This is a genomic window from Rahnella sp. AN3-3W3 (assembly GCF_003263545.1).
In the GTDB taxonomy this organism is placed as follows: Bacteria; Pseudomonadota; Gammaproteobacteria; order Enterobacterales; family Enterobacteriaceae; genus Rahnella; species Rahnella variigena.
Genome location: NZ_JYDG01000020.1, coordinates 57,672 through 115,342, shown reverse-complemented (window position 1 = coordinate 115,342; position 57,671 = coordinate 57,672). Strand labels below are relative to the sequence as shown.

The 57,671-nt window shown below is 50.3% G+C and carries 53 protein-coding genes, 1 other RNA gene, 1 pseudogene and 1 other annotated feature (1 of these 56 only partly in view); of the genes and pseudogenes, 34 read left to right on the top strand and 21 right to left on the bottom strand.

Annotated features, from left to right (window positions below):
• Both UC15_RS08185 and yebS read right to left on the bottom strand, forming a co-directional pair.
• Nucleotides 1-684, bottom strand: partial view of a PqiB family protein gene (locus tag UC15_RS08185; protein WP_112287993.1) — the beginning only. 1,947 nt of this gene lie to the left of the window's left edge; the window shows 684 of its 2,631 coding nt (coding positions 1-684); the start codon lies at nt 682-684; its stop codon lies beyond the left edge, outside the window.
• Complete coding sequence (yebS, locus tag UC15_RS08180) at nt 653-1,900, bottom strand: membrane integrity lipid transport subunit YebS (RefSeq protein WP_112287992.1); 1,248 nt, start codon at nt 1,898-1,900, stop codon at nt 653-655. The genes UC15_RS08185 and yebS overlap by 32 nt, the downstream gene beginning before the upstream one ends.
• A 257-nt stretch (nt 1,901-2,157) precedes the next feature.
• On the opposite strand from yebS, the gene UC15_RS08175 reads away from it, so the two are divergent.
• The 4 genes from UC15_RS08175 (at nt 2,158) to htpX (ending at nt 6,672) form a co-directional block, all read left to right on the top strand.
• Nucleotides 2,158-2,655 carry a GAF domain-containing protein gene (locus UC15_RS08175; RefSeq protein WP_112287991.1) on the top strand — a complete coding sequence of 166 codons (498 nt, stop codon included), beginning with the start codon at nt 2,158-2,160 and terminating at the stop codon, nt 2,653-2,655.
• Nucleotides 2,656-2,750: 95 nt separating this feature from the next.
• Nucleotides 2,751-3,440: an RNA chaperone ProQ gene (gene proQ, locus UC15_RS08170; protein WP_112287990.1), complete on the top strand. Its 690-nt coding sequence runs from the start codon at nt 2,751-2,753 to the stop codon at nt 3,438-3,440.
• Between the two features lie 19 nt (nt 3,441-3,459).
• Nucleotides 3,460-5,532 (top strand): carboxy terminal-processing peptidase, encoded by a 2,073-nt coding sequence (gene prc / locus UC15_RS08165; protein ID WP_112287989.1) that lies wholly within the window; start codon nt 3,460-3,462, stop codon nt 5,530-5,532.
• 258 nt (nt 5,533-5,790) lie between these two features.
• Nucleotides 5,791-6,672 (top strand): protease HtpX, encoded by an 882-nt coding sequence (htpX, locus tag UC15_RS08160; protein ID WP_112287988.1) that lies wholly within the window; start codon nt 5,791-5,793, stop codon nt 6,670-6,672.
• A 90-nt stretch (nt 6,673-6,762) separates the two neighbouring features.
• Here htpX and UC15_RS08155 read toward each other — a convergent pair whose 3' ends face one another.
• Complete coding sequence (locus tag UC15_RS08155; RefSeq protein WP_112287987.1) at nt 6,763-8,160, bottom strand: MFS transporter; 1,398 nt, start codon at nt 8,158-8,160, stop codon at nt 6,763-6,765.
• A 239-nt stretch (nt 8,161-8,399) separates the two neighbouring features.
• Here UC15_RS08155 and kdgR point away from each other — a divergent pair, with 239 nt between their 5' ends.
• Nucleotides 8,400-9,191: a DNA-binding transcriptional regulator KdgR gene (gene kdgR, locus UC15_RS08150; RefSeq protein WP_112287986.1), complete on the top strand. Its 792-nt coding sequence runs from the start codon at nt 8,400-8,402 to the stop codon at nt 9,189-9,191.
• Between the two features lie 72 nt (nt 9,192-9,263).
• Here kdgR and UC15_RS08145 read toward each other — a convergent pair whose 3' ends face one another.
• The 5 genes from UC15_RS08145 to hxpB form a co-directional block, all read right to left on the bottom strand.
• Nucleotides 9,264-10,655: an L-cystine transporter gene (locus tag UC15_RS08145; protein ID WP_112287985.1), complete on the bottom strand. Its 1,392-nt coding sequence runs from the start codon at nt 10,653-10,655 to the stop codon at nt 9,264-9,266.
• Between the two features lie 188 nt (nt 10,656-10,843).
• Complete coding sequence (locus UC15_RS08140; RefSeq protein ID WP_112287984.1) at nt 10,844-11,401, bottom strand: metal-dependent hydrolase; 558 nt, start codon at nt 11,399-11,401, stop codon at nt 10,844-10,846.
• A 152-nt stretch (nt 11,402-11,553) separates the two neighbouring features.
• The gene (gene kduD / locus UC15_RS08135; protein ID WP_112287983.1) at nt 11,554-12,315 is read right to left on the bottom strand and encodes a 2-dehydro-3-deoxy-D-gluconate 5-dehydrogenase KduD; all 762 of its coding nucleotides are present in this window, start codon (nt 12,313-12,315) and stop codon (nt 11,554-11,556) included.
• A gap of 76 nt (nt 12,316-12,391) precedes the next feature.
• Entirely contained in the window at nt 12,392-13,228 is an 837-nt protein-coding gene (gene kduI / locus UC15_RS08130) for a 5-dehydro-4-deoxy-D-glucuronate isomerase (RefSeq protein ID WP_112287982.1), read from the bottom strand.
• Nucleotides 13,229-13,524: 296 nt separating this feature from the next.
• Nucleotides 13,525-14,190 carry a hexitol phosphatase HxpB gene (gene hxpB, locus UC15_RS08125; RefSeq protein ID WP_112287981.1) on the bottom strand — a complete coding sequence of 222 codons (666 nt, stop codon included), beginning with the start codon at nt 14,188-14,190 and terminating at the stop codon, nt 13,525-13,527.
• A gap of 191 nt (nt 14,191-14,381) precedes the next feature.
• Here hxpB and UC15_RS08120 point away from each other — a divergent pair, with 191 nt between their 5' ends.
• Nucleotides 14,382-14,933, top strand: coding sequence for a YniB family protein (locus tag UC15_RS08120; protein WP_112287980.1), 552 nt, complete (start codon nt 14,382-14,384; stop codon nt 14,931-14,933).
• A 123-nt stretch (nt 14,934-15,056) separates the two neighbouring features.
• Here the strand turns inward: UC15_RS08120 and UC15_RS08115 are convergent, their stop codons facing one another.
• Nucleotides 15,057-15,926 (bottom strand): fructosamine kinase family protein, encoded by an 870-nt coding sequence (locus tag UC15_RS08115; protein WP_112287979.1) that lies wholly within the window; start codon nt 15,924-15,926, stop codon nt 15,057-15,059.
• Between the two features lie 322 nt (nt 15,927-16,248).
• Between UC15_RS08115 and UC15_RS08110 the strand changes: the two genes are divergently transcribed.
• Entirely contained in the window at nt 16,249-16,884 is a 636-nt protein-coding gene (locus tag UC15_RS08110) for a transglycosylase SLT domain-containing protein (RefSeq protein WP_112287978.1), read from the top strand.
• 23 nt (nt 16,885-16,907) lie between these two features.
• Here UC15_RS08110 and UC15_RS08105 read toward each other — a convergent pair whose 3' ends face one another.
• Nucleotides 16,908-17,588 carry a MarC family NAAT transporter gene (locus UC15_RS08105; protein WP_112287977.1) on the bottom strand — a complete coding sequence of 227 codons (681 nt, stop codon included), beginning with the start codon at nt 17,586-17,588 and terminating at the stop codon, nt 16,908-16,910.
• A 289-nt stretch (nt 17,589-17,877) separates the two neighbouring features.
• Here UC15_RS08105 and thrS point away from each other — a divergent pair.
• The 8 genes and pseudogenes from thrS to ihfA all read left to right on the top strand — a co-directional run bounded on the left by thrS (nt 17,878) and on the right by ihfA (nt 25,087).
• Nucleotides 17,878-19,805: pseudogene (gene thrS / locus UC15_RS08100) on the top strand (threonine--tRNA ligase).
• 3 nt (nt 19,806-19,808) lie between these two features.
• Nucleotides 19,809-20,360: a translation initiation factor IF-3 gene (gene infC, locus UC15_RS08095; RefSeq protein WP_013576136.1), complete on the top strand. Its 552-nt coding sequence runs from the start codon at nt 19,809-19,811 to the stop codon at nt 20,358-20,360.
• Nucleotides 20,361-20,454: 94 nt separating this feature from the next.
• Nucleotides 20,455-20,652, top strand: coding sequence for a 50S ribosomal protein L35 (gene rpmI, locus UC15_RS08090; protein ID WP_013576135.1), 198 nt, complete (start codon nt 20,455-20,457; stop codon nt 20,650-20,652).
• A gap of 40 nt (nt 20,653-20,692) precedes the next feature.
• Nucleotides 20,693-21,049, top strand: coding sequence for a 50S ribosomal protein L20 (gene rplT, locus UC15_RS08085; protein ID WP_056773451.1), 357 nt, complete (start codon nt 20,693-20,695; stop codon nt 21,047-21,049).
• Nucleotides 21,050-21,177: 128 nt separating this feature from the next.
• Nucleotides 21,178-21,302 (top strand) — a sequence feature (Phe leader region).
• Nucleotides 21,183-21,227: a pheST operon leader peptide PheM gene (pheM, locus tag UC15_RS25635; protein ID WP_134389264.1), complete on the top strand. Its 45-nt coding sequence runs from the start codon at nt 21,183-21,185 to the stop codon at nt 21,225-21,227. Its footprint overlaps the feature before it by 45 nt.
• A 98-nt stretch (nt 21,303-21,400) precedes the next feature.
• A complete protein-coding gene (pheS, locus tag UC15_RS08080) occupies nt 21,401-22,384 on the top strand; it encodes a phenylalanine--tRNA ligase subunit alpha (protein WP_112287976.1) in 984 nt (327 codons plus the stop codon).
• A 14-nt stretch (nt 22,385-22,398) separates the two neighbouring features.
• Nucleotides 22,399-24,786, top strand: coding sequence for a phenylalanine--tRNA ligase subunit beta (pheT, locus tag UC15_RS08075; RefSeq protein ID WP_112287975.1), 2,388 nt, complete (start codon nt 22,399-22,401; stop codon nt 24,784-24,786).
• Nucleotides 24,787-24,790: 4 nt separating this feature from the next.
• Nucleotides 24,791-25,087 carry an integration host factor subunit alpha gene (gene ihfA / locus UC15_RS08070; RefSeq protein WP_004089944.1) on the top strand — a complete coding sequence of 99 codons (297 nt, stop codon included), beginning with the start codon at nt 24,791-24,793 and terminating at the stop codon, nt 25,085-25,087.
• 387 nt (nt 25,088-25,474) lie between these two features.
• Here ihfA and UC15_RS26165 read toward each other — a convergent pair whose 3' ends face one another.
• On the bottom strand, nt 25,475-25,603 hold the full coding sequence (locus UC15_RS26165; RefSeq protein ID WP_255563918.1) for a hypothetical protein: 129 nt from the start codon (nt 25,601-25,603) through the stop codon (nt 25,475-25,477).
• A gap of 270 nt (nt 25,604-25,873) precedes the next feature.
• Here UC15_RS26165 and UC15_RS08065 point away from each other — a divergent pair, with 270 nt between their 5' ends.
• The 13 genes from UC15_RS08065 to UC15_RS08005 all read left to right on the top strand — a co-directional run bounded on the left by UC15_RS08065 (nt 25,874) and on the right by UC15_RS08005 (nt 38,347).
• Nucleotides 25,874-26,299 carry a DUF2502 domain-containing protein gene (locus UC15_RS08065; RefSeq protein WP_112287974.1) on the top strand — a complete coding sequence of 142 codons (426 nt, stop codon included), beginning with the start codon at nt 25,874-25,876 and terminating at the stop codon, nt 26,297-26,299.
• Between the two features lie 151 nt (nt 26,300-26,450).
• Entirely contained in the window at nt 26,451-27,458 is a 1,008-nt protein-coding gene (gene btuC, locus UC15_RS08060) for a vitamin B12 ABC transporter permease BtuC (protein WP_112287973.1), read from the top strand.
• A 62-nt stretch (nt 27,459-27,520) separates the two neighbouring features.
• Entirely contained in the window at nt 27,521-28,072 is a 552-nt protein-coding gene (locus tag UC15_RS08055; protein ID WP_112287972.1) for a glutathione peroxidase, read from the top strand.
• 19 nt (nt 28,073-28,091) lie between these two features.
• Nucleotides 28,092-28,847: a vitamin B12 ABC transporter ATP-binding protein BtuD gene (gene btuD / locus UC15_RS08050; RefSeq protein ID WP_112288009.1), complete on the top strand. Its 756-nt coding sequence runs from the start codon at nt 28,092-28,094 to the stop codon at nt 28,845-28,847.
• A 353-nt stretch (nt 28,848-29,200) separates the two neighbouring features.
• Entirely contained in the window at nt 29,201-30,343 is a 1,143-nt protein-coding gene (arnB, locus tag UC15_RS08045) for a UDP-4-amino-4-deoxy-L-arabinose aminotransferase (RefSeq protein ID WP_112287971.1), read from the top strand.
• Nucleotides 30,343-31,323 carry an undecaprenyl-phosphate 4-deoxy-4-formamido-L-arabinose transferase gene (gene arnC / locus UC15_RS08040; protein WP_112287970.1) on the top strand — a complete coding sequence of 327 codons (981 nt, stop codon included), beginning with the start codon at nt 30,343-30,345 and terminating at the stop codon, nt 31,321-31,323. The genes arnB and arnC overlap by 1 nt, the downstream gene beginning before the upstream one ends.
• Entirely contained in the window at nt 31,323-33,305 is a 1,983-nt protein-coding gene (arnA, locus tag UC15_RS08035; protein WP_112287969.1) for a bifunctional UDP-4-amino-4-deoxy-L-arabinose formyltransferase/UDP-glucuronic acid oxidase ArnA, read from the top strand. Before arnC ends, arnA begins: the two co-directional genes overlap by 1 nt.
• 13 nt (nt 33,306-33,318) lie before the next feature.
• Nucleotides 33,319-34,218 (top strand): 4-deoxy-4-formamido-L-arabinose-phosphoundecaprenol deformylase, encoded by a 900-nt coding sequence (gene arnD / locus UC15_RS08030; protein ID WP_112287968.1) that lies wholly within the window; start codon nt 33,319-33,321, stop codon nt 34,216-34,218.
• A complete protein-coding gene (arnT, locus tag UC15_RS08025) occupies nt 34,218-35,888 on the top strand; it encodes a lipid IV(A) 4-amino-4-deoxy-L-arabinosyltransferase (protein ID WP_112287967.1) in 1,671 nt (556 codons plus the stop codon). The genes arnD and arnT overlap by 1 nt, the downstream gene beginning before the upstream one ends.
• Nucleotides 35,885-36,217, top strand: coding sequence for a 4-amino-4-deoxy-L-arabinose-phosphoundecaprenol flippase subunit ArnE (gene arnE / locus UC15_RS08020; RefSeq protein ID WP_112287966.1), 333 nt, complete (start codon nt 35,885-35,887; stop codon nt 36,215-36,217). Before arnT ends, arnE begins: the two co-directional genes overlap by 4 nt.
• On the top strand, nt 36,214-36,603 hold the full coding sequence (arnF, locus tag UC15_RS08015; RefSeq protein ID WP_112287965.1) for a 4-amino-4-deoxy-L-arabinose-phosphoundecaprenol flippase subunit ArnF: 390 nt from the start codon (nt 36,214-36,216) through the stop codon (nt 36,601-36,603). Before arnE ends, arnF begins: the two co-directional genes overlap by 4 nt.
• A gap of 155 nt (nt 36,604-36,758) precedes the next feature.
• Entirely contained in the window at nt 36,759-37,238 is a 480-nt protein-coding gene (locus tag UC15_RS08010) for an NlpC/P60 family protein (RefSeq protein ID WP_112287964.1), read from the top strand.
• Nucleotides 37,239-37,333: 95 nt separating this feature from the next.
• Nucleotides 37,334-38,347, top strand: a complete 1,014-nt coding sequence (locus UC15_RS08005) for a lipoate--protein ligase A (protein ID WP_112287963.1) — start codon at nt 37,334-37,336, stop codon at nt 38,345-38,347.
• A gap of 47 nt (nt 38,348-38,394) precedes the next feature.
• Here the strand turns inward: UC15_RS08005 and UC15_RS08000 are convergent, their stop codons facing one another.
• The gene (locus tag UC15_RS08000; protein WP_112287962.1) at nt 38,395-38,994 is read right to left on the bottom strand and encodes a GNAT family N-acetyltransferase; all 600 of its coding nucleotides are present in this window, start codon (nt 38,992-38,994) and stop codon (nt 38,395-38,397) included.
• Nucleotides 38,995-39,471: 477 nt separating this feature from the next.
• Here UC15_RS08000 and UC15_RS07995 point away from each other — a divergent pair, with 477 nt between their 5' ends.
• The gene (locus UC15_RS07995) at nt 39,472-40,233 is read left to right on the top strand and encodes an EAL domain-containing protein (RefSeq protein WP_232829841.1); all 762 of its coding nucleotides are present in this window, start codon (nt 39,472-39,474) and stop codon (nt 40,231-40,233) included.
• A gap of 124 nt (nt 40,234-40,357) precedes the next feature.
• Nucleotides 40,358-41,812 carry a protein adenylyltransferase SelO gene (locus UC15_RS07990; protein WP_112287961.1) on the top strand — a complete coding sequence of 485 codons (1,455 nt, stop codon included), beginning with the start codon at nt 40,358-40,360 and terminating at the stop codon, nt 41,810-41,812.
• Between the two features lie 54 nt (nt 41,813-41,866).
• On the opposite strand, the gene UC15_RS07985 is transcribed toward UC15_RS07990, so the two are convergent.
• From UC15_RS07985 to UC15_RS07960, 6 genes are all read right to left on the bottom strand, one after another.
• Nucleotides 41,867-42,655 (bottom strand): heme ABC transporter ATP-binding protein, encoded by a 789-nt coding sequence (locus UC15_RS07985; protein ID WP_112287960.1) that lies wholly within the window; start codon nt 42,653-42,655, stop codon nt 41,867-41,869.
• Nucleotides 42,648-43,676, bottom strand: a complete 1,029-nt coding sequence (locus UC15_RS07980) for a FecCD family ABC transporter permease (protein WP_369964217.1) — start codon at nt 43,674-43,676, stop codon at nt 42,648-42,650. The genes UC15_RS07985 and UC15_RS07980 overlap by 8 nt, the downstream gene beginning before the upstream one ends.
• The gene (locus UC15_RS07975) at nt 43,673-44,503 is read right to left on the bottom strand and encodes a hemin ABC transporter substrate-binding protein (protein WP_112287959.1); all 831 of its coding nucleotides are present in this window, start codon (nt 44,501-44,503) and stop codon (nt 43,673-43,675) included. The genes UC15_RS07980 and UC15_RS07975 overlap by 4 nt, the downstream gene beginning before the upstream one ends.
• Entirely contained in the window at nt 44,500-45,534 is a 1,035-nt protein-coding gene (locus UC15_RS07970; RefSeq protein ID WP_112287958.1) for a hemin-degrading factor, read from the bottom strand. The genes UC15_RS07975 and UC15_RS07970 overlap by 4 nt, the downstream gene beginning before the upstream one ends.
• A 336-nt stretch (nt 45,535-45,870) precedes the next feature.
• Nucleotides 45,871-46,917 carry a 3-deoxy-7-phosphoheptulonate synthase gene (locus UC15_RS07965; protein WP_112287957.1) on the bottom strand — a complete coding sequence of 349 codons (1,047 nt, stop codon included), beginning with the start codon at nt 46,915-46,917 and terminating at the stop codon, nt 45,871-45,873.
• A gap of 128 nt (nt 46,918-47,045) precedes the next feature.
• Nucleotides 47,046-47,867 carry a pyruvate, water dikinase regulatory protein gene (locus tag UC15_RS07960; protein ID WP_112287956.1) on the bottom strand — a complete coding sequence of 274 codons (822 nt, stop codon included), beginning with the start codon at nt 47,865-47,867 and terminating at the stop codon, nt 47,046-47,048.
• A 520-nt stretch (nt 47,868-48,387) separates the two neighbouring features.
• On the opposite strand from UC15_RS07960, the gene ppsA reads away from it, so the two are divergent.
• On the top strand, nt 48,388-50,763 hold the full coding sequence (gene ppsA, locus UC15_RS07950; RefSeq protein ID WP_112287954.1) for a phosphoenolpyruvate synthase: 2,376 nt from the start codon (nt 48,388-48,390) through the stop codon (nt 50,761-50,763).
• Nucleotides 50,764-50,960: 197 nt separating this feature from the next.
• Here ppsA and rprA read toward each other — a convergent pair.
• Both rprA and ydiK read right to left on the bottom strand, forming a co-directional pair.
• An RNA gene (gene rprA, locus UC15_RS07945) (antisense sRNA RprA) lies at nt 50,961-51,069 on the bottom strand.
• Nucleotides 51,070-51,266: 197 nt separating this feature from the next.
• A complete protein-coding gene (ydiK, locus tag UC15_RS07940; protein ID WP_112287953.1) occupies nt 51,267-52,364 on the bottom strand; it encodes an AI-2E family transporter YdiK in 1,098 nt (365 codons plus the stop codon).
• Nucleotides 52,365-52,768: 404 nt separating this feature from the next.
• Between ydiK and UC15_RS07935 the strand changes: the two genes are divergently transcribed.
• Both UC15_RS07935 and UC15_RS07930 read left to right on the top strand, forming a co-directional pair.
• Entirely contained in the window at nt 52,769-55,825 is a 3,057-nt protein-coding gene (locus UC15_RS07935) for an FAD-binding and (Fe-S)-binding domain-containing protein (RefSeq protein WP_112287952.1), read from the top strand.
• A gap of 16 nt (nt 55,826-55,841) precedes the next feature.
• Nucleotides 55,842-56,261 (top strand): hotdog fold thioesterase, encoded by a 420-nt coding sequence (locus tag UC15_RS07930; RefSeq protein ID WP_112287951.1) that lies wholly within the window; start codon nt 55,842-55,844, stop codon nt 56,259-56,261.
• A gap of 127 nt (nt 56,262-56,388) precedes the next feature.
• Here the strand turns inward: UC15_RS07930 and UC15_RS07925 are convergent, their stop codons facing one another.
• Nucleotides 56,389-56,793: a hypothetical protein gene (locus UC15_RS07925; protein ID WP_112287950.1), complete on the bottom strand. Its 405-nt coding sequence runs from the start codon at nt 56,791-56,793 to the stop codon at nt 56,389-56,391.
• A 457-nt stretch (nt 56,794-57,250) separates the two neighbouring features.
• On the opposite strand from UC15_RS07925, the gene sufA reads away from it, so the two are divergent.
• On the top strand, nt 57,251-57,622 hold the full coding sequence (gene sufA, locus UC15_RS07920) for a Fe-S cluster assembly scaffold SufA (protein ID WP_112287949.1): 372 nt from the start codon (nt 57,251-57,253) through the stop codon (nt 57,620-57,622).
• Nucleotides 57,623-57,671 lie beyond the last annotated feature (49 nt).

Sequence of the window (57,671 nt, the reverse complement as noted above, 5' to 3'; positions counted from 1 at the left end):
CTTAAAGCCTGAAACGTTCCAGAAACGGGTATTTTCTTTGACCAGATTTGCAAAGCGTTTGTCGACCAGTACGTCAATCGTCACGCCTTCATTGCCACTTTCAATATCGTAATCATAAACCTTACCGACCGGAATTTTACGGTAATACACCAGCGAACCGGTGTTCAGTGAACCCAGATCCTTGGCATGCAGATGGACCATCAGTTCGCCGGTATTGAGACGGAATTTAGGCTGTGTATCGAGCGCCACAAAGTGGTCTTTCTCTTTTCCAGGCCCTGGCATCATGCCGATATAGTTACCGCCCACCAGCGCATCAAGTCCTGAAACGCCCGCAAGAGACGCTTTCGGAGTGACCAGCCAGAACTGCGTGCCTTCACGCAGGGCATCAGACAAGTCACTTTTAATACTGACTTTCACCTGAATAGTGCGCAGGTCTTTCGTCAGGCTGATCGATTCCACCGTGCCAACTTCCACGCCCTGATAACGCACCGGCGTACGGCCAGCGACAATACCTGCCGCTGACTGGAAATCGATAGTCACAGTGTTTCCACGTTCCTGATAGTTGCTGTAAATCAACCATCCGGCGATCAGTAAAGCAATAAACGGCAGAAGCCAGAACGGCGAAATCCGGCGTCTGTGTTTAATACGTGCTTCAGTCGGTGTATTCGGCGTTTCCTGTTGCATGTGCATCCCAAATCAAGCGGCTATCAAGCCATTCAACGGCAAGAACGGTCAGAATTACGGCAGCGCCAAAGTAAAAGGCGGCCGGTCCCATCGTAAAAGACAAAAGCTGGTCTCGGTTAACCAGCGACATCATTAATGAAATAACAAACAAATCCAGCATCGACCAGCGTCCTATCCAGTGCACCAGACGGAAAAGGCGGATACGTGTTTTAAGTCCCTGAATCGCTTTGAAATGAATGCTGAGAAGCAGCGTCAGCATCACGATCACTTTTGTAAATGGCACCAGCACGCTGGCGATAAATACAATGGCGGCGATCGGTACGTTCCCCGATGTGGCGAGCGACACAACACCGGAAAATATAGTGTCCTTCAGCTGTTGCCCGTTGGCATAGATGATGGAAATGGGCAGCAAATTGGCCGGGATTAAAAAGACAATGGCGGCAATCAGAGCAGCCCAGGTTTTCTGCAAACTGTGCTTATAGCGCAGACGCATCGGAACATGGCAGCGCGGGCAGCGTCCGCGCTCATCCGGAATACCGGTAAATTTGCAGGCCAGACACAACCGCAATGAAGAGGGCAATCCTTTTGGCTGACGCTGCGGGTAAAACTCTTCCCATAACTGCTCGATGTTGAGATTTATCATGGTCAGCGTGACCATCAGCGTCATCATCAGATAGGCGGCCAGCGCAATACCGACGTTGATGTCGGCATATTCTTTAACTTTGATGCTGGCAACGGCCATTCCTACCAGATAAATATCCAGCATCACCCAGTCTTTGAGGCGATCGAGCATCAGCAGCACTGGTTTCAGATTCATCCCAAGCTTGCTGCCAAAATGCAGATAAAGAATGGAGACGGCGAGTGTCAGCGGTGCACCGATGGTACAAAAGGCCACCATGCTGGCGGTCACGGGATCACCCTGTTGCGACATCTGCCAGATACCTTCAAGCAAACTGGCGTCAATGCGTGTCCCCAGCAGACGAATGCTGATCAGCGGTTCGGTATACGCGAAAGGCATCAGCAATAATATGCTGATAGCCATCGTGATCAGTCGCGGCAGGGAACAAACCCTGCCTTTTTCAACTTTCGCGTTACAACGCGGACAATGAGCTGTCTGCGTGCGTTGCAGCGACGGAAGTGTGAAAAGCGTGTCACACTCGCTGCATCGCTGATAGCGAATCTGTGGTATCTGGGCTGAAATTGTGTGTATTTTCATAGTGCCTGAAATAGTAAAGAATACCTGTTGTTACAATTACGCATCCCGCGAAGGGGTCAGGCGAGGCCATCAGGCCAAGATCAGCCAGGTTTTTTTGACAAAATAACGTATTATGCGGTCGGCAAACAGTTATTGTAGGTGAGTCTTTTTGATGTCACACAGGATTAACCTTGTTCATATGGGCATTTAATGCTTATTTTATAGGGGTTAAGCACAACAGAATGGCTCAGTGCCCTTAGGTTATTATTGGTTACTACATGAATAAAGAAGCATTCTACACGGAATTAAAACGTGATTTGAGCGCGTTGATCGCCGGAGAAAACAATTTTATTGCGACTCTGTCGAATGCGAGTGCTTTACTTTTTGAACGCCTTGAAGGCGTTAATTGGGTAGGTTTTTATCTGATGGATGGCACAACGCTGGTGCTGGGACCATTCCAGGGTAAAATTGCCTGCGTGCGTATTCCGGTAGGAAAAGGTGTTTGCGGTACGGCAGTGGCGGAAAATACTGTGCAACGTGTGGGTGATGTTCATGCCTTCCCGGGCCATATCGCCTGTGACGCAGCAAGTAATGCCGAAATCGTTCTGCCAGTAACAGTAAATGGCAAAGTGATCGGCGTATTAGACATTGATAGCACCGTTTATCAACGCTTCGACGAAGCCGATGAACAGGGGCTGACAGAGTTAGTCAGCGGGCTTTGCCAGCATCTCGAAAACTGCGATGCTGAAAAATATGTCAATCTGATCGTAAGTTGATCGTCGGATAACGTGGCATTTAATAACGGCGTCATTATAATGACGCCTGTTCATGCCTGCGCCGGTTGGCAAACCCGTTGTAATCAGGAAATTTCATGGAAAATCAACCTAAGTTGAACAGTAGTAAAGAAGTCATCGCCTTTTTGGCTGAGCGGTTCCCGCTCTGTTTTACCGCCGAAGGCGAAGCACGCCCATTAAAGATCGGTATCTTTGCGGATTTGGTCGAGCGCGTGCAAGGTGAAGAGAATCTGAGCAAAACTCAGTTACGCTCTGCTCTGCGTCTGTATACCTCAAGCTGGCGCTATCTGTACGGCGTCAAAGTTGGCGCAGAACGCGTTGACCTTGATGGTAATTCATGTGGCGTTCTCGAAGAGCAGCACGTTGAACATGCCCGTAAACAGTTGGAAGAAGCAAAAGCCCGCGTTCAGGCACAACGTGCAGAACAACAGGCTAAACGTCGTGAAGCCGGTGAAACCACTGAGCCACGTCGTCCACGTCCGGCCGGTAAAAAACCCGCGCCGCGTCGTGAAAATGCGCCCGCTGCTGTAGCTGGTCAGGAAAATCGCAAACCACGTACACCTCGCCCACCGCGTGAGGAAAAACGTGAACCGCGTCAGGTGCCAGTAACAGACATTTCAAAACTGCAAATTGGCCAGGAAATCAAAGTCAGAGCAGGACAGAGTGCAATGGATGCAACCGTTTTGGAAATTGCCAAAGACGGTGTACGCGTTCAACTCTCTTCGGGTCTGGCGATGATCGTGCGCGCAGAACACTTGCAGTTCTGATACGGAGGCCAACTCAGGCATGAACAAATTTGTCAGATTAAGCGTTATTGCGGGTCTGTTAATGGCAGGAGCAGGGCTGGTGAACACCAGCTTTGCAGCGAACGAGAGTACACCGGTGACTCTCGCTCAACTCCCTAATTTAACTCAGGATCCTCAGGATGCAACGGTGAGCGAGCGTGTTACTGCTCGCTTTACCCGTTCACATTATCGTCAGTTCGACCTTAATGCAGATTTCTCAGCGAAAATCTTCGACCGTTACCTCAACATGCTCGATTATGGCCATAACGTATTAATGGCTTCCGATGTCGCACAGTTTACTGATAAACGTGCAACCTTGGGTGAGGAACTGAAAACCGGTCAGTTAACCACGCCATATGCTCTTTTCAATCTGGCTCAAAAACGCCGCTTTGAACGCTATGACTATGCGTTGAAAGTGCTTGAGCGCCCGATGGATTTCACGGGCAACGACACGATTGAACTTGATCGCACTAAAGCACCGTGGCCGAAAGACCGCGCTGAGCTGGACAAATTGTGGGATGCGAAAGTCAAATATGACGAGCTGAACCTCAAACTGACTGGCAAAAACGATCAGGAAATCCGTGACGTGCTCTCCAAGCGTTATCATTTTGCGATGAAGCGTCTGACACAAAGTAACAGCGAAGATGTTTTCCAGCTGGTGATGAATGCCTTCGCGCATGAAATCGATCCGCACACCAACTATCTCTCGCCCCGCAGCACCGAGCAGTTTAATACCGAAATGAGCCTGTCTCTGGAAGGTATTGGCGCGGTATTGCAGGGCGACGACGATTACACAGTCATCAATTCGATGGTAGCTGGCGGCCCGGCGGCCAAAAGCAAAGCTATTGCAGTCGGTGACCGTATTGTCGGTGTAGGCCAGGTTCAGGCAGGAAAACAAACGCCAATTGTCGATGTGATTGGCTGGCGTCTTGATGACGTCGTCGCGCTCATCAAAGGGCCGAAAGGCAGCAAAGTCCGTCTGCAAATCTTGCCGGCCGGCAAGAATGCTAAAAACCACGTGATCACGCTGACTCGCGAGAAAATCCGTCTGGAAGATCGCGCAGTTAAAATGACCATTAAGAATGTTGGCGCTCAAAAAGTCGCTGTGATGGACATTCCTGGTTTCTACGTTGGCCTGACGGATGACGTAAAAGTTCAGTTGCAGAAAATGGCGAAGCAGAACGTCAACAGTCTGGTTATCGATCTCCGTACTAACGGCGGTGGTGCACTGACTGAAGCGGTTTCGTTGTCTGGTCTGTTTATTCCGAGTGGCCCGGTGGTTCAGGTTCGCGATAACAACGGCCGCATCCGTCAGGACAGCGATACCGATGGCGTCGTTTACTATAAAGGCCCGCTGGTGGTTCTGGTTGATCGCTTCAGTGCTTCTGCTTCCGAAATCTTTGCAGCCGCAATGCAGGATTACGGTCGTGCGCTGATTGTCGGTGAGCCAACCTTCGGTAAAGGTACCGTTCAGCAATATCGTTCGCTGAACCGTATTTATGACCAAATGCTGCGCCCGGAATGGCCAGCACTCGGTTCCGTGCAATACACTATCCAGAAGTTTTATCGTATCAACGGTGGCAGTACTCAGCGTAAAGGGGTGACCCCGGACATTCTGATGCCAACCGGTATTGAATCGATTGAAACCGGCGAGAAGTTCGAAGATAACGCACTTCCGTGGGATAGCATTAATGCGGCAACTTACACCAAATTAGGCGACATGAAACCGTTCCTGCCTGAATTGCTGAAAGACCATGAAGCCCGTATTGCGAAAGATCCAGAGTTCCAGTACATCCAGCAAGACATTGCCCATTACAAGGCGCTGAAAGACAAACGTAACATCGCCTCTCTGAATTACGCGCAGCGTGATAAAGAAGATAAAGAGGACGATGCCCTGCGTCTTAGCCGTCTGAATGAACGCTTCAAGCGTGAAGGTAAGAAGCCGCTTAAATCTCTCGACGATTTGCCGAAAGACTACGTTGCTCCGGATCCTTATCTCGATGAAGCTGACCATATTGCTGTTGATCTCGGCAAACTGGAAAAGGCTCAGGCCGACCAGACTGCTGCGAAATAAGCACGCAGTTGGACAAATAAGAAGCGCACTCCGGTGCGCTTTTTTTATGCGTGAATTATGAAAAATCTTCTAAATTTCAGGCTTGTCTGTGAAATAAAACGCTTCAAAATGTAAAGTATTGTGATTTTAGACCTTCAGAACGCACGGGCTCTTGAATCTTAGTAAGAAGCCCATAGGATCAGTACAGCCGGGTGTGCTATGTGCCGGTGGTTAAACTCTGCCAATAACAATGAAGTAACAATGAGGAAGTAAAATTTTATGATGCGTATAGCGTTGTTCCTGCTGACTAACCTGGCCGTTATGCTGGTATTCGGGCTGGTGCTTAGCCTGACTGGCATTCAGCACAGCAGCGTGCCGGGATTGATGATCATGGCCGGGCTGTTTGGCTTCGGTGGTGCAATTGTCTCGTTGCTGATGTCTAAATGGATGGCGTTACGCTCGGTGGGTGGTGAAGTTATCGAGCAACCTCGCAATGAAACTGAACGCTGGTTGATGGAAACCGTTCGTCGTCAGTCTCAGCAGGCGGGTATTGGTATGCCACAGGTCGCGATTTATCACGCGCCAGATATTAATGCGTTCGCGACAGGCGCGCGCCGCGATGCCTCTCTGGTAGCTGTCAGCACCGGACTGCTGCAAAGCATGAGTCAGGATGAAGCCGAAGCGGTTATCGCCCACGAAATCAGCCACATTGCGAATGGCGACATGGTGACCATGACCCTGATCCAGGGTGTGGTGAACACCTTCGTTATCTTCATTTCACGTATTATCGCGCAGGTGGCTTCTGGTTTCCTTTCCGGTAACCGTGATGGCGAAGAGAGCAGTAACGGTAACCCGTTGATTTATTTTGCCGTGGCAACTGTACTTGAACTGGTATTCGGTATTCTGGCCAGCATCATCACCATGTGGTTCTCGCGTCACCGTGAATTCCATGCCGATGCGGGTTCTGCAAAACTGGTAGGTCGTGAGAAAATGATTGCTGCATTGCAGCGTCTGAAAACCAGTCATGAACCGCAGGAAGCGGGAAGCATGATGGCGTTCTGTATTAACGGTAAATCGAAATCATTCAGTGAGTTGTTTATGTCTCACCCACCGCTGGATAAGCGTATTGAAGCATTGCGCAGCGGTGCATACATTAAATAAGAAGCAAATAAGAAGCCAATAATCAGCCTCTGGCGATGATTGGTTAATAAAAGCCCGGCCATTATAGCCGGGCTTTTTCATGCCTGAATTTTACAGCTTAGCGTTTTCTGCTTCACGCTGACTGCTGATTTTTTGCGTCATTCGCAGCAGACTGACCAGAGCGCCGGTGCCTGCGAGAGTTCCGGCGAGGATCAAAGAAGCGTGCGTACCGTGCTGAGGGAACAGGTTAAACATCAGTGCGACCATTGCCGCGCCGGTAGTTTGTCCCAGAAGGCGCGCTGTACCCAACAGGCCACTGGCTCCGCCACTGCGATTGCGCGGTGCTGAGCTGATAATTGTGTGGTTATTGGGTGACTGAAATAACCCGAAACCGGCTCCGCAGAGTAACATGCGCCAGATAATGTTCAGATGCGAAGGCTCGGGTGGCAGTAATGAAAGTGAAAATAGCCCGAATGAAAAGACCACCAGACCAATTCCGCCCAGCATTCCGGGATGGAAGCGCTCCACCAGTCGGCCTGCAATCGGCGCCATCACCATCGTCGCCAGCGGCCACGGCGTCAGCAGAAGGCCGGTTTCAACTGAATTCAAACCCAATGTATTTTGCAGGAAGAAGGGCAGGGAAACAAATGCCAGCATCTGTGCGCTAAAAGAGCACAGTGATGTCCCGAGCGACATACTGAAAATCGGAATACGCAGCAAATCAACCGGCAGCAGCGGAAAGGGTCTCGTCAGCTGACGGCGAACAAAGAACCAGCCAATGACCAGAAGAGCAATGACTTCGCCGAGGATCAGCATATGATTCATTCCTTGCGCAAACCCGCTGATGGCGCTGATCAGTAAACCAAAAGTCAGAGCGTTCATCACGCTGCTGGTAATATCAAAACGCTGCCCCTGACTGCGTGTGGAGTTCGCTGGCAGAAACTTCAGACCCAGAATCAGAGCAACAATACCGATCGGCACGTTGATGGCAAACAGCCATTGCCAGGACGCGACAGAAAGGATGCCCGCAGCGATGGTCGGTCCGGCAGCAGCAGACACGGCCACAATCAGCGCATTGATGCCCACGCCGCGCCCTAAGAATCGCTGAGGATAAATAATCCGGATAAGCGCGGTGTTCACACTCATGATCGCGGCGGCGCCAAAACCTTGTAAAACGCGGGCGACCGTCAGTGTCAGCAGAGAATCTGAGAGGGCGCAAAAAAGTGAGGTGATACTAAACACCAACAGCCCGGTCTGATAAATGCGGCGGTAGCCGAAAATATCGCCAAGCGATGCCAGAGAAAGCAGCGAAATGGTAATCGCCAGCTGGTAGGCATTCACCACCCAGATTGACGTCGCCGGACTGGCATGGAAATCATTGGCAATTGTCGGGAGCGCGACGTTTGCGATCGCCCCGTCCAGCACAGAAACGGTGATCCCCAGCGCAATCGCCAGGATCGCGCCGTATCGTTGTGGAAGAGGTAAGCCATCAGTGGGTGTTGGAGTCATGAGTTCTGTCAGTGCGTAGTCATCAGTAAGGGGAATATTACTACGCTAATCAACGTAAAGTGACTATTGTCACATGATGAAATGAATTATTTATCTCTTCGCCGGGAATGAAACTGGCTTAACAGTTCTTACATTCTCAATCAATGGGTTGATTGCTTCTGTACAAGGCTTACCACTATAATAAAAACCACGTTCTATTTTTTTTGAAACAAAACCAACGCGAGCAGGTAACTCACCCTATGGCTATCGCAGATCTTGATAAGCAACCCGATTCCGTCTCATCTGTCCTGAAAGTTTTTGGTATTTTACAGGCGCTGGGCGAAGAACGTGAGATTGGTATTACTGAACTTTCTCAACGCGTTATGATGTCTAAAAGCACGGTATACCGTTTCCTTCAGACCATGAAGTCACTCGGCTATGTTGCACAGGAAGGTGAGTCAGAGAAATATTCACTGACTCTGAAATTGTTTGAACTGGGTGCTAAGGCACTGCAAAACGTCGATCTTATCCGCAGCGCTGATATTCAGATGCGCGAATTGTCCCGCCTGACCCGTGAAACTATTCACCTTGGCGCACTGGATGAAGACGGCATCGTCTACATCCATAAAATTGATTCCATGTACAACCTGCGTATGCATTCACGCATTGGTCGCCGCAATCCCCTGCATACCACGGCGATTGGTAAAGTGCTGCTGGCATGGGGCGACAAAGCGGAAGTCAGTACGTTGTTGCAGGAAATTGAATTCACCCGCAGTACCGAAAATACCATCATGAATGCAGCCGATTTGCAGGCTGCATTGGTGCAGGTGCGTGAGCAAGGTTATGGCGAAGATAATGAAGAACAGGAACAAGGTCTGCGTTGTATCGCTGTTCCTGTTTTTGACCGCTTTGGCGTTGTGATTGCCGGGTTAAGCATTTCCTTCCCGACTATCCGTTTCTCTGAAGAAAGCAAAAGCCACTACGTCGAAATGCTGCATACCGCCGCGCGTAATATCTCTGAGCAGATTGGATTCCACGACTATCCGTTCTGAGTAAATGCGGCAATGTAGGCATAAAAAAACCGAAGCCAATGGCTTCGGTTTATTGTTTTCAGCAATCTGAACTTAGCGGTGTGCCAGTTCTGCTGTTTCTTCTGAATTCATCACTTCTTTGTCGGTCTGTTTCAGTAACTGGCTGGTAATCGTACCGGCAGTCATTGATCCGCTGACGTTAAGCGCAGTACGCCCCATATCAATCAATGGCTCGACAGAGATAAGCAGTGCCACCAGCGTGACCGGCAGACCCATAGCAGGTAATACGATCAGCGCAGCAAAGGTCGCGCCGCCACCGACACCCGCCACACCGGCAGAGCTCAGTGTCACGATACCAACCAGCGTCGCAATCCATACTGGATCAAACGGGTTAATACCGACGGTTGGTGCAACCATCACGGCCAGCATTGTCGGGTACAGACCTGCGCATCCGTTCTGGCCGATAGTGGCACCAAAGGAAGCGGCAAAGCTTGCGATAGATTCCGGAATACCCAGACGACGCGTTTGCGCTTCAACACTCAGCGGAATGGTTGCCGCACTGGAACGACTGGTGAACGCGAAGGTCAGCACCGGCCAGACTTTACGGAAGAATTTCGCAGGATTCACGCCAGTGAAAGAAAGCAGTACGGCATGAACCACAAACATAATCCCCAGACCCAGATAAGACGCGACCACGAAGCTGCCGAGTTTAATGATGTCCTGAATGTTGGAACCGGCAACCACTTTGGTCATCAGCGCCAGAACACCGTACGGAGTCAGTTTCATGACCAGACGTACCAGTTTCATCACCCATGCCTGCAGGGTATCGATGAAGACCAGAACACGAGGGCCTTTTTCTGCGTCATCTTTTACCAGCTGCAAGGCGGCAACACCCACGAAAGCAGCAAAGATAACGACGCTGATGATTGACGTCGGACTTGCGCCAGTCAGGTCAGCAAACGGGTTCTTAGGAATAAAGGAAAGGATTAACTGAGGCACGCTCAGGTCAGCCACTTTGCCTACATAGTTTGACTGAATCGCAGTCAGACGCGCGGTTTCCTGCGTACCTTGTACCAGACCCTCAGCGGTCAGACCAAACAGGCCGGTAACAAAGATACCCACCAGCGAGGCAATCAGCGTGGTGAAAAGCAGGGTACCGATGGTCAGGAAACTGATTTTGCCCAGCGAAGACGCGTTATGAAGTTTTGCTACCGCACTCAGAATCGAAACGAAGACCAGCGGCATGACAATCATTTGCAGCAACTGGACGTAGCCGTTACCGACAATGTTGAACCAGGTAATAGAGGTTTTCAGTACCGGATCGTCGGAACCATAGATCAGCTGTAAAGCCAGACCAAACACAACACCCATGGCCAGACCGAGTAATACTTTTTTTGCCAGACTCCATTGCTTGTGGCGGGTTTGCGCCAGCAGCAACAGGAGAACAACGAAAACCACTACGTTAAGAACGAGCGGAAGATTCATACCGAACTCCAGACTTATAGTTTTGATATTTAAAACGGGTGTCCCCGACAGGGTTTGCACCATCCCAAAGCAATGGTGAGCAGAATATCAGTTTGGACACCTGAACATTTATATCCAAAAAGAATGCTTTATAACTTTTTGGGTTGATTCGTATCAAATATCGCCAAGTTGCGGGTGTTTTATGCCGGTCAGATGAACAATTTCAGGATGTGATTAAAAATATCAGGATTGATTGCACCAATGATGGGCGTCCAGTCGGGCCAGAACAGCGTTAACCCGACCAGCATCAGACACAACGTCCGTTCCAGCTGATTGCCTTTTTGACTGTTGATGATCGGCAGACGAAAGCGCCAGCGACATGGCCAAAGCAGGGGAACGCCAGCTGGCGTCAGCATATCCGCAAGAATGTGGCTCAGATAACCAATGATCATGGCGTGGAAAGCGTCTACCGGAATGACCCAGTCGTGCGGAAAATGCGTGCGCAAAAGGAAGATACCGCCCGCCACAGCCAGTAAACTGTGGGTAAAACCGCGGTGACCGAATGCCCGGGCGATTGGATGGGAAAGCCACTTCAGACGCTGACCTAGCACGGATTTCGGATGGTCGATGTCGGGCAATAAACAGGTAAGCAGGGACCCTGGAATAATATGCCACCAGTCGCCGAGCGCCAGCTCCGGAGAGAGCTGCGCCTTTTTGGCAAATACCGCACAGGCGATTGAGAAAATGAGATGGCCTTCCGCCGTCATGACGCGTCCGAACTGGATAACTGTTATTTTATCCAGTATAAGTGAAACTGTCACAATCTTGGAAGAGACACCCTGTAACTAATTGTCAACGGACTGATTAAAAAGAAAAAGGCGTATAGAAATACGCCATTTGATTGTCACATTCTGAGCAGTTATCTCGCCAGCCAGCCGCCATCTACCGCAATCGTGTAACCGTTGACGTAATCGGAGGCTTTTGAGGCAAGAAACACTACCGGCCCCATGACATCTTCCGGTAAACCCCAGCGTCCGGCCGGGATCCTGTCGAGAATTTCTTTGCTGCGATCGTCATCGGCGCGAAGTTGCTCGGTGTTGTTGGTGGACATGTAACCCGGCGCGATTGCATTGACATTAACCTTATGCTTTGCCCATTCGTTAGCCATCAGCCGGGTAATCCCCATGACTGCGCTTTTAGATGCGGTATAGGAAGGAACGCGGATCCCGCCCTGATACGACAACATAGAGGCAATATTAATGATTTTGCCGCCATTGCCTTGTTTAATGAACTGCTTCGCTACTGCCTGAGACATAAAGAACAGCGTCTTACTGTTCACATTCATTACGTCGTCCCAGTTTTTCTCGCTGAACTCGATAGCATTTTCGCGGCGGATAATTCCAGCGTTATTGACCAGGATGTTGATATGGCCGAATTCAGAGACGGCTTTTTCGATAAGCGTCGGGATTTCTATAATACTGCTAAGGTCGGCGCGTAAATCGAGAAAGCGGCGGCCGGTGGCGATAATCTTTTGTTCTGTCTCTTCTGGCGCGGACTGGTTGATACCCACAATATCGCAACCCGCCTGAGCGAGACCCAACGCCATGCCCTGGCCAAGTCCGGTATTACAACCGGTCACGATGGCGACTTTGCCGTTTAATTCAAATGAATCGAGGATCATATTCAGAGTCTCTTTTGCAACGGCATGTTCGCCATAAAAATTGAGTGGCTCCGCCTGCGGTGACAGAGCCAGAGAGTTAGCGCAGTTCGCTGACCTTGACGTGATCCATATCGTCGAATACCTGATTTTCTCCCACCATACCCCAGATGAAGGTGTAGTTTTTGGTCCCTACGCCCGCATGAATCGACCAGCTTGGGGAAATTACCGCCTGCTCGTTATGCACTAATAAATGACGGGTTTCCTGCGGCTGCCCCATCATGTGGAATACCGCCGTTTCCGCTTCCATGTTGAAGTAGAAATAGACTTCCATGCGGCGCTCGTGGGTGTGGCAAGGCATGGTATTCCACAGGCTACCTTCTTCAAGCTTGGTCAGTCCCATGGTCAGCTGGCAGGTTTCCAGTACGTCCGGCACGATAAATTTATTGATAGTGCGGCGGTTGCTGGTCGCTGCGTCGCCGATAGTTTGTGGTGAGGCTTCCGCCAGCGTGATCTTTTTGTTTGGAAAAGTGGTATGTGCAGGGGCGCTGTTATAGTAAAACTTGGCAGGTGTAGTCGCATTAACACTACTGAATTCAACAAGTTTTGCTCCCTTGCCGACATACAGCGCTTCTTCATGACCAATTTCATATGTCGTGCCATCAACCACAATTAGGCCTGGCCCGCCAATGTTGATCACGCCCAGTTCGCGACGTTCGAGGAAATAGCTCACGCCAAGTTGCTTGCCGACTTCATCGCCCACGGATACCGTTTTTTCAGCAGGCATGACGCCGCCGACAATGATGCGGTCAATATGGCTGTAGGTCATGGTGTAGGCATTTTTTTCAAAGATTTTCTCGATGAGAAATTCGCGGCGTAATTCAGCGGTATCAAGCGTTTTTGCATGGTCGCTGTGAATGCTTTGACGAACTTGCATGTCGGTGCCTCTCGTTAGATATCGGTTAAGGAGGACTTACCGGGCGAGTCTGACCGTTGCGTGGCAGTGACAGCGTACAGAAGCAGGAGAGCTCCCGGCTCGTCCTTGTTGCAGAAAGAATAGGTTCATTGGCATGCGAATTCAATAAAAATGAAATATCGTTTTATTTATTTTATGAGTCAGTTCAAGGTTTGCGAAATTAAACGCAGATTTGAAAATTGTGGCAGAGGGGGTAAGTAAAGAAGAAAGCTAAAACAGGAAGGGTGCGCAGCAACATGAGCGACTGCGCATAAATTTTAACTGATGTGTGTCACTCGTAATTCTTCAAGCGAAGAGAGTTTGACATCCGCCAGCGCCCAGCGGGGATCCACGCTGTATTCATGGTCTGGCACAACAATCGAACGCATACGCGCGGCTTTGGTAGCAATCATGCCATTAAATGAGTCCTCCAGCGTGACGCAGTTCAGCGGGTCGACCGCTAACTCGCCGGCAGCCAGCAGGTAAACTTCGGGATGGGGTTTGCTATAAGGCAGTTTCTCGGCAGATACGCGAACCTGAAAATAGGATTGCAGATTGAACATTTCCAGCACGGTATCAAGCATGAATAAAGGTGACGCTGAGGCCAGGCCAATTTTCAGCCCCTGATCACGGCACAATTCCAGCGCGTGATTAACGCCAGGTAACAATGGCCGGGTTTGTTCTACCAGTTCAATGGTACGGGCAATGACCATCGAAGCGACTTCCTCCTGACCCGGTCCCTGCCACGGCAAAACCTGATACCACATTCTGACAACCTGATCGATACGCAACCCAAGCGTGTCGGGCAGCAAATGTCGCTGAGAAATATCGACGCCAAGGCTGCTGAAAACGTCCAGTTCTGCCTGAACCCACAACCGTTCAGAATCAATTAACAGACCATCCATATCGAAAATTGCTGCATTAACAGGGCGGACATAAGCCATGAAAGCGGACTCCCCAACAGTGAATAGATCCTCACTTTAGCATTGGCTTTCGCGCGGACGAAATCCGTTCTACGGACAAATGGCATTGTTGCTGGCACTGAAGAGGTGCTAACTGATTAAAACATTGGGCGGAAAAACCTTTCTGTGGGTAAACTTAGCTATTGCTTAAGGTATCCTAACAAGGGGAATTCATGACGTACCAACAGGCCGGACGTGTGGCAGTGATTAAACGGATTGCAGGATGGATTATTTTTATCCCTGCGCTGCTTTCAACGCTGATCTCATTGCTAACCTTTATCAATGAGCATACTAAAACTGAGCAGGGCATCAACGCCGTTATGCTGGACTTTGTCCACGTGATGGTTGATATGATTAAGTTTAACACTTCATTTTTGAACGTTTTTTGGTACAACTCGCCGGTGCCGTCACTCGGACAGGGCGTGACAAGTGCGAATATCATGTTCTTCATCATCTACTGGCTAATCTTTGTGGGGCTGGCACTTCAGGCATCCGGCGCAAGAATGTCCCGTCAGGTGAAACATGTTCGCGAGGGGATCCAGGATCAGCTTATCCTTGAGCAGGCGAAGGGCGCAGAAGGGCGGACTCGTCCTCAGATTGAAGAACGCATTGTGATACCCCGGCACACCATTTTGGTGCAGTATTTCCCATTGTATATTTTGCCGATCATTATTGCAGTTATCGGATATTTCATTTTGAAATTATTAGGGTTAATTGCCGGATAGCTCATACAACATATTCATAACAATTCGTTGTTGAGTGATCGGTTGCCAACGATGTAAAATATTTAAATAAGGCCTGTATTCACGTATTCAGGCCTTATTTTTTGACGCTAAACGAGTGCTGCGTTAATTGATGTCATCGTGTAGCAGTCTGTCTACCGCGCGTTGAGCCACCACCAGATGTTGACCGCCGAATAAATTACTGCGGTTAAGTAAATAATATAACTGGTAGAGAGGCTGCCTTGAAATGAAGCCATCCGGTAAAGGCGTTTTACTCTGATAGCCATCATATAACTGAGGTGGAACATTGGGATACAACGGCAACATGGCCAGATCACATTCTCTGTCGCCCCAGTAACAAGCTGGGTCGAAAATAACGGGACCATTATCAGATAACCCGCAGTTATGCGGCCATAAATCGCCATGTAATAGAGACGGCTGGGGCTGATGATTCTGTAAACGCGCATGTACTAATGCGGTGATATCTTCAATATTACCGAATGTCATGCCTTTCTCTGCCGCCAGTTGTAATTGCCAGCCAATCCGCTGCTCAGCAAAAAACGTGGCCCAACGCCGTTGCCAGCTATTAGGTTGCGGGAGTGTCGCGAGTTCATTATCGAAATCAAGACCAAATTGCAGCTGTTCACTCCATTGGTGCAAAGCGGCAAGTTGTTGCCCTAAAACATACGCATTGTGCGCATCCAGCGGTTTTTGCGGAATGTATTCAAGCAGAAGAAAGCTGTAATCACGGTCACTGCCCACTCCGTAGACTTCCGGCACACGGACGGTCTGACTACGCGCAAGCAGGGCGAGTTGATCTGCTTCTGCGGCAAAAATAGGCAACATCTCGCGCGCATTGCATTTCACGAATACATCCCTGTCGCCATAGCTCAGCCGCCATGCCGGATGGATTTCACCTCCAGGCAGTTCAACACGTTCGCGGATTTCAGCACTGCCAAGGTGTTCACTCAACAAACGATTGACGGCTTGCCACATGGTATTACCCCCTCTGACTGGCCCGATAATTCATTAAGTTAGCGTTTTCGCTGTTTCAAAAACCCGATCCGGCGCACGGCTGAATCAGATGATGACGTTAATTTATGCAATTTACGATGTTGACGGACTGAGAGCGTAATCAATGAATCTGTTATTTTCAGAATATGTGACATAAAAGAGGTTTTATATGCGGAATTGTCTTATCGACATGTTCCTAACCCCCTTGTTTAACAAAACAATAATAATAATAGACTAAAAATATATTCAGGTGTGGAAAGAAGATGTATATGCTACATCTCGTCCCAGTCGCGAGAGAGATAACGTGAAACCAAACATTCTTTATTTGATGGCCGCGCTATTACTGGCGGGTTGCGCTAAAGAAACACCGGTTCAAACTACGCGTTTTTTGAATCCATCACCGCTACCTCAGCGCGATGCTTCATTAATGCACCCGGGGCCTTATGGTGATGTTATTCACCAGGCGGCAAATACTTACGGCGTCGACGAAACACTTGTTAAAGCAATCATTCAGGTCGAATCTGGATATAACCCAACCGTTGTCAGCAAATCGAATGCGATTGGGTTAATGCAGCTAAAGGCCTCAACGGCAGGACGCGATGCCTACCGGATGAAAGGACGTTACGGTCAGCCTACGCCACGTGATTTGAAAGATCCGGCGGTGAACATTGATCTGGGAACGGCGTATCTGAGTATCCTGCAGCAACAGCTGTCGGGCATTAACAACCCTGAAACCCGTCGTTATGCGACCACATTAGCCTATGTGAACGGGGCAGGGGCATTGCTAAGAACGTTTGCGAAAGATAAAACCTACGCCATTGCGAAGATTAATCTGATGACGCCTGCTGAATTTTCCCAGCATGTGCAGAAAAACCATCCGGCACCTCAGGCACCGCGTTATTTGTGGAAGGTGAACAACGCTTATCTTGCCATGCGATAAGCGTTGATGTTACCGCCAGCAGTTCAGGCTGCTGGCGGTAATGTTTTGATGATTTCAAGGATCCCGTTAATCACAAACTGAACCCCCATACACACCAGTAAGAATCCCATCAGACGTGAAATCGCTTCAATCCCGCTCTTGCCGACCAGGCGCATAATCGCACCTGAACTGCGCAGCGTTAACCATAAAATCAGTCCGACTAAAAAGAAAATAATCACCGGTGCAACGGTAATAACCCAGTGCGGGAAATCAGAATCCCGTACGGTAGACGCGCTGCTGATGATCATCGCAATCGTACCCGGGCCCGCCGTGCTTGGCATCGCCAGCGGAACGAAGGCGATATTTGGCGATTCCTGTTTCCTCATTTCCTCGGTTTTATTCTCAATTAATACTCTTTCTTCCACATGGGGTTGTGGGAAAAGCATTCTGAAACCGATAAAAGTGACGATCAGACCCCCGGCAATTCTTAGGCCGGGAATTGAAATCCCAAACGTGTTCATAACCAGCTGGCCTGCGTAATACGCCACCATCATGATGATGAAGACATATACAGAGGCCATTAGCGATTGCTGGTTTCTTTCCTGTGTGGTCATTTTCCCTGAAAGGCCGAGCAACAGCGCCACGGTAGTCAGGGGATTTGCCAGCGGAAGGAGTACCACCAGGCCTAAACCTACTGCTTCAAATAACAGCCTGACTTCAGACATATGCTTCCCTTATCTCATGTTTCTCTGAATAGCTTATCTTGGAGGAGGGGATTACACGAAAAATATCCACATTAAGCAACACTGGTTGCTGGAAATTCGCACTTTACGGGTGTTAAACTCGTTGCCTGTTTTCACGTCGCATCCCGATACATTTACGTGATGTATTTCAGGGTGTCTATATTTGGCAAAGTAAAGCTAGATAGCGTGGATAACTACATGAAATTACACTCAAATATTTTTCTAGATGTGCTCTGTCGTGTGGGGCACCACTGTAGATTAAGGAATTAACATGCCTGTCATTACTCTTCCTGATGGAAGCCAGCGCGTTTTTGATCGCCCCGTTTCTCCTCTTGATGTTGCGCTTGATATCGGTCCGGGTCTGGCGAAAGCCTGTATCGCGGGTCGCGTTAACGGCGAACTGGTTGATGCAACTGATTTGATTGAAACCGATGCACAACTGGCGATCATCACCGCTAAAGACGAAGCCGGTCTTGAAATTTTGCGCCACTCCTGTGCGCACCTTTTGGGTCATGCCATCAAGCAATTGTGGCCAGACACTAAAATGGCTATCGGTCCGGTTATCGATAATGGCTTCTACTACGACGTCGATTTAGATCGCACGTTGACTCAGGAAGACATCGAACTGCTTGAAAAGCGCATGCACGAACTGGCTGAAAAGAATTACGACGTTATTAAAAAGAAAGTCAGCTGGCAGGAAGCGCGCGATACCTTTGCAAGCCGTGGCGAAGAATACAAAGTGGCCATTCTGGATGAAAACATCAGTCATGATGATCGTCCGGGCTTGTACCACCATGAAGAATACGTCGATATGTGTCGTGGTCCGCACGTACCGAACATGCGTTTCTGCCATCATTTCAAACTGCAGAAAACATCTGGTGCTTACTGGCGTGGTAACAGCGACAACAAGATGCTGCAACGTATCTACGGCACCGCATGGGCAGATAAAAAGCAACTCAATGCCTATATTCAGCGTCTGGAAGAAGCCGGTAAACGAGACCACCGTAAAATTGGTAAGCAACTCGACCTGTATCACATGCAGGAAGAAGCGCCAGGTATGGTGTTCTGGCACAACGATGGCTGGACTATTTTCCGTGAGCTGGAAGCTTTCGTGCGCATGAAACTGAAGTCATACGATTATCAGGAAGTGAAAGGTCCGTTTATGATGGACCGCGTGCTGTGGGAAAAAACAGGTCACTGGGAAAACTACAAAGAAGCAATGTTCACTACTTCTTCTGAAAACCGTGAATACTGCATCAAACCTATGAACTGCCCGGGTCACGTTCAGATCTTTAACCAGGGTCTGAAATCCTACCGTGATTTGCCGCTGCGTATGGCGGAGTTCGGCAGCTGCCATCGTAATGAGCCGTCAGGTGCATTGCATGGTCTGATGCGCGTTCGTGGCTTCACTCAGGACGATGCTCACATCTTCTGTACTGAAGAGCAGGTACGTGATGAAGTGAACAGCTGTATCCGTATGGTTTACGACATGTACAGCACTTTTGGCTTCGAAAAGATTGTGGTGAAATTGTCCACTCGTCCTGAGAAGCGCATTGGTACTGACGAAATGTGGACTCGTGCTGAGGATGATCTGGCAGCCGCGCTGACTGAAAACGACATTCCGTTCGAATATCAGCCTGGTGAAGGGGCGTTCTACGGTCCGAAAATTGAATTTACCTTGCATGATTGTTTGGATCGTGCGTGGCAGTGTGGTACCGTGCAGCTCGACTTTTCATTACCTGGTCGCTTGAACGCCTCTTATATTGGCGAAAGCAACGACCGTCAGGTCCCGGTAATGATTCACCGTGCTATCCTGGGTTCAATGGAGCGTTTCATCGGTATTCTGACTGAAGAATACGCTGGCTTCTTCCCAACATGGATAGCTCCGGTTCAGGTAGTGATCATGAATATCACTGATTCACAAGCTACCTATGTCGAAGAATTAACTAAAAAACTGCAAGATGCAGGCATTCGCGTAAAGCCGACTTGAGAAATGAGAAGATTGGCTTTAAAATTCGCGAACACACGCTACGCCGTGTTCCTTACATGTTAGTTTGTGGCGATAAAGAGGTCGAAGCAGGCAAAGTTGCTGTTCGTACCCGCCGCGGCAAAGACTTAGGAAGCATGGATGTTAGCGAAGTCGTTGACAAACTGCTGGCGGAAATCCGCAGCAGAAGTCTTCATCAACTGGAGGAATAAAGTATTAAAGGCGGAAAACGAGTTCAACCGGCGCGTCCTAATCGCATTAACAAAGAGATTCGCGCGCAAGAAGTTCGCCTCACAGGCGTCGATGGCGAGCAGATTGGTATTGTCAGTCTGAATGAAGCTCTTGAAAAAGCTGAGGAAGCGGGCGTCGATTTAGTAGAAATCAGTCCGAATGCCGAGCCGCCAGTTTGTCGAATCATGGATTACGGCAAATTCCTCTACGAGAAGAGCAAGTCGACTAAAGAGCAGAAAAAGAAACAAAAAGTTATTCAGGTTAAGGAAATCAAATTCCGACCTGGTACCGATGATGGCGACTATCAGGTCAAACTACGCAACCTGATTCGCTTTCTGGAAGATGGCGATAAAGCCAAAATCACCCTGCGTTTCCGTGGGCGTGAAATGGCGCACCAACAGATCGGTATGGAAGTGCTTAACCGCGTCCGTAAAGACCTGTGTGAAGATTCTGAACTGGCCGTTGTCGAATCCTTCCCTACGAAGATCGAAGGTCGTCAGATGATCATGGTGCTCGCACCTAAGAAGAAACAGTAAGGCTTCCAAGTAATCCTGCTGCGCGGTGTTCGCACCGCGCAGCAGGATTCGCCTTTCTGATTCATGTTAATAACAATGCGAAGTGGAATTTAAAATGCCAAAGATCAAAACAGTACGCGGCGCCGCTAAACGCTTCAAAAAAACCGCCAACGGTGGTTTTAAGCGTAAGCACGCAAACCTGCGTCATATTCTGACCAAAAAAGCTACTAAGCGTAAACGTCACTTGCGTCCAAAAGGCCTGGTATCCAAGAACGATTTGGGTCTGGTCTCTGCATGTCTGCCGTACGCATAAATACACTTTTTCATTTAGAATATAAAACTCAGGAGAGCATATGGCTCGCGTAAAACGTGGTGTGATTGCACGTGCACGTCACAAGAAAATCTTAAAACAGGCGAAAGGTTACTACGGTGCCCGTTCTCGCGTATATCGTGTTGCATTCCAGGCTGTTATCAAAGCTGGTCAATACGCTTACCGTGACCGTCGTCAAAAGAAACGTCAGTTCCGTCAGCTGTGGATCGCGCGTATCAACGCAGCAGCTCGTCAGAACGACATGTCTTACAGCAAATTCATTAACGGCTTGAAAAAAGCTTCTATTGAAATTGACCGTAAGATCTTGGCTGACATCGCAGTCTTCGACAAAGTGGTATTTGCCGCTCTGGTTGAGAAAGCGAAAGCAGCACTGGCGTAAGTCAGTTGAAAGAGGGAGCTTGCTCCCTCTTTTATATTTTGTGTTTAAAAACATTCTGTTTCGTTGTTTAATATCCTCTGTAGTGTCATCAGAACGTCAGCACAAAATTTACAACCGATAAGGTAACGCAAGCATGAATCCTGCTATTTTCCGTTTCTTTTTTTACTTTAGCGCCTGACTCAGGAAGGCTTTCGCGCGTAAGAGAAGAAACGAAAAGTAGCGCCTAAGCCTCCCTCGTGGAGGCTTTTTTGTATCTGTGCTTTATACACTAAGGTTCAGGGTCAAAATCGCGCCCTGATTAATCACGGTTATTTTACATCGGGCCATATTGGCCAGAAGAAGAGGAAAGCAATGCCACATCTCGCAGAGCTGGTTGCCAATGCCAAGGCAGCCGTAGAGAGTGCTCAGGACATCGCCGCGCTGGATAACGTGCGTGTCGAATATCTGGGTAAGAAAGGCCACCTGACACTCCAGATGACAACACTCCGTGAATTACCTGCGGAAGAACGCCCGGCAGCGGGTGCGGTCATCAATGAAGCGAAAGCGCAGGTTCAGGAAGCCCTGAACGCGCGTAAAAATACGCTGGAGTCTGCTGAACTGAATGCGCGTCTGGCTGAGGAAACGATTGACGTTTCCCTGCCTGGTCGCCGCATCGAAAACGGTGGTCTGCACCCGGTGACCCGTACTATCGACCGCATTGAAACCTTCTTCGGTGAATTAGGCTTTACCGTGGAAACCGGCCCTGAAATCGAAGATGACTATCATAACTTCGATGCCCTGAATATTCCGGGACATCATCCGGCACGTGCTGATCACGATACATTCTGGTTTGATGCCAAGCGTTTGCTGCGCACACAGACTTCCGGTGTTCAGATCCGTACGATGAAAGATCAGCAGCCGCCGATTCGTATCATCGCGCCGGGCCGCGTATATCGTAACGATTACGACCAGACTCACACCCCGATGTTCCATCAGATGGAAGGCCTGATCGTTGATAAAGACATCAGCTTCTCCAACCTGAAAGGCACGTTGCACGATTTCCTGAACAACTTCTTTGAAGCTGATTTGCAGATCCGTTTCCGTCCTTCCTATTTCCCGTTCACAGAACCTTCTGCGGAAGTGGATGTAATGGGCAAAAATGGCAAGTGGCTGGAAGTGCTGGGTTGCGGCATGGTGCATCCGAATGTCCTGCGCAACGTCGGCATTGACCCAGAAGTGTATTCTGGTTTTGCCTTCGGAATGGGAATGGAACGTCTGACTATGTTGCGCTATGGCGTGACTGACCTGCGTGCATTTTTCGAAAATGATCTGCGTTTCCTCAAACAGTTTAAGTAAGGCGGGAATATCACATGAAATTCAGTGAACTCTGGTTGCGTGAGTGGGTAAACCCAGCCATCAGCAGCGAAGCATTATCAGACCAAATCACCATGGCTGGCCTTGAAGTCGATGGCGTTGATCCGGTTTCCGGCGCATTTAATGGCGTGGTTGTCGGCGAAGTTGTCGAATGCGGTCAGCACCCAAACGCAGATAAACTGCGTGTGACTAAAGTGAATGTCGGTGGCGATCGCCTGCTCGACATCGTTTGCGGCGCACCAAACTGCCGTCAGGGCCTTAAAGTTGCCGTCGCGACTGTCGGCGCGGTATTGCCGGGTGATTTCAAAATCAAAGCCGCCAAGCTGCGTGGCGAGCCTTCAGAAGGCATGTTGTGTTCTTTCTCTGAGCTGGGTATTTCGGAAGATCACGACGGTATCATTGAGCTGCCGCTTGATGCGCCAGTCGGGACTGATATCCGCGAATTCCTGAAGCTTGATGACACCATTATCGAAATCAGCGTGACGCCAAACCGTGCTGACTGTCTGGGTATCCTGGGCGTGGCACGTGATGTTGCGGTGATTAATCAGCTGCCGCTGATCGAGCCGGAAATCAATCCGGTGAAAGCTAGCGTTGACGCCACAATCTCCATTGATGTGCAGGCGCCTCAGGCGTGTCCGCGTTATCTGGGCCGTGTGGTAAAAGGCATCAATGTTAAGGCCGCTACGCCGTTGTGGATGCGTGAAAAACTGCGCCGCTGCGGTATCCGTTCTATCGACGCTGTTGTGGATATCACCAACTTCGTGCTGCTGGAACTCGGTCAGCCAATGCATGCGTTCGATCTGAATCGCATCAGCGGTGGCATTGTCGTGCGCATGGCGCAGAAAGACGAAGCATTAACGTTGCTTGATGGCACCAAAGCGAAACTGGCGGAAGACACGCTGGTCATCGCTGACCATGAGAAGGCGCTGGCGATGGCCGGTATCTTTGGTGGCGAACATTCAGGTGTGAATGATGAAACGCAGGATGTCCTGCTGGAATCTGCGTTCTTTGCTCCGCTGGCCATCACTGGCCGTGCACGCCGTCAGGGTCTGCACACAGACGCTTCACATCGCTATGAACGTGGTGTGGATCCAGAGCTGCAATTCAAAGCCATCGAGCGCGCAACTGCGTTGCTGCTGAGCATTTGTGGTGGTGAAGCCGGTCCGGTCATCAACGCGACTTCAGAAGAGCATCTGCCAAAAGCGGCTACCATCACATTGCGTCGTGAAAAACTGGACCGTCTGATTGGGCACCATGTAGAAGACGCACAGGTAACCGATATTCTGACCCGCCTGGGCTGTCAGGTTGAGCATAAAGGTGACCACTGGGTGGCTGTCACGCCAAGCTGGCGTTTTGATATGCAAATTGAAGAAGACCTGGTGGAAGAAGTGGCCCGTGTTTACGGCTACAACAACATTCCTGATGTGCCGGTGAAAGCCAGTCTGGTGATGACTAAACACCGTGAAGCGAATTTGTCGCTTAAACGTGTGAAAAATCTGCTGGTTGACCGTGGATTCCAGGAAGCGATCACCTACAGTTTTGTGGATCCAAAAGTTCAGGCTCTCCTGCACCCTGGTGAAGAAGCGCTGATTTTGCCAAGCCCGATTTCGGTGGAAATGTCAGCAATGCGTCTTTCCCTGTGGTCTGGCCTGCTGACTGCGGTAGTAAATAACCAAAATCGTCAGCAAAGTCGCGTGCGTTTATTTGAAAGCGGCCTGCGCTTTGTCCCTGATACACAAGCCGATTTGGGTATCCGTCAGGACGTCATGCTGTCTGGTGTGATCTCGGGTACTAAAAATGAAGAGCATTGGGATCTGGCGCGTCAGGCAGTTGACTACTACGATTTGAAAGGTGATCTTGAGGCTATTCTTGAGCTTACCGGCAAAATGAACGACGTACAGTTCAAGGTAGAAGCAAATCCTGCGCTGCATCCTGGGCAAAGCGCGGCGATTTATTTACGCGGCGAACGTATTGGTTTCATTGGTGTAGTACACCCTGAGCTGGAGCGTAAACTCGATCTTAATGGTCGTACCGTGGTCTTCGAATTGTTATGGAACAAGGTCGCAGACCGCGTACTGCCTGATGCGAAAGAGATTTCTCGCTTCCCGGCGAACCGTCGTGACATCGCTGTGGTAGTGGCCGAAAACGTGCCCGCAGACGATATTTTGGCAGAGTGCAAGAAAGTTGGCGCAAATCAGGTAGTTGGCGTAAACTTGTTTGATGTGTACCGTGGCAAGGGCGTAGCTGAAGGTTACAAGAGCCTGGCTATCAGTCTGGTGTTGCAGGATACCGGCCGTACACTGGAAGAAGAGGAGATCGCCGCTACCGTTGCAAAATGTGTAGAGGCTCTAAAACAGCGATTCCAAGCATCCTTGAGGGATTGAACCTATGGCGCTTACTAAAGCTGAAATGTCAGAACACCTGTTTGAGAAGCTCGGGCTGAGCAAACGGGATGCCAAAGACCTTGTTGAGATATTTTTCGAAGAAGTACGTCGTGCTTTGGAAAATGGCGAGCAAGTAAAACTGTCTGGCTTTGGCAACTTTGATCTGCGTGACAAAAACCAACGTCCGGGACGTAACCCGAAAACCGGCGAAGATATTCCGATCACGGCGCGTCGTGTGGTGACTTTCCGTCCGGGACAGAAATTGAAAAGTCGTGTAGAGAATGCCACTCCGAAAGAATAAGTGAAAACATCAAAAAGGCCGCGAAAGCGGCCTTTTTTTTGGGCCGAATTTACGGTTCTCTGAAGGGAAATAATTTGCGTTAAATTGCGCAGGAAGTGAAAAGATTTCGTTAATGGGGTAGTTGTTTCAGGAATCGTCTGATAGATTAAATTTAACGTCAGGTCGAGGCGGAATATTATCTCCACCTTGCAGGTTGTTAATTAAGGGCTGACTTTTTAATCAGTGCTGTTTTATTCGGCTTTTTATATGAGCCGCAATAAATACAATGCTTGCATAAAACAAAAAAGGGGCCGAAGCCCCTTGATGTTAAACGCATTGGCAAATGTTTATATTCAGATTCGCAGTCAGTAAATAAACAAATGCAATGATGAAAATTCTTAATTAATGTTAGCGCCAGTAATAATGCGGATGACCACTGCCATGGCCGCCACCGTGACCATATGGCCCCGGGAAGATACAGCCACTGAGGCTTACGACAACCAGAGCAACACCAAACAAAGCGAGAATACGACGCATAAGAATGTCCTTTATTGGAATAAACAATTTTATTATAAATAAACGGCAGACTGATTATCGTCAGGCTTGCGTTAAGATTTGTTAGTATCGTAATAAGAATTGAATAGTTAATAATCTTCATCCTGTTGATGTATTTCAAACAGGATATGTTTGTATTTTTATTGTAAGGTCACAGCAAGTTATCCGAAAATACGCCGCACTCTTATATTCTCTGTCTTTCCTGCCTGATATAAAAAACACGTCATAAAAAATAAAGAAGGCGTGACTCTTATGAAAAAATCACTTTTATTGCTTTGTTGTGCACTGGCATTGCCTGTGATCGCGCAGGCAAATGTTTCTGTTGACGTTAACGTACCCGGCGTATCGGTTCATCTCGGGGATCAGGACCAGCGTGGCTATTACTGGGATGGTTACGACTGGCGTCCGCCGCAGTGGTGGCATGACCATCAGGGCCATCATTATGGTGAGCGCAATGAGCATGGTATGTACTGGCATGGCAACCGCTGGGATCCCAAACCGCCGCAGCGTGGTCATAGCAATCCGCCACACAACCAGCAACACGACCAGGGCCACCCGAACAACGGCAATCATCATGATAATGGTGATCACCATGATAATCGTGATCATCAGGGCGGGCATAATGACAATCACGGGAACGGTCAGCCGATCCCGCCAGATGGCCATCAGGGCCACTGATTCTCCCCTTCAATGAAGACTTTTCAGGCCGGTGCTTTGTCACCGGCTTTTTTGTTTCCAGTTTTTGTCATTATCCGGTTCACTCGCCAGAGCTAACTGACTAATATCGGTAGGATAGTCATCCACAGTGAGTCTCAGGAAACTTCCCTACATGCCCATTCCGCAGACCTATTCTGCTCTTGAACAACAACGTAAACGCCGTGACCGCCGCTGGCTGGTCGGGCTGAGCCTGTTGCTGGTAATAATCTGCGTATTCAGCCTGAGTGCGGGTGAAAACTGGTTATGGCCCGATCAGTGGCTGGGCAGTGAGGCGCGACTTTTTGTCTGGCAACTGCGGTTACCCCGGGCTATCGCGGTGATTCTAGTCGGCGCCAGTCTCGCGGTTGCTGGCGCAGTCATGCAGTCATTATTCGAAAATCCGCTCGCCGAACCCGGATTGCTCGGCGTTGCCAATGGTGCCGGTGTGGCGCTGGTATTGTGTGTCATGCTCGGCCACGGCATTTTACCTGTCTGGGTGATGAGTCTGGCGGCGATTGCAGGCGCACTGATTGTCACATTTTTCCTGTTAACGATTTCCCGTAAACGTTTGTTAACGAATGCCCGTATGCTGCTGGTGGGCGTAGCGATCGGTATCGTTTGCAGCGCTTTAATGACCTGGGCCATTTACTTCAGCAGTAATCTTGATTTGCGCCAGCTGATGTACTGGATGATGGGCGGGTTCGGCGGTGTCGACTGGAACCAGATCTGGCTGGCAATGCTGTTGTTGCCGGTATTATTGTGGCTGGTTTTTCAGGGCAACGCCCTTAATCTGCTGTCATTAGGTATCGTACAGGCGCAACAACTGGGGATATCTCTGACAACCTGGCGCTATGGGCTTGTTCTCGCAGTCGGCTGGATTGTCGGGCTGAGCGTGGCATTATCTGGCGTTATCGGCTTTATCGGGCTGGTTATCCCGCATATTCTGCGCCTTGCGGGTATCACCGATCAGCGCCGTTTACTGCCAGCCTGTGCGATTGGTGGCGGCAGCGTGTTACTTCTCGCTGACGTAGTATCAAGAATTGGTCTGTATGCGGCTGAATTGCCCGTCGGCGTGGTGACCGCCACGCTGGGGGCTCCGGTCTTCATCTGGCTTCTGATCAGAGTCGGACAAATCCGCTGATTATTTACGGCGGGTCGTCTATGCTCTCCCTTTACCTACCTGCAACTATCAGGATAAAAACGATGAGTAATGACATTTTTGACATCTCCCTGAAAACCATTGATGGCGAAACCACAACGCTGGGTGCTTATAAAGGTTCTGTATTGCTGGTTGTTAACGTAGCGTCACAATGTGGCCTGACCAAACAATATGAAAGTCTGGAGAATATTTATCAGGCCTGGCACGACCAGGGATTTGAGGTTCTGGGCTTCCCGTGTAATGAGTTTGGCGCGCAGGAACCGGGTACAGAAGAGGAAATCAAAACCTTCTGCACCACGAACTTTGGCGTGAAATTCCCTATGTTCAGCAAAATCAACGTCAATGGCGACAACCGCCACCCGCTGTATGCGGCGATGATTGCTGCCCGTCCTGCGGCGGTAAAACCAGAAGACAGTGCTTTCTACGAGCGTCTTGCGAGCAAAGGCCGTCAGCCTTTAAAACCCGATGACATCTTGTGGAACTTTGAGAAATTCCTGATCGGTCGCGATGGGACCGTTGTTCAGCGTTTCGCACCGGACATGACGCCGGAAGATCCTATTCTGATGGAAACTATTAAAGCAGCACTGGCAAAATAACTAAGTTATGGAAGCGCAGATGCTGGAATGTCGCGAAATTGCGGTTGAAGGGCGCCTTCAGGCGTTTAGTTCGCACATCACGCCCGGAAGCCGAATACATATTATCGGGCCGAACGGGGCAGGAAAGAGCACCTTACTGAACCGGCTGGCAGGCATGTCGGCCGGAAAAGGTGAGGTCAGTATCGACGGACAAAGGTTAGCTGAATTATCAGGCCCGCGTCTGGCTCGTCTGCGCGCCTGGCTTTGCCAGCAACTGACACCGGCATCCCTGATGCCGGTTTTCCAATATCTGTCACTTCATCAGCCACAAAATTCCGATCCTGAAGTGCTGGAGCGCACAATTGCACGGTTGTCTGCTGCGCTGCATCTTGACGATAAACTTGCCCGTCCGGTCACACATCTTTCAGGTGGTGAATGGCAGCGGGTTCGCCTCGCGGCGGTCTTATTGCAGGTGTGGCCTGACGTTAATCCCGACAGCCGGCTTTTATTTCTCGACGAACCGATGAACAGTCTTGACGTGGCGCAGCAGCAGGCGCTGGATCAGTTGCTCACGGAATTCTGTGCAGCAGGGCGTTCAGTCGTGATAAGTGACCACGATCTTAATCATACTTTGCATTATGCACATGAGGTCTGGCTGATGTCGGCGGGTGAAGTCATTTCAGCGGGAAAATGTCCTGATGTCATGCAGCCGGAAACACTTTCTGCGGTTTATAAAGTGGTATTTCAGGGATATGAACTGGCTGGTAGACACTGGATAATGGCGGCGATGGCGTAATGTATTACTTAATCAATAGCGGGGTAACTATTTTTTATCAGCTGTTAGGTTTTTGAATGCCCATTTTCTGTTCATAAAAGCAACAGTGTTTTCTATTTCTTAATAAATTTCATTTTTTAGTATTTCATTAAATACAATCCAATGCATTGTTTTCAAGACGTTTTTTGGTATTAATGTAATTTCTTTTCTTCTGGTTTAGTTTCTATTTAGCTTCACTAAACTGGAAAATCCTTAAGGTTAAATTAAGATTAAACCGACATCATAAGATTCATAAATTCATGACAGTGTTTACCTGTTGTTAAATAAATGCGGTCTAAAGTTGGTATCTATTAATTACCTTTCGGGATAGCGTAATGGAAAACTTTTTGCCTTTCTCCCGTCCGTCTATGGGCGAAGAAGAGATTGCGGCTGTGGGGCAGGTTTTGCGCTCAGGGTGGATAACCACCGGACCGCAAACAAACCAGCTGGAACAGGATTTCTCTGCCGCTTTCGGTTGTAAACATGCTATCGCAGTCAGTTCCGCAACTGGTGGCATGCATGTTACGTTGATGGCGCTGGGCATAGGCCCCGGCGATGAAGTGATTACCCCTTCCCAGACCTGGGTTTCGACCATCAATATGATTGTTCTGCTGGGTGCAGAGCCGGTCATGATCGATGTTGACCCGGACACCCTGATGGTAAGCGCAGAAGCCATTGCTGCCGCCATCACGCCGAAAACCAAAGCGATTATCCCTGTGCATTACGCGGGCGCGCCTTTAGACCTTGACCCGATTTACGCTGTCGCCAACGAACACGGTATTCCTGTCGTAGAAGATGCCGCGCACGCGGCAGGTACCCGTTACCGTGACCGCTGGATCGGCGCGCAGGGAACGGCAATCTTCTCCTTCCACGCCATCAAAAATATGACCTGCGCCGAAGGTGGCCTGATAGCCACGGATGACGACGAGCTGGCGAATAAAGTCCGCGCGTTGAAATTCCACGGTCTGGCCGTTGATGCATTTGACCGTCAGGTACTGGGGCGCAAACCGCAGGCTGAGGTTGTCGAGCCCGGTTTTAAATACAATCTTTCCGATATTCACGCTTCTATTGCCGTCGTCCAGCTTAAACGCCTGCATGAGATCAATGCGCGCCGTACCGAACTGGCACAGCGATATCTGGATAAATTACAGGGCTCACCTTATTTGCCAATGAATGTACCGGCTTACCCGCACCTTCATGCGTGGCACTTATTCATGATCCGCGTGGATGAAGAACGTTGCGGTATCAGCCGTGACGCTCTGATGGAACGCCTGAAAGAGCAGGGGATCGGAACTGGTTTGCATTTCCGCGCTGCTCATACCCAAAAATATTACCGCGAGCGTTATCCGCATCTGAGCCTGCCAAACAGCGAATGGAATTCGGCACGTTTGTGCAGCCTGCCGCTGTTCCCTGATATGCAGGACAGTGATGTGGACCGTGTTGTCGCGGCTCTTTTTTCCCTTCTGGAGGCGCAGTAGTGGCGCAATACGAACCAATCCGTAAAGTCTCGGTGGTTATCCCGGTCTACAACGAAGAAGAAAGCTTGCCGGCATTGTTATCTCGTACGCAGGCAGCCTGTAAGCAATTAACCCAACAGTACGAAATCATTCTTGTGGATGACGGCAGTTCTGACAGCTCCGGTGACATGCTCGCTGCCGCTGCAGAGCAACCGGACAGCCATGTTATTGCCGTTTTGCTCAACCGTAATTACGGCCAGCATTCCGCCATTATGGCCGGTTTTAGCCATGTGACTGGTGATCTGGTCATTACGCTTGATGCTGACCTGCAAAATCCACCGGAAGAAATCCCGCGTCTGGTCGCCACGGCCGATGAAGGCTATGACGTTGTCGGCACCGTACGTGCAAACCGCCGCGATTCCTGGTTCCGTAAATCAGCCTCGAAAATGATCAACATGATGATCCAGCGCGCTACCGGCAAATCGATGGGCGATTACGGTTGCATGTTACGTGCCTACCGCCGCCATATTATCGAAGCCATGCTGCATTGCCATGAGCGCAGTACCTTTATCCCGATTCTGGCAAACACCTTCGCGCGCAAAACGATTGAAATCCCGGTTCAGCATTCTGAGCGCGAATTCGGTGATTCCAAATACAGCCTGATGAAACTTATCAACCTGATGTATGACCTGATCACCTGCCTGACCACGACGCCGCTGAGAATGCTTAGCGTGGTGGGCAGTGCGATCGCCATTTTCGGTTTTGTGCTGGCGGTGTTTCTGATTTTAATGCGCCTCATCAACGGTCCTGCCTGGGCTGCGGATGGCGTATTTACGTTATTTGCATTGTTATTCATGTTTATCGGTGCGCAGTTTGTGGGCATGGGGTTACTCGGTGAATACATCGGGCGTATCTACAATGATGTCCGTGCGCGTCCCCGTTATTTTGTTCAAAAAGTCGTCGGCGTTCGTTCCGAAGATAACAGTCAGGAAGAAGAGTGATGAAAGCGATTGTATTTGCCTACCATGATATTGGTTGTGTTGGTTTACAGGCTCTGGTTGATGCCGGTTATGACGTACAGGCAGTCTTTACGCATACCGATGCCCCGAATGAAAACCAGTTCTTTTCATCTGTTGCCCGTCAGGGTGCTGAACTGAATCTGCCGGTTTATGCCCCGGAAGATGTTAACCATCCATTGTGGGTCGACCGCATCCGTGCTTTACAGCCTGATGTCATTTTCTCTTTCTACTATCGCAACATGCTGAGCGAAGAGATTTTATCTCTGGCGCCACGCGGCGGTTTTAATCTGCATGGTTCATTGCTGCCACGCTACCGTGGTCGCGCACCGGTTAACTGGGCGCTGCTGAATGGCGAAACCGAAACCGGCGTTACCCTGCATAAAATGGTTAAACGCCCTGATGCGGGTGATATCGTGGGGCAGCGTAAAGTCGCTATCGCTGCCGATGACACTGCACTGAAATTACACGCCAAAGTCCGTGATGCCGCTAAAGCGCTTCTGACAGATGTTCTGCCGGAAATGAAAGCCGGTAAGATCACGCTGACTCCGCAAGACGAGTCTCAGGCAAGCTACTTTGGACGTCGCACTGCTGCCGATGGTGAAATTCACTGGCATAAATCTGCCACTGAAATTAACAACCTGATCCGTGCTGTGACCGAACCTTACCCGGGTGCATTCTCTTATCTGGGTCAGCGTAAACTCACCGTCTGGCGCGCCCGTCCGCTGGATACTCAGCATGACAAACAACCGGGCACCGTACTTTCTTCTGATCCGCTGACTATCGCCTGTGGCGAAGGCGCACTGGAAATTCTGGCAGGGCAGAGTGAAAACGGCCTGTATGTTCAGGGTTCCCGTCTGGCGCTTGAACTGGGCATCATGCCGGATATGCGCGTGGCGACATTGCCAACCGCCGTCATGAAGCGTCGTACACGCGTGCTGATTCTGGGTGTGAACGGTTTCATCGGTAACCACCTGAGTGAACGCCTGCTGCGTGAAGACCGTTATGAAATTTATGGTCTGGATATCAGCTCTGACGCGGTTAGCCGCTTCATGGATAACCCGCATTTCCACTTCGTTGAAGGCGATATCAGCATCCATTCTGAGTGGATCGAATACCACATTAAAAAATGTGATGTCGTTCTGCCGCTGGTGGCTATCGCCACGCCAATTGAATACACCCGTAACCCGCTGCGTGTGTTCGAACTGGATTTCGAAGAAAACCTGAAAATCGTTCGCGACTGTGTGAAATACAAAAAACGCATCATCTTCCCGTCGACCTCTGAAGTTTACGGTATGTGTGATGACAAAGAATTCGATGAGGACCATTCCCGTCTGATCGTTGGCCCGATTAACAAACAGCGCTGGATTTACTCTGTTTCTAAACAGCTGCTCGACCGTGTTATCTGGGCATATGGCGCGAAAGAAGGCCTGAAATTCACACTGTTCCGTCCGTTTAACTGGATGGGGCCACGTCTGGATAACCTGGATGCTGCGCGTATCGGCAGCTCCCGTGCGATCACTCAGCTGATCCTGAATCTGGTAGAAGGTTCACCGATCAAACTGGTCGATGGCGGCGAGCAGAAACGTTGCTTCACCGACATCAACGACGGTATCGAAGCGTTGTTCCGCATCATCGAGAACCGCGACAACCTATGTGACGGTCAGATCATCAACATCGGTAACCCGACGAACGAAGCAAGCATCCGTCAGCTGGCAGAAATGCTACTCAAAAGCTTTGAGGCACACCCGCTTCGCGCCCAGTTCCCGCCGTTTGCCGGTTTCAATCTGGTCGAAAGCAGCACTTACTACGGTAAAGGCTACCAGGACGTTGAGCACCGTACGCCGAGCATCAAAAATGCCCGTCGTCTGCTGGACTGGAAACCTGAAATTGGCATGGATAAAACTGTCGCCGACACGCTGGATTTCTTCCTGCGTTCTGTAAACACTGACGCTGACAAAGCCTGATACGGTGCCAGACATGAAGAAAGTGGGTCTGCGCATTGATGTGGATACCTGGAGCGGCACCCGGGAGGGTGTCCCTCAGCTTCTGCAAACCCTTGCAAAACATAAAATTACCGCCAGTTTCTTCTTCAGCGTTGGCCCGGATAACATGGGGCGCCACTTGTGGCGCCTGCTTAAACCGCGCTTTCTGTGGAAAATGCTGCGCTCTAACGCTGCCTCCCTTTATGGCTGGGATATCCTGCTGGCGGGTACCGCCTGGCCGGGTAAACCCATCGCCCGTGACCTCGGGTATCTGATGAAAGAAACCGCAAAACGGGGCCACGAAGTCGGACTGCACGCCTGGGATCATCAGGGCTGGCAGGCGAAAGTCGGGAAATGGTCTGAGAAACAGCTGGAAGAACAAATCCGGCTGGGGCTGGATGCACTGGAAAAAAGCCTGGGTCATGACGTCGAATGTTCGGCAGTGGCAGGCTGGCGTGCGGATGAACGCGTCATAGAAGTGAAAGAGCGTTTTCATTTCTATTACAACAGTGATTGTCGCGGAACCCATCCTTTCCTGCCGGTGCTGGAAAATGGAACCCCGGGAACCGTACAAATTCCGGTGACGCTGCCGACTTACGATGAAGTGGCGGGCGGCGAAATTACGGCGGATAACTTCAACGATTTTATTCTTGATGCTATCGCCAAGGATACCGGCGTGCCGGTGTATACCATCCACGCCGAAGTTGAAGGAATGTCGCTGGCAACGCAATTTGATGAGTTACTGACCCGTGCTGCTGCACAGGGTATCCGGTTTTGCGCGCTGGGCGAGTTACTGCCGCAAGATCTCAGTACGTTGCCAAAAGGCAAAGTGGTTCGCGCCAGTTTCCCCGGTCGGGAAGGTTGGTTAGGCTGTCAGCAAGAAGGTTTGTCCTGATGTCGAAAACAATTAAAGGCGTATGGAGCACCATGATCCTGGTGTTCTTCGCGCTCGTTTACCTTGTTCCTCTTAATACCCGCCTGTTATGGCAACCAGATGAAACCCGATATGCCGAAATCAGCCGCGAAATGCTTCAGCGCGGCGACTGGGTTGTGCCTCATCTGCTCGGATTGCGCTATTTTGAAAAACCGGTGGCAGGTTACTGGTTTAACAATATCAGCCAGATGATTTTCGGTGACAGCAACTTTGCGGTGCGTTTTGGTTCAGTATTCAGCACTATGCTGAGCGCCATTCTGGTGTTCTGGCTAGCAAATCTGATGTGGCGTAATCGTCAGACCGCTTACACTGCCGTGTTGATCTACCTTTCCACCTTGCTGGTATTCAGTATCGGTACCTACAGCGTTCTTGATCCGATGATCACGCTTTGGATGACTGCGGCTATGGTAGCGACCTGGTTCTGCCTGCGGGTTTCGCGTACACCGCAAAAAGCCATGAGCTGGATAGCGCTTGGACTGGCCTGCGGTATGGGCTTTATGACCAAAGGGTTTCTGGCGCTGGCGCTGCCGGTGATTGCAGTTCTGCCGATTGTCTGGCGTGAAAAGCGTTTTAAAACCCTGTTTGGCTGGGGACCGCTGGCGGTTCTCAGTGCTGTGGTTCTCAGTCTGCCGTGGGTGCTGGCGATTGCGCGGCATGAACCTGATTTCTGGAATTACTTCTTCTGGGTCGAGCATATTCAGCGATTTGCAGAATCGGATGCCCAACATAAAGCGCCGTTCTGGTTCTATTTGCCGGTGATCTGTCTGGGCGTTCTGCCGTGGCTCGGTCTGTTGCCGGGTGCGCTGCGCCAGGGCTGGACTCAGCGCGTCATGCGCCCGGAGCTGTTCTTCCTGCTGAGCTGGGCGATTATGCCGCTGATCTTCTTCAGCATCGCTAAAGGTAAACTGCCGACTTACATTCTGCCGTGCATAGCGCCGATTGCCTTGCTGATGGCCGATCATCTTGAACAAATCCGGCAGTCAGGGAAGTTACGCGCGCTGAAAGCGAATGGCGTCATTAACATCATTTTTGGTGTTCTGATGGCAGTTGCTGTACTGGTGATATCCGGCATTCTGCCGTTCCACGTTAAAGCCGTCTTTACCCGTACTGAGTTGCCCCGCGCTCTGATCGGTATTCTCTGTTTTGCTGTGTGGGCGCTGGCAGGGGCAATGTCACTGACCAATGTGAAAAAACGCTGGTACTGGGGCGCTATCTGTCCGCTGGTATTGGCGCTGCTGGTCGGGCAGGCTATGCCGCAGAAAATTATAGATTCAAAACAACCTCAGGACTTTTTACAACAGCACAACGACCTGTTGCAGGACAGCCGTTTTATACTGGCAGATAATGTCGGCGTAGCCACTGCGGTTGCCTGGTCGCTGAAGCGCAGTGATATTCTGATGTTTGATGAAAAAGGCGAGCTGCAATACGGATTAAGTTATCCTGATGCTAAAGATAACTTTATTGATGCGGCTGGCTTCCCGGCATGGCTGCAGAAAGCCCGTCAGGAAGGAAATGTTTCTGTGATCCTCAGACTTGACCGCAATGCGCATGTGAAATCTACAATGCCGGCTGCTGACCAAACAGTGAAGTTTGATCGTCAGGCGATACTGTTCTACAAAAAACTGCCATGACCGGATTCCTTCTTGTGCTGGCAGTCAGTGTGATCACCTGTGCCGGTCAGCTTTGTCAGAAGCAGGCCGCTCAGGTGTCCGCTGACGGTCTGGCGCGCGTTCTGCGCTGGCTTGGGCTGGCGGTGCTTTCGCTTGGCATCGGCATGCTCTTGTGGCTGCGGGTGTTACAACTGCTGCCGCTGAGTCTGGCGTATCCGATGCTCAGTCTGAATTTTGTTCTGATCACATTGTGTGCCCGCTGGTTTTTCCATGAACACGTCGACGGACGCCACTGGTGTGGCGTCGCGTTAATCATGTCAGGGATTGCACTGATGAGTGTCAGCTTATGAAAGGCTATTTGTGGGGCGGGGCCAGCGTCTTACTGGTAACAGCAGCGCAGTTGCTAATGAAATGGGGGATGGTGCAGATCCCGTGGATTGCTCTGTCTGCCATTGACACCTCGTTTATTCTTAGCCATTTAAGCGCACTGACTGCCGTGTTTTTGGGGTTATGCGGGTATGTATTCTCGATGGGCTGCTGGTTCTTTGCCTTACGGCATTTGCCGCTCAATCGTGCTTATACCTTACTGAGTCTGAGTTATGCGCTGGTGTATATCGCGGCGGTAACCTTGCCCTGGTTCAATGAAAGCATCAGCTTAACCAAAACACTGGGCGGTTTACTTATCTTGTCCGGTGTCTGCCTGATCCACAGTAAACCTGTTAAAAAGTCTCAATGAATTTATTCTGAAACGATAAAAATCATCACAAAAGATTGGATGACGGATAAAATAACGCTAAATTCTATTAGTTCTTAGATAACGGCGACTTATCCGGCCCGCGTAAACCTTCGTGTTCCGGTGATGCCGTGACGCTATTGAGGAAGGAATGCACTATGCGCTGGTCGTCCGTATCCATGTATTCCCTGCTGGCTGTTGCCACGTTAATTCTTAACGGTTGCAGCAGCCACGCGCCACCGCCAAGTGGCCGGTTTGCTGATTCTATTACCGTGGTTGCCGAGCTTAATGACCAGCTCAGTCAATGGCACGGTGCGCCTTATCGCTATGGCGGTTTACAACCCAGCGGCGTGGATTGCTCGGGCTTTGTCTTTCGTACTTATCGCGATCGTTTTGGTGTGGTTTTGCCAAGAACGACGGCCGATCAAACGAAAATTGGCACAAAAGTTTCCCGTGATGAACTGCTTCCCGGCGATCTGGTTTTCTTTAAAACCGGCAGCGGGGAGAACGGCTTGCACGTCGGGATTTACGATACCGCAGACCAGTTTATTCACGCCTCAACCAGTCAGGGCGTCACGCGTTCTTCGCTCGATAACGTCTACTGGCGCAAAGTGTACTGGCAGGCTCGTCGTATCTGATACGGTATAAAACCCATTCCCCCTGATTTCACTGCGTATTTCATCCTGTTTTTTGCTGTTATTATCAGAGCAGACTCATTCAGGATGAATACGCGATGAAACCTCTCAGACTGTTACTTTCCGATTCTTACGATCCCTGGTTCAACCTTGCCGTAGAAGATTGCATTTTCCGCGAAATGACCACTCAGCGGGTGTTATTCCTCTGGCGTAATGCCGAAACCGTGGTGATCGGGCAGGCGCAAAATCCCTGGAAAGAATGTAATACCCGGAGAATGGAAGAAGACGGCATTCGCCTGGCGCGCCGCAGCAGCGGCGGTGGTGCGGTGTTTCATGATCTGGGCAATACCTGCTTTACGTTTATGGCGGGTAAACCGGAATATGATAAAAGTGTCTCGACCAACATTATCCTCGATGCCTTAAAACGTTTGGGGATAGATGCCAGCGCTTCCGGTCGCAACGATCTGGTGGTTCAGACCGCAGAAGGGGAGCGGAAAATCTCGGGGTCCGCTTACCGTGAAACAGCAGATCGCGGTTTTCATCACGGCACATTGCTGCTTAACGCTGATCTGAGCCGTCTGGCAAACTATCTCAATCCTGATGTCAAAAAGCTGCAGGCGAAGGGAATTACGTCAGTGCGCTCAAGGGTGGCGAATCTCAGTGAATTTGTACCGGACATCAACCACGAGCAGATTTGCGAAGCCGTTACTGCCGCTTTCTTTGACTGGTACGGGTCAAGTGTGGAACCGGAAATCATCTCACCGGATGTCTTCCCTGATATTCCGGGCTTCGCGGAGCGGTTTGCTAAACAAAGCAGCTGGGAATGGAATTTTGGCAAGGCACCGGCGTTCAGCCATCTGCTGAACGAGCGTTTTGTCTGGGGCGGCGTGGATATTCACTTTGACGTTGAAAAAGGCAGTATCAGCCGGGCGCAGATTTTCACAGACAGCCTGAACCCTGCGCCGTTACTGGCCTTAGCCGATGTGCTGGTCGGTACGCGCTATCATGCGCAGGATGTGGGGAAAACGTGCCAGGAAATCATTGAGCAGAATCCCGCGATGCGGGCAGAACTGACCGAACTGCAATCCTGGCTGATGCGTTGTATTCAGTAAGTTTGAATCCCGGAGATGGCCCTTCTTGTGCGTTTCCGGGGAATATTTTAGCCACGGCTCAGCTTGTGTTGCAGGCTTCTCTTCACCATCAGCCATTCATGGTCAATGATGGAAAACACCACGGTGTCACGATAGCTGCCGTCAGCATTTTTGCTGTGATTGCGTAAGACGCCATCCTGTTTAGCCCCCAGGCGGGTAATTGCTGCACGTGATTTATGATTATGCCAGTGAGTCCTGAATTCGACGGCAATCGCCTGAAGGTGTTCAAACGCATACTCCAGCATCAGTGCCTTACATTCGGTATTCACAGAGGTTCGCTGGAAACGTTGCGCATACCAGGTAAACCCAATTTCCAGCCGGTGATTTTTTACATCGGCGTTGGAAAATCGCGTCGTGCCGATGACTTTCCGGGTTTCGTTATGGACAACAACGAACGGCAAAGCGCGTCCTGCCGCCTGTTCATTCAGGGCATCATCAATATACTTTCCAACCGTATCCGGGCGCGGGACTGAAGTAAACCACAGTTCCCATAATTCGCCATCGGCAGCGGCTTCAGCCAGTGCATCTGCATGGTCATGACGTAAGGGATGCAAACTGATTGTACGGCTTTTCAGAACCGTTTCTTTTAACCATAACGCGACTGACATTTTATAATAACCTCTGGTTTTTTTACTGGATTAGAGGAGTGACAGAGTCTGGAGTAGAGACTTCAATTGCAGGCGGATGGCTTGCGCCATATCTATTAAGACACTATAACCATTAACTAAAATAGTTGAATACGACTCTCCCCGGGCAATAGCGCAATGAGTGACCATTAATTTGTCTAAATATGTCTGATAGCACTCACGCTGCACGTTGCGTGTTTTCCCTGCTGACGATAAGATTAGTCTGAACCCCCTGTATTGACTGACATATCCCTCAAATTAGAAGGTGAGAAAGGGGAATCACATCTTGCAACGCTTTATTACGCAGTTATCAGCACCCTGGTCGCTTTTTACTGACAACCGGGCTGGCTCTTTCTTGATATCAATTTCTCTGACGTTTCGGTTACGCCTCGGGGCTCCGGCATCTTTATGATCTGATTGATAGTCAAAAAGGTTATCAATCAATTAGCAGTGCCGTTGATGTTTTGGATAAAAATGAAAATACAATTCGATACGGCCTTTAACAGTAGCTATCTGTGTCAGCCGGTCTACACCATTGAAGGGAAATTGCTTGCCGTAGAATTAATTTGCCGCTTTTCCAGTGCAGACAGCAAGCTGGTTATGCCCACAGAACTGGTGTTAAACCTTCTCACACCACCGCAATTACTGCGTTTTCTCAATGAACAACAAGTCTGGGCGGATCAGCATGCCCAATGGTTTAACGATAATCAGGTTATTTTGAATATCAGTGTTGAAGAAAAGCAGGTGGCTTTATTACTCGCAGATGAAAATCTCCGTGAGGCTTTTAAAGCACACCCCTTTATTCATCTCAATCTGAGTGAATCATTTTCGCAGCTTTCTCAGGGCAGAAACAACATTCAACTGGTTGCACTAAAACAAGATTTTACCCTGTGGCTGGAGAACTTTGGCTCCGGGAATATTACGATGGCGCCGATTTTCGATCATCTTTTTCAGTGGGTGAAACTGGATAAAAACCTCTTCTGGCAACTTTATGAAGGTGAACATTTTACGATCGTGATGCCGTCATTAATCCGTAATGTAAACCGTTTTTGCCGCAATATTGTAGTGGACGGGCTGGACAGCCAGGAGTATTTCGATGCATTGCATAAAAAGGATATAAAGGGCGTAAAAGGCCTGTTGTGGCCAGGCGTTGATCCCGCTGAGATGGACAGCCTGCTTAACCGGCCTGTTCAATTTCACTCATCGTCACTGCCGTCTTGATATTCAGGATCCCGGTCAGCACCTGCTGTATCGGGATTTTTCATCCCGGGCGTCGGTAATCTCCCTGCATTTACTCCGTGTTAATCACGACGGAGCAGACCTACACTAAAGAAAAGGGGGATTTATGCCACAATTCGAACACCATTATGCAGACCAACTGCCCGGTTTTTACACCGCGCTGCAACCGACGCCACTAAAAGGTGCGCGTCTGCTTTACCATAGCGAGTCGCTGGCGCAGGAGCTGGGGCTGGATGAATCTCTTTTCGGCGCTGACCACCGCGAATACTGGTGCGGTGAGAAAATCTTTCCGGGCATGCTGCCTTTGGCACAGGTCTACAGCGGGCATCAGTTTGGTGTCTGGGCTGGGCAGCTGGGTGACGGGCGTGGCATTCTGCTCGGGGAACAGGTTTTGCCTGGCGGAAAGCGTTTTGACTGGCACCTGAAGGGCGCCGGACTGACGCCGTATTCGCGCATGGGTGATGGTCGCGCAGTATTACGGTCCGTCGTCCGTGAGTTTCTGGCTTCAGAAGCGCTGCATCATTTATCGATTCCAACCACCCGCGCATTGACGATTGCAACAAGCGATGAGCCTGTATTTCGCGAACAGCCGGAGCGCGGTGCGATGCTGATCCGCGTGGCTGAAAGCCATATTCGTTTCGGGCATTTCGAGCATTTCTATTACCGTAAACAGCCGGAACAGGTGAAGCAACTGGCCGATTATGTCATTGCTCATCATTGGCCGGAATTGCTGGAAAGTGAACCGGTTGAATCTTTGCTTTATCAGCGCTGGTTTACGGAAGTGGTGGAACGCACCGCCAGTTTGATGGCGCAATGGCAAAGCGTTGGATTCGCTCACGGTGTGATGAATACCGACAATATGTCTATTCTCGGGCTGACTATCGATTATGGTCCGTTCGGCTTTCTGGATGATTATCAGCCGGGTTACATCTGTAATCATTCTGATCATCAGGGGCGTTACAGCTACGATAATCAACCTGCCGTAGCCTACTGGAACTTGCACCGGTTGGCGCAGACGCTGTCCGGTCTGATGACTACGGAACAGTTACAGGCGGCGCTCGGTGAGTATGAACCGGCGCTGATGAAAACGTACGGTACACTGATGCGAGGAAAGCTGGGCTTCTTTACCGAGAATAAACAGGACAACGACCTGCTGACCGGTCTGCTGAGCCTGATGGCGAAAGAGGGCAGGGATTTCACCCAAACCTTCAGGTTGTTAAGTCATACTGAGCAACAACAGGCCCGCTCGCCGCTGCGGGATGAATTTATTGATCGTGAGGCTTTCGACAGCTGGTATCAGGCTTATCGCCAGCGCCTGCTGACGGAGGAAGTGGCTGACGCGACGCGCCAGGGCGCGATGAAACAGTGTAATCCGAGAATTATTTTAAGGAATTATCTGGCGCAGCAGGCCATTGAACGTGCCGAAAAAGATGACATCAGTGCGCTGACTCAACTGCATCAGGCGTTGCGCGATCCATACAGTGACGCGCCGCAATATGACGCGATGGCGGCACTGCCGCCGGACTGGGGAAAGCATCTGGAAATATCCTGCTCGAGCTGACCAAAAAAGCCACAAAGCAACATGCCTTGTGGCTTTTTCCTTTCTGCAGGGCACTTACTGGCGCAGGAAAACCTGAGGCAACGCGGTGTCCGGATGCGGACAGACGTTTAAATCGGCCTGATACCAGCGACTCAGCGTTTCTTCGCTCAGCACCTGAGCCGGTGTCCCGCTTGCGACCACTTTCCCGCTGTGCAACAAAATAATCCGGTCGGCATACAATGCGGCAAGATTTAGATCGTGCAAGACACAGCATACGGCCAGCGGTGTCTGTTGGGTCAGATGACGTAACAGGCGCAGCGCATGTTGCTGATGATATAAATCGAGCGCTGAAGTCGGTTCATCGAGAAACAGCCAGCGCGGGGCAGGCTCAGGTTGCCAAAGCTGGATTAATACCCGTGCCAGCTGAACGCGCTGTTGTTCACCGCCGGATAGCTGGCGATAGTCACGCTCAGCCAGATTCAGACAGCCTGTCTGCGTCATCACCTCTGCCAGCGCGCGCTGCATATTTTGCTGGCCGTGGGGCGAACGCCCGAGTGTCAGCACTTCGCGGACACTAAATCCGAAAGCCAGCGTACTGTTCTGGCGCATTACCGCACGTGTGCGTGCCAGTTCTTGTGGCTGCCAGTCGTTCAGCGGTTTGCCCATCATCGAACATTGTCCTGACTGGGGTGACAGATAACCGGTCAACATCCGCATCAGGGTCGATTTACCGGCACCGTTTGGCCCGATCAGCGCCACCATTTCGCCGCTTTCCAGACTCATCGAAACGTCATCAATCAAACGCCTGCCGTTGACAGAATACGTCAGGTTTTCAGCCATCATAGATGAGGAAATATCAGACATTGCGTGGCACTCCCGGACGCAGGATCAGCCAGAGAAAATACGGACCGCCGATCAAACTGGTCAGCAGTCCCACAGGCATTTCTGCAGGAGCAACCAGTGTACGCGCGAGCGTGTCCGCCAGTAACAACAGGCAGGCTCCGGCCATGGCTGAACCGGGCAACAGCCAGCGGTGATCGGCACCAATACGCATTCGTAAAAGATGCGGGATAACCAGCCCGATAAAACCGATAACGCCCGAAACCGCCACCGCGGCACCGACCAGCAATGCGCTCAGCAGCAACAACTGCAACTGGGTACGGCGGACATTCACGCCCAGATAATGCGCATCTTCCTCCCCCAGTTGCAGAATGTTCAGACGGCGTGCCATGAACAACGCGGCAATGCAGGCAGGCAGGATCAGCGAAGAAGCAACGGCCAGTGTCGGCCATTGTGCTTGTCCCAGACTGCCCATGCTCCAGAGCGAGAACTGACGCAACTGCTGATCATCACTGACATAAGTCAGCACGCCTACGGCTGCGCCGCACAGTGCATTGATGGCGATCCCCGCCAGTAATAAACGCGATAACCCGCCATGCCCGAAACGGCTCAGGGTGAAGACAATAGCTGAAATCGCCAGACTGCCGAAGAAAGCGCTGATCATATGGCTGTAGAGAGCCAGAAGCGGCGGCAGGGCGAGCGGCATGACAATCGTTAGTGCAACCGCCAGCGCTGCACCGCTGCTGATCCCAAGCAGTCCAGGATCTGCGAGGGGATTGCGAAAAAGCCCCTGCATTACCGCACCGGAGCTGGCGAGCGCACAGCCGACCATCACAGCCAATAACACTCTTGGCAAGCGTATGCTCAGCCAGACCTGCCAAAGGTCATCGTCAAAAGGACGCGAAATTAACGTCCTGAGCGACAATGCCATCGCGCCGGTATTGGCCGCCAGAATAGCCAGTACCAGCAGAGCACCGCCGAGTCCGATCAGCGCCCAAACCGGCGAGCGGCGTCGTGATGGCATTGGGGGGCTCATGCTGCTCATTTCGCTTGTTCCGCCGCCTGACGAAGTTGCGCCATCACGGCCGGAGTTTGCAGACCAAAGCCCAGCAGCGACATATCATCAAGTACTAAAACGCGTTTGTTCTTGCCAGCAGGCGTCATCGCCACACCCGGTAATTTCCACACCTGATCCAGCCCGCCGAGCGTTTTGACACCGTCCGCGGTCAGCAGAAGAATATCCGGCGCACTTGCAATCACCCCTTCCTGAGAAAGCGGGCGGTAGCGGCTAAATCCCTGCATGGCATTTTTTGCGCCGACGGACGTGATCATCGCATCCGCCGCGGTATTTTGTCCCGCCGCCATGGAAGACATGCCACCGTGGCTCATTACAAACAACATTTTCACCGGCAGCGCATCATGACGAATGGTCGAAAGCTGTGAACGATAAGTGGTGATTAGTTTCTCCCCTTCAGCCTGACGGTTGAGGGCTGCGGCGATTACTTCAATTTTCTCAGGCACGGTATTGATAGAAGGGGTACCCGGCACACGGACAATTTTCACGCCATTTTGTGATAACTGTTGCAACACCAGCGAAGGTTCAGCCAGTTCACTGCTCAGTACCATTGAAGGATGCATTGATAAAATGCCTTCGGTATTTAGCTGGCGCATATAACCCACATCCGGCAGCGCCAGAGCTGCCTTCGGACGCAGACTGGTGCTGTCTCGCGCCACCAGTTCATTGCCAGCGCCGAGGGCGTAAACAATTTCAGTGACGTCTCCGCCGATAGTGACCAGTTTTTCGGCCGCATGTAGCAAAGGTGCTGCCAGCAGAGTGCTGGCAGCTAACAGGGCTTTCAGCGAGAGTTTCATGCTGCAACGCCTTCGCCACTGAGCTGAGCCAGCTGCTCGCGCCACTGAGTCTGTTCAGGCGTGCCTTTGGTACGCTGTCCGTAAAGCTGGGCAATCTGGGTACCATCGGCAGCAAACAATTCCAGACTGGTGACGAAACCGTCTTTGGTTGGCTTACGGGTTATCCAGCTTTGTGCGATGGCGCTTTCTACCAGATGCAGCGTGAAGCGTTCATTGAATACGTTGATCCACTCACCGTGCGGCATCACTTTTTCAATCTGGCCGGTGAAGATCTGCACACAGCCACGGTTGCCCACGAAAATCATAATTTCGTTTTGGTCTTCTTTGGCGATGTTCAGCAAACGGGTCAGGGAACCATTTTCCACGCGCCATGCCAGGTCTTCGCCGACCGCTTCAAAGGCCTGCTGACGGCTGATGTCATGGCGTTTCAGCAACTGGAAGAACTGATGAACGTCAGTCATAGCGCGCCAGTCTGCATCGATAGCACTGGCATCAGCCGCTTTCCGGGCGGGAGTCGATGGCGCAGCTTCAATCTGCAATGGCGGATTGACGTCGGTTTTGTATTGCGCAATCAGCGCGTCCCAGGCCGCCATATCGGTTTCATCGGTGTTATAGACTTTATGCACTGCATCGCCGTGAGCATCAAAACACTGAATACTGTGGCGAACGCCACGAGCCGTGTTTTCAGACATACTGAAAATATGCTGCCAGTGTTGCAGGAACAGGCGCAAATCCAGTGCGCGCGGGTTCAGAATCAGGCCTGCATGACCACTCAGATGCTGGTTCTCATAACGACCTTGTTGTTCATGAACGGCAAAATCATTGCGGGTAATCGATTTTGTTCCACCGACATTTTCCAGAGCAGCCAGCAATGTGCGGGCATCAACATCAAGTCGTGCGGCATCATGGGAAACACGTAATGCAGTTAATTCTGCCTCACTGATAGCCAAAATTTCCGCCAGATCGCGGGCATATTTACCCGGGTTCGCGTCTTTAGCCTGTAAATAATCCTGATAGTGAACTGAATGCATTGCTGTCTCCTCGTTAGCCTAAGTCACCCGCCCGCTGGCTGGTAAAAACTCGCGATGTTATGTGAATGATTTGTAATAAATTCGGGTCAGTAGCCCGTTAACTTACACTTGGTAATGGGAATTAATATCAATTTGATAATCATTATCAAATCATTGCAAGAACACATCAAGAAAATTTTTGTTGATGGAATGTAATTTTTGCCAGGTAACCCTTTAATGTAAGAGGGATAGTGCAGTATTTACAGAGTGAAAAACGCAGGGGTCAGGAAGACGCGGCGAACCGCAGGCATAAAAAAGGGCAACGAAGTTGCCCTTGGAAAGGTTGCCAGAAAGTGATCAGAACCGGCTGTCAGTGGCCTCAGCCAGCATCGACAACAGGGTTTCAGTATCTTCCCAGCTCAGGCAAGGGTCAGTCACTGATTTGCCATAAACCAGCGGTTTACCAGGATGAATCGCCTGAGTGCCTTCTATCAGGAAACTTTCCGCCATAATACCGGCAATCGCTGAAGAACCACTGCGGATCTGCTGGCAAATATCTTCTGCCACATCCAGCTGACGGCGGTGCTGTTTCTGACAGTTGCCGTGGCTGAAGTCGACCACCAGACGCTGCGGTAAATCAAACTCAGCCAGATTCTGGCAAGCCTGCTCCAGATCCTCTGCATGATAGTTGGGCTTTTTACCGCCACGCATGATCACGTGGCCATAAGGGTTGCCTGCGGTGCGATAAATAGTCATCTGACCGCTTTTATCCGGTGACAGGAACATGTGGCTGGTACGTGAAGAACGAATGGCATCAATGGCGATACGCGTATTGCCGTCGGTACCATTTTTAAAGCCAACAGGGCAAGACAGTGCTGACGCCATTTCACGGTGGATCTGGCTTTCTGTGGTGCGTGCGCCTATCGCGCCCCAGCTGATGAGGTCAGCGATATACTGTCCGATCACCATATCCAGGAATTCGGTGGCAGTCGGAATACCCAGCTCATTGACGGCCAGCAGGACTTTGCGCGCCAGCTCTATACCGTCATTAACACGGCACGAACCGTTAAGCTCAGGATCAGAAATTAATCCTTTCCAGCCGACAACGGTACGAGGTTTCTCAAAATAGGTGCGCATCACGATTTCAAGGCGATCCTGATACTTGTCACGTAATACGCGTAGTTTTCCCGCGTAATCAATCGCCGCTACAATATCGTGGATAGAGCAGGGACCGACGACAACCAGCAAGCGCTGATCTTCGCCACTGACAATTTTTTCAATCCGTTTACGTGATTCCATCACGTGTTGTGCGACCGACGGGGAAATTGGCAATTTGTCTGCCAGTGCCTGAGGCGTAATCAGGCTGTCGATGCGCGTCGTACGCAGTTCATCTGTTTGTGACATGGTGCTCTCGAAAATTTGTTTCTTCTCTGCGGCAGGAATACCGGGAAGTGATGTCGATCACAATAACCCAAAAACAGATGAATTCAACCACTGTCAGCAGGATATGCCACCCAAATCAGGAAATGGATTCAGAACATACGACGGCTCATACCGAAGCTGTCCATAATCTTCGCTGATATCTCCTCAACGGAATAATTCGTACTGTTGAGATAGCGTATTTTGTTCTTGCGAAACAGCGCCTCAACTTCCGACACTTCCATCCTGCACTGGCGTAAGGAGGCATAACGGCTGTTTTCAACGCGCTCTTGCCGGATAGCGGTCAGACGCTCCGGATCAATCGTCAGGCCAAAAAGTTTATGCATATGCGGTTTTAGTGCTGCTGGCAACTGGATGTTGTCCATATCGTCAGCAGTAAAAGGGTAGTTAGCCGCCCGGATCCCAAACTGAAGTGCAAGATACAGGCTGGTCGGAGTTTTACCGCAGCGGGAGACGCCCAGCAAAATCACCTGTGCCTGATCGAGATTACGCAGGGAAATGCCATCGTCGTGTGCCAGTGTGTAATCAATAGCGGCAATACGCGCATCGTACTTGGTGATGTTGCTGGCCGTCAGACCGTGGGTTCTGTTGGCAATGGGCGTGGGGTCGACACCCAGCTCATTTTGCAGAGGCGCCACCAGCGACTGCACTATATCCTGGCAGAATCCTTCACTGCCCTGAATGATATCGCGGATGTTGGGCGAAATAATCGAGTAAAACACCAGCGGACGGGCTCCGGTTTTCTCAAAAATTTCATTGATCTGTTTGCAGACAGCTCTCGCACGTTCCTCACTTTCTACAAAAGGTAACGAGTAAGTGGTCGCATTGACAGGGAATTGAGAAAGCACCGCATGGCCCAAAACCTCTGCTGTAATCGCAGTACCATCGGAAATGTAAAACACGCATCTGTCCACAAATGACTCCTGAATTAAATCACTTCATTTTATTTATTAGCGCCGATCTCTTGGTGCTTATTAAGTAATAACCAGAATTGAAGGAAATAAAAAGAGTAATTCCTCCCCATTTCCATCTTATCTTCATTGCTGCGAGATACTGCGCAAAATGGCTGTGATAAATGAAATGCCATTTTAAATTTTCCGCGATCCCTCGCAGGTTTTTGATTTGCTTCAGCACAACTTCAGCAGCCCTGTTAGCATGAATCACAGACCAGGGGCAGAGATAACTTCTTCATGATTCATAAGGGATAATGCTCATTCCCCCTTGGTAACAAAAATGCTGACGCTGGATTTTTCCTAAACAAAAATAGTTTGATTTGCTGGAACGATTCACCTGTCCATCTTCTATGGATCATTATGCTAGTCTCAAAAAGACAGCGTTGTTTAATGACACAAAAAGTGTTTCAGGCAACCGTTGAATAACCGGTTTTACACTCCTGTTGACTATTACTGTAAATAAATAAGAAAGGATTGTTTCATGGCTCATCTCGATCCCGATTTACGCAATGTTATCTGGTACAACCAACTGGGTATGAACGACGTTGATAAAGTCGGGGGCAAGAACGCATCCCTCGGGGAAATGATCACCAATTTGTCCGATTTGGGTGTTTCCGTTCCGAACGGTTTTGCAACGACGTCTCAGGCATTTAATGATTTTCTCGATCAGAGCGGCGTAAACCACCGTATCCATGAATTGCTGGATAAAACGGATGTGGACGACATCGCGCAACTGACCAAAGCGGGCACGCAAATCCGTCAGTGGATCATTGAGACGCCATTCCAGCCAGAACTCGAGCAGGCTATCCGCGAGGCTTATCAGCAGCTTTCTGAAGGCGAGCCGGAGGCTTCTTTCGCTGTGCGTTCATCGGCAACGGCAGAAGATATGCCCGATGCGTCTTTTGCCGGGCAGCAGGAAACTTTCCTGAACGTTCAGGGATTTGATGCAGTCATGACTGCCGTGAAACATGTTTATGCTTCTCTCTTTAACGACCGCGCCATTTCTTATCGTGTGCATCAGGGCTACGACCACCGCGGTGTGGCGTTATCTGCCGGTGTCCAGCGTATGGTGCGTTCAGACCTCGCCGCAGCTGGCGTGATGTTTACAATCGATACTGAATCGGGTTTTGATCAGGTGGTCTTTATCACTTCTGCCTACGGTCTGGGTGAAATGGTGGTGCAGGGGGCGGTGAATCCCGACGAGTTCTATGTACATAAGCCGACGCTCGAAAAGAACAAACCGTCGATTGTTCGTCGCACCATGGGCTCAAAGAAAATCCGCATGGTTTATGCACCAAGCCAGGAGCACGGCAAGCAAGTCCAGATTGAAGATGTGCCAGCCGAACTGAGCACCCGATTCTCCCTGACTGATGAAGAAGTGCAGGCGCTGGCGCGTCAGGCGATACTGATCGAAAAACATTATGGCCGCCCGATGGATATCGAATGGGCTAAAGATGGTCATAACGGCAAACTCTATATTGTGCAGGCGCGTCCTGAGACCGTACGTTCAAACGGTCAGGTGATGGAACGTTACCAGCTCAATGGCAGCAGCAAAGTGTTGGTGGAAGGACGTGCAATTGGTCACCGCATCGGTGCGGGGCCCGTTAAGATCATCCACGACATCAGCGAAATGCATCACGTTAAGGCAGGCGACATCCTGGTGACCGATATGACGGATCCCGATTGGGAGCCGATCATGAAAAAGGCATCAGCCATCGTGACTAACCGCGGCGGTCGTACCTGTCACGCTGCGATTATTGCCCGTGAACTGGGCATCCCTGCTGTTGTCGGTTGCGGAGACGCCACCGAGAAACTCACCGAAAATCAGAAAGTCACGGTTTCCTGTTCAGAAGGTGATACCGGATATGTGTATCAGGATGAACTGGATTTCAGTGTCCAAAGTTCTGAAATCGATGAGCTGCCAAAATTACCGCTGAAAATCATGATGAATATCGGTAATCCGGATCGTGCTTTTGATTTCGCCTGCTTACCGAATGAAGGAGTCGGGCTGGCGCGTCTGGAATTTATCATCAACCGCATGATTGGCGTGCACCCAAAAGCCTTGCTGGAGTTTGACCAGCAGCCGGCTGAATTGCAGGAAACCATCAATAAGATGATCCAGGGCTATGACAGCCCGCGCGAATATTATGTGGCACGCCTGACGGAAGGGATCGCTACGCTCGGCGCGGCTTTCTGGCCAAAACGCGTCATTGTTCGTTTGTCTGATTTCAAATCAAACGAGTATGCCAATCTGGTAGGCGGCGAGAAGTATGAACCGCATGAAGAAAACCCGATGCTCGGTTTCCGCGGTGCTGGCCGTTATGTATCAGACAATTTCCGCGATTGTTTTGCACTGGAATGCGAGGCAATGAAACGCGTGCGTAATGACATGGATCTCACAAACGTTGAGGTGATGATTCCGTTTGTACGTACGGTAGCGCAGGCGGAAGCCGTGGTCGCCGAACTGGCAAATCAGGGACTTAAGCGCGGCGAAAACGGGCTGAAAGTTATCATGATGTGCGAAATTCCGTCGAATGCTTTACTGGCGGATCAGTTCCTCGAACACTTTGATGGATTCTCGATTGGCTCGAATGACATGACTCAGCTTGCTCTGGGGCTGGATCGTGATTCCGGAGTGGTTTCTGAACTCTTTGATGAGCGAAATGACGCCGTCAAAGCGTTGCTGTCGATGGCAATCAAAGCCGCGAAAAAGCAGGGCAAGTATGTCGGCATCTGCGGGCAGGGCCCCTCAGATCATCAGGACTTTGCGCAATGGCTGATGGATGAGGGAATCGACAGTCTGTCGCTGAATCCGGATACAGTTGTACAAACCTGGCTGGCGTTAGCAGAAAAGTAAATCGATTCATAAAGCAATTCCTACCACATAAAATAAAGGCTGTCACTCATGGGTGATGGCCTTTTCATTTTGTGCAAAAGGACTGAAAAATATTTATATCAGGAAGGAGAAAACAGAAAAACGAAGGTTTTTAGCGGGTGGTTTTATCAGGTAATAATTAAAAATCACAGGAGAATGAAGTTAGCGGACAATAAATAAAAAAAAAAGGCCCGTCATAAGACAGGCAAAGACTACACACAGCAATTTGGGGTATACCGGCTCAGGGGAAAGCCTGTATATAAATCAGTGAGTTGACATCCGAACTGTTAATAATACTAAGTTTCCCAAGGTATTTAGTCTGTAAGAATTCTCCTAATAGAGTTTATTCTCATACTATTTAGTGAGGGCAGTTATTGAGGCGCGGATGGGGGGTAAAATAGGGAGTAGAGGAAAGGAATAAAATAACGGCGCAGCCACATTCAATTTTATGGGCAACGCCGTCAGAAAGTTACTTAATGAAGAGTTTATTCATCCAGTGCTTTTAAGGCTTCTTCCGGATCCATCTCTGGTTCAGGGGCTTCATGCACCCAGAGGGAAATCAGGCGATACGATACGGCCAGTACCACCGGTCCAATGAACAGCCCGATCATACCGAAGGCAAACAATCCCCCGATAACACCAGAGAGAATCAGCAACATAGGTAAATCTGCACCCATGCGGATCAGAACCGGACGCAGTACGTTATCAAGTGACCCGACCACGCAACTCCAGACCAGAAGCACTGTGCCCCAGGTATTGTCGCCGGACCAGTAAAGCCAGATGATTGCCGGTATCAGTATCAGCAACGGACCGATTTGCGCAACGCAGCAAACGAACATCACAACGGTGAGCACGGTAGCATAAGGGATGCCCGCAATCGCCAGCCCGATACCGCCGAGAATTGACTGCACAATGGCGGTTACGACTACGCCTAAAGCCACAGCGCGGATGGCCTGACCGGCCAGAATAACGGCAGCGTCACCGCGTTCTGCGGCCAGACGAATGGCAAAGTGGCGGATCCCTAAAGCAACTTGTTCGCCACGGCTGTACAACAAGGCACTGAATAACAGCATCAGCGAACAGTGGACAATAAACCGTCCAAGATGACCGGCCTGAGTGACAAACCACGCGGCTGTTTGTCCGACATACGGCTGAACCTTGGTCACCAGCGCATTCCCGCCGCCGTTAATCAGCGCGTGCCAGCCGGTATACAGTTTATGACCCACCAGCGGAATGGAATTAAGCCAGTGGAAATCAGGCATATGCAATGAGGAAGGATGACTGGCGATTTCAACCAGAGGCGCTCCATTTTCAATTGCACTGCTGACCAGCATCGCAATAGGCAGAACAAATAATAAAATCAGTAACAAAGTCATGATGATGACGGCAAGGAACCGGCGTCCCCAAAGCAGCCGCTGGAGCTTGATCATCAGCGGCCATGTCGCGATAACCACCATGCCTGCCCAGACAAACCCAAGAATAAAGGGCTGAACGATCCAGATACTGGCGATGGTCATCAGTGCAATAAACAACACCCCAAACATAATCTGAGGTAAATCGTAACGTTTAATTGGGAGATTCATTCATGTTTCTCAATGTGATAAACCAAGTAAGGCACGAACCCTGTGCCTCCATACTTTGTATTTCAAACGCGGGATATTAAATCCAGGGTAGTCAAAATTCAGTGTGCGCATGATCCCGCGTGTCCATGATCAGTGTGTTCAAAATCCAGCCTGTCTGAAATAAGCATGGAACATCCGGCTGCTTTTGGATAGCTCGCCGCAAGATTAGTTGCAAAGCGTTGTGCTGATACGCGATTTTTGCGATTCATCATGAAAGTAATGCAACAAACGGCAACCAGACGGAGCGCGGAAAAACGAAGTATGTTAGTTTTTATTCTGGGTAAATAACAGGTGGATCTGCAACTCAGATCCGGCAGGTCGCCTCGGGCCCGCCAGGCATACAACAAAGACAGAGTCATAATTCAATGATCCCACAGATTTCTCAGGCGCCGGGTGTCATCCAGCTGGTGCTCGATTTTTTGGAAGCGTTAAAAAAGAACGGTTTTACGGGTGATGTCACGACAACTTATGCAGACCGGCTGACGATGGCGACAGATAACAGCGTCTATCAGTTGTTGCCGGATGCTGTCTTATTCCCGATCGCCACGTCAGACGTGGCACTGATTGCCCGTCTTGCAGGGCAGGAACGTTTTAAAACGCTGGTATTCACTCCGCGCGGTGGCGGTACCGGTACCAACGGTCAGTCGCTGAACCGCGGCATTGTGGTTGATATGTCCCGTCATATGAACCGCATTCTCGATATCAATACAAAGCAGGGCTGGGTAAAAGTTGAAGCCGGTGTGATTAAAGATCAGCTCAATGATTATCTGCGCCCGTTGGGGTATTTCTTCTCGCCGGAACTCTCGACCAGTAACCGCGCCACGCTCGGCGGGATGATCAATACCGATGCCTCCGGGCAGGGCTCGCTGGTGTACGGTAAAACCTCAGATCACGTGCTTGGCGTCCGGGCCATTGTGCTTGGCGGCGACATGCTGGATACCACGGCGATCCCGACAGAGCTTGCAGATAAACTGGGCGAAGAAGATTCGGTTATCGGGCGGATTTACCGCACGGTGCTCGACAGCTGCCGCGACAACCGTGCGCTGGTAATAGAGAAATTCCCAAAACTTAACCGTTTCCTGACCGGATACGATTTGCGTCATGTGCTGAGTGATGACCTGCAAACCTTCAATCTGACACGAATTCTGACCGGCTCAGAAGGCTCGCTGGCCTTTATTACTGAAGCCCGTCTGAACATCACCCCAATCCCGAAAGTGCGTCGTCTGGTCAACATCAAGTATGACTCTTTCAACTCGGCCCTGCGCAACGCACCTTTTATGGTGGAAGCGAAAGCCCTGTCAGTAGAAACCGTTGACTCAAAAGTGCTGAATCTGGCGCGTGAGGATATTGTCTGGCACAGCGTACGTGACTACATCACGGATGTTGAAGGCAAAGATATGCAGGGGCTTAACATTGTTGAGTTCGCCGGCGATGATGCTGATCTCATCGAAAGCCAGGTGAGCGCATTGTGTGAGCGTCTCGACGGGCTGATGAGTGACAAAGAAGGCGGTGTGATTGGTTATCAGATTTGCGCCGATCTGCCTGGCATAGAGCGCATCTATAACATGCGTAAAAAAGCCGTCGGGCTGCTGGGCAATGCGAAAGGGCAGGCTAAACCATTGCCATTTGCCGAAGACACTTGTGTTCCGCCTCAGCATCTGGCGGATTACATCGTCGAATTTCGGGCGCTGCTCGACAGCCATCATCTGAGCTACGGAATGTTTGGTCACGTGGATGCGGGCGTATTACACGTACGTCCGGCGCTGGATATGTGCGATCCGCAGCAGGAAATGTTGCTCAAGCAAATTTCCGATGAAGTCGTCGCACTGACGGCAAAATATGGCGGGCTGCTGTGGGGCGAGCATGGAAAGGGTTTCCGTGCCGAATACAGTCCGGCTTTCTTTGGTGAAGAATTGTTCCATGAGTTACGCCGGATCAAAACCGTGTTCGACCCGGACAACCGCCTCAACCCAGGTAAGATCTGTGCGCCGCTGGATTGCGATGAACCGATGATGAAAGTGGATGCGGCGAAACGCGGCACACTGGATCGCCGTATTCCGCTGGAAGTTCGTCAGTCATTCCGCGGTGCGATGGAATGTAACGGCAACGGGTTATGTTTCAATTTCGATGTGAAAAGCCCGATGTGCCCGTCGATGAAAATCACCGGCAGCCGCATTCATTCGCCTAAAGGTCGCGCAGGTCTGGTGCGCGAATGGCTGCGTCTGCTGTCAGAACAGGGCGTTGATCCGCTCGCGCTGGAAAATGCGCTGCCTGAAAAAGGGCTAAGTTTCCGCACCCTGATTGACCGCACGCGTAACACCTGGCACGCCAATAAAGGTGAATATGATTTTTCGCATGAAGTGAAAGAGGCGATGTCAGGCTGTCTGGCCTGTAAAGCCTGTTCCACACAGTGTCCGATTAAAATTGATGTTCCCGGGTTCCGATCGCGGTTCCTGCAGCTTTATCACACACGATATCTGCGTCCTGCTCGTGATCACTTTGTGGCCGGCGTGGAAAGCTACGCACCGCTGATGGCGAAAGCACCGAAGTTGTTTAATTTCTTCCTCAAACAACCCTGGGTGCGTGAAATGAGCCGGAAAAGTATTGGCATGGTGGATTTACCTTTACTCTCTTCTCCGACATTGCGCGAGCAGCTACTTGGACATCGCGCCAGTACGATGACGCTGGAGCAACTTGAAGCCATTTCTCCCGCGCAGCGTGGCGAATACGTGTTGGTAGTTCAGGATCCGTTCACCAGTTTCTATGATGCGCAGGTGGTGGCTGATTTTGTCCGGCTGATTGAGAAGCTTGGCCTCAAACCTGTTCTGTTGCCATTCTCTCCGAACGGTAAAGCGCAGCACATTAAAGGCTTCCTCACTCGTTTTGCGAAAACAGCGAAGAAAACGTCGCTGTTCCTCAACCGTGTTTCGCAATTAGGAATGCCGATGGTCGGCGTCGACCCGGCGCTGGTGCTGTGTTATCGCGATGAATATAAGGAGATCCTGGGCGAGTCGCGTGGCTCATTCCAGGTACAACTGGTGCATGAATGGCTTGATGCGTGGCTGGCTGAACGCCCGGCACAGCAGCAAAGCGGCGAATCCTGGTATCTGTTTGGTCACTGTACGGAAAGTACGGCGTTGCCAAACAGCGGCAAGCAATGGGGTGATATTTTTGCCCGCTATGGCGCGAAGCTGGAAAACGTCAGTGTCGGCTGCTGCGGAATGGCCGGGACGTACGGCCATGAAACTAAAAATCTTGAGAACTCTCTGGGGATTTACGAGCTTTCCTGGCATACCTCTTTGCAGCGGTTGCCGCGCCAGCGCTGTCTGGCAACCGGTTATTCATGCCGCAGTCAGGTCAAACGTATTGAGGGGAACGGTGTACGCCATCCCTTACAGGCTTTGCTGGAAATCATTCCCTGACCATTAAGGAAGCATTATGTCACTCTGGAAACGCAGTACCACGCTGGATGCCCTGAATCAGCGCAGTCAGGGATGTATGGTCGGGCACGTGGGAATAGAATTTACCCAGCTGGGCGAGGATTTTCTTGAGGCGACCATGCCCGTGGATAGCCGCACGACACAACCTTTTGGCCTGCTGCATGGCGGGGCATCGGTGGTTCTGGCGGAAACCATGGGATCGATGGCAGGCTATTTGTGTTGCGAAGGCAGCCAGACGGTGGTCGGCGTGGAGATTAACGCCAGCCATATGCACTCAGCACGCGAGGGACATGTGCGCGGTGTGTGTCATGCATTGCGCGCAGGGCGCCGCAGCCAGGTCTGGCAAATCGAAATTTTTGATGAGAAAGGAAATCTTTGCTGCGTGTCGAGGCTGACCACGATGGTGATTGATCACTGAGACAGGCCCTGTCAGTTATCTTGATTCCTCAGTTATCTTGAGTCGTGTTTCAGAGAAGGGCGGATACATTAATCATGTGTCCGCCTTTTTATTTGGCTTAAAAATGGCGTAACACATTGAAATTAAGTCAAAGCTGGAAAGGGACGCGTTTCGCAAAGTCAGTTTGAAATGCCGTTGCTTTTTCCCAGATGCCCATCATGGCATAATACTGACAAATGAGTTTTAACGTATGCCGCGCAAAATGATAACTCTGAACACGAAAGAGCTCACAGCGGACAACACTGTTGATTTCCAGAATCAGGCGGTTGTGCAATTTGCATAGCGCATGCAGATAGCTGTGATCATCGCCGTTTTGCAGGCACAGGTTAGCCATTTCCAGACAAATGTTGTTGAAGCGTTTGAGCTGACATAAATGTGCATCAGGACGTCGTAAGGCCGCATCAGCCATGTAGAAATCCACTGTGGCATCGCGGACATTCGATTTGTATTCGTCGATCTTGCCTTGCAACCACGCATTTACCGATTGAGCCATTCTCAGTATTCCGGGTTATCTGAATGATAATCATTATCAAAGAATGACCATCATATTGGCAAAAAATGACCGGATCAACGTTTTCATCGGGTTTTTTTCATTTTGTTGTGCGAAAGCAGATAAGCAAAAAGAGCTTTAATTTTTCGGTTGTGGCGAATTCATAAATAGGCATTTCCGATGAATGTTTTATAATAGACACAATGAAAGCTATTAACCCGCAATGTTTATAAGGTTAATTTTAATTTTTAACAAAAAATTGACAATTTATTCAATCAGTTGATGGTTGCGGTGTTCAAGACCCGCCAGCGACCAGGTGTTAACCCGATGCACATTGAGCGACTTTCCTCATGGGCAATCGCTATACCCTCTTAAAACAAGAGGTTGAAGTGGTACCTGTTATCACTAGAATAGAGACAATAGGTCTTGTCTATGACCGTAAAATTACGAGGTAAGACAGATGCAAACTGAAACTGTCGGCTCTTTCTCTTTAGACGACAACGTATGGCAAGGTGTGAGCCTGACTGATTCTGCCGCAAAACAGATTAATACTCTGATGGCGCAGGATCCTGAGGTCAAAGGTCTCCAGCTCTCGGTGAAGCAATCGGGCTGTGCCGGCTTTGGCTACGTTCTGGATTTAACCAAACAACCAGCCAGTGATGATCTGGTGTTTGAACATGACGGCGCTTTGCTGTTTGTTCCGCTGAAGGCCATGCCTTTCATCGACGGAACTGAGGTAGATTTTGTCCGTGAAGGACTGAATCAGATATTTAAATTCAATAATCCTAAAGCTCAGCATGCCTGCGGGTGTGGCGAAAGTTTCGGCCTGTAAGAAACGGCTTTCAGTTTTTAAGATTATTGTAAACAAAGCGATGTAACCA

What these genes read in the sequence shown, in the direction of transcription:
- yebS (WP_112287992.1), bottom strand. Translation starts at nt 1,900, where the DNA reads ATGAAAATACACACAATTTCAGCCCAGATACCACAGATTCGCTATCAG.
- UC15_RS08175 (WP_112287991.1), top strand. Translation starts at nt 2,158, where the DNA reads ATGAATAAAGAAGCATTCTACACGGAATTAAAACGTGATTTGAGCGCG.
- proQ (WP_112287990.1), top strand. Translation starts at nt 2,751, where the DNA reads ATGGAAAATCAACCTAAGTTGAACAGTAGTAAAGAAGTCATCGCCTTT.
- prc (WP_112287989.1), top strand. Translation starts at nt 3,460, where the DNA reads ATGAACAAATTTGTCAGATTAAGCGTTATTGCGGGTCTGTTAATGGCA.
- htpX (WP_112287988.1), top strand. Translation starts at nt 5,791, where the DNA reads ATGATGCGTATAGCGTTGTTCCTGCTGACTAACCTGGCCGTTATGCTG.
- UC15_RS08155 (WP_112287987.1), bottom strand. Translation starts at nt 8,160, where the DNA reads ATGACTCCAACACCCACTGATGGCTTACCTCTTCCACAACGATACGGC.
- kdgR (WP_112287986.1), top strand. Translation starts at nt 8,400, where the DNA reads ATGGCTATCGCAGATCTTGATAAGCAACCCGATTCCGTCTCATCTGTC.
- UC15_RS08145 (WP_112287985.1), bottom strand. Translation starts at nt 10,655, where the DNA reads ATGAATCTTCCGCTCGTTCTTAACGTAGTGGTTTTCGTTGTTCTCCTG.
- UC15_RS08140 (WP_112287984.1), bottom strand. Translation starts at nt 11,401, where the DNA reads ATGACGGCGGAAGGCCATCTCATTTTCTCAATCGCCTGTGCGGTATTT.
- kduD (WP_112287983.1), bottom strand. Translation starts at nt 12,315, where the DNA reads ATGATCCTCGATTCATTTGAATTAAACGGCAAAGTCGCCATCGTGACC.
- kduI (WP_112287982.1), bottom strand. Translation starts at nt 13,228, where the DNA reads ATGCAAGTTCGTCAAAGCATTCACAGCGACCATGCAAAAACGCTTGAT.
- hxpB (WP_112287981.1), bottom strand. Translation starts at nt 14,190, where the DNA reads ATGGCTTATGTCCGCCCTGTTAATGCAGCAATTTTCGATATGGATGGT.
- UC15_RS08120 (WP_112287980.1), top strand. Translation starts at nt 14,382, where the DNA reads ATGACGTACCAACAGGCCGGACGTGTGGCAGTGATTAAACGGATTGCA.
- UC15_RS08115 (WP_112287979.1), bottom strand. Translation starts at nt 15,926, where the DNA reads ATGTGGCAAGCCGTCAATCGTTTGTTGAGTGAACACCTTGGCAGTGCT.
- UC15_RS08105 (WP_112287977.1), bottom strand. Translation starts at nt 17,588, where the DNA reads ATGTCTGAAGTCAGGCTGTTATTTGAAGCAGTAGGTTTAGGCCTGGTG.
- rpmI (WP_013576135.1), top strand. Translation starts at nt 20,455, where the DNA reads ATGCCAAAGATCAAAACAGTACGCGGCGCCGCTAAACGCTTCAAAAAA.
- rplT (WP_056773451.1), top strand. Translation starts at nt 20,693, where the DNA reads ATGGCTCGCGTAAAACGTGGTGTGATTGCACGTGCACGTCACAAGAAA.
- pheS (WP_112287976.1), top strand. Translation starts at nt 21,401, where the DNA reads ATGCCACATCTCGCAGAGCTGGTTGCCAATGCCAAGGCAGCCGTAGAG.
- pheT (WP_112287975.1), top strand. Translation starts at nt 22,399, where the DNA reads ATGAAATTCAGTGAACTCTGGTTGCGTGAGTGGGTAAACCCAGCCATC.
- ihfA (WP_004089944.1), top strand. Translation starts at nt 24,791, where the DNA reads ATGGCGCTTACTAAAGCTGAAATGTCAGAACACCTGTTTGAGAAGCTC.
- UC15_RS26165 (WP_255563918.1), bottom strand. Translation starts at nt 25,603, where the DNA reads ATGCGTCGTATTCTCGCTTTGTTTGGTGTTGCTCTGGTTGTCGTAAGC.
- UC15_RS08065 (WP_112287974.1), top strand. Translation starts at nt 25,874, where the DNA reads ATGAAAAAATCACTTTTATTGCTTTGTTGTGCACTGGCATTGCCTGTG.
- btuC (WP_112287973.1), top strand. Translation starts at nt 26,451, where the DNA reads ATGCCCATTCCGCAGACCTATTCTGCTCTTGAACAACAACGTAAACGC.
- UC15_RS08055 (WP_112287972.1), top strand. Translation starts at nt 27,521, where the DNA reads ATGAGTAATGACATTTTTGACATCTCCCTGAAAACCATTGATGGCGAA.
- btuD (WP_112288009.1), top strand. Translation starts at nt 28,092, where the DNA reads ATGCTGGAATGTCGCGAAATTGCGGTTGAAGGGCGCCTTCAGGCGTTT.
- arnB (WP_112287971.1), top strand. Translation starts at nt 29,201, where the DNA reads ATGGAAAACTTTTTGCCTTTCTCCCGTCCGTCTATGGGCGAAGAAGAG.
- arnA (WP_112287969.1), top strand. Translation starts at nt 31,323, where the DNA reads ATGAAAGCGATTGTATTTGCCTACCATGATATTGGTTGTGTTGGTTTA.
- arnD (WP_112287968.1), top strand. Translation starts at nt 33,319, where the DNA reads ATGAAGAAAGTGGGTCTGCGCATTGATGTGGATACCTGGAGCGGCACC.
- arnT (WP_112287967.1), top strand. Translation starts at nt 34,218, where the DNA reads ATGTCGAAAACAATTAAAGGCGTATGGAGCACCATGATCCTGGTGTTC.
- arnE (WP_112287966.1), top strand. Translation starts at nt 35,885, where the DNA reads ATGACCGGATTCCTTCTTGTGCTGGCAGTCAGTGTGATCACCTGTGCC.
- arnF (WP_112287965.1), top strand. Translation starts at nt 36,214, where the DNA reads ATGAAAGGCTATTTGTGGGGCGGGGCCAGCGTCTTACTGGTAACAGCA.
- UC15_RS08010 (WP_112287964.1), top strand. Translation starts at nt 36,759, where the DNA reads ATGCGCTGGTCGTCCGTATCCATGTATTCCCTGCTGGCTGTTGCCACG.
- UC15_RS08005 (WP_112287963.1), top strand. Translation starts at nt 37,334, where the DNA reads ATGAAACCTCTCAGACTGTTACTTTCCGATTCTTACGATCCCTGGTTC.
- UC15_RS08000 (WP_112287962.1), bottom strand. Translation starts at nt 38,994, where the DNA reads ATGTCAGTCGCGTTATGGTTAAAAGAAACGGTTCTGAAAAGCCGTACA.
- UC15_RS07995 (WP_232829841.1), top strand. Translation starts at nt 39,472, where the DNA reads ATGTTTTGGATAAAAATGAAAATACAATTCGATACGGCCTTTAACAGT.
- UC15_RS07990 (WP_112287961.1), top strand. Translation starts at nt 40,358, where the DNA reads ATGCCACAATTCGAACACCATTATGCAGACCAACTGCCCGGTTTTTAC.
- UC15_RS07985 (WP_112287960.1), bottom strand. Translation starts at nt 42,655, where the DNA reads ATGTCTGATATTTCCTCATCTATGATGGCTGAAAACCTGACGTATTCT.
- UC15_RS07980 (WP_369964217.1), bottom strand. Translation starts at nt 43,676, where the DNA reads ATGAGCAGCATGAGCCCCCCAATGCCATCACGACGCCGCTCGCCGGTT.
- UC15_RS07975 (WP_112287959.1), bottom strand. Translation starts at nt 44,503, where the DNA reads ATGAAACTCTCGCTGAAAGCCCTGTTAGCTGCCAGCACTCTGCTGGCA.
- UC15_RS07970 (WP_112287958.1), bottom strand. Translation starts at nt 45,534, where the DNA reads ATGCATTCAGTTCACTATCAGGATTATTTACAGGCTAAAGACGCGAAC.
- UC15_RS07965 (WP_112287957.1), bottom strand. Translation starts at nt 46,917, where the DNA reads ATGTCACAAACAGATGAACTGCGTACGACGCGCATCGACAGCCTGATT.
- ppsA (WP_112287954.1), top strand. Translation starts at nt 48,388, where the DNA reads ATGGCTCATCTCGATCCCGATTTACGCAATGTTATCTGGTACAACCAA.
- ydiK (WP_112287953.1), bottom strand. Translation starts at nt 52,364, where the DNA reads ATGAATCTCCCAATTAAACGTTACGATTTACCTCAGATTATGTTTGGG.
- UC15_RS07935 (WP_112287952.1), top strand. Translation starts at nt 52,769, where the DNA reads ATGATCCCACAGATTTCTCAGGCGCCGGGTGTCATCCAGCTGGTGCTC.
- UC15_RS07930 (WP_112287951.1), top strand. Translation starts at nt 55,842, where the DNA reads ATGTCACTCTGGAAACGCAGTACCACGCTGGATGCCCTGAATCAGCGC.
- UC15_RS07925 (WP_112287950.1), bottom strand. Translation starts at nt 56,793, where the DNA reads ATGGCTCAATCGGTAAATGCGTGGTTGCAAGGCAAGATCGACGAATAC.
- sufA (WP_112287949.1), top strand. Translation starts at nt 57,251, where the DNA reads ATGCAAACTGAAACTGTCGGCTCTTTCTCTTTAGACGACAACGTATGG.